Source organism: Lysinibacillus sp. CTST325 (assembly GCF_054665055.1).
The window spans coordinates 1-57,671 of record NZ_BAAFHO010000003.1 but is presented as its reverse complement, the minus strand read 5'-3'; the positions used below and the strand labels follow the sequence as shown (position 1 = coordinate 57,671).

The following is a 57,671-nucleotide window of genomic DNA, read 5'->3' as shown; positions in this document are numbered from 1 at the left end:
ATGCAAAATATGTTGTAGAAAGGCAATATGCATCGATTGAGGATGAACTTGCAGCATTAGAAAGACCGATTAAAATAAAATAATTTAATCCGAATTAAATAACTGGAAATTTTTATAAATATATGATATTTTTATCTTGGATTAAAGATAATTTAATTCGAAGTAAAAAACAATGGTTTCATTTATCATCAATGTATTGAATAAAGAATTGGATTCCTGTACAACATGGCTAAGAGAACTGTTTTTAGTTTCAAATGAATGATTCGGTCACAATTTGAGGGATGAATGAAGGAGGAACAACATGTTGAAAATAGGGGTAATTTTAGGGAGTACGCGTGAAGGTCGTTTAAGTCCACAAGTGGGCGAATGGGTAAAGGAAGTCGCTGGAAAACGTGGTGATGCGGAATATGAAATTATTGATATCGCAGATTTTAAATTACCACTTCTAGGTGAGCCGGGTGGAGATGCTTCAGGAGCAGCTACATGGTCACAAAAAGTTGCTGCATGTGATGGTTTTGTATTTATCGTTGCAGAGTATAACCATTCCATTACTGGGGCGTTAAAAAATGCATTAGACTACTTACGCGTGGAATGGAATAATAAGGCGGCAGGTATTGTTTCTTACGGTTCTGTTGGCGGTGCAAGAGCAGCTGAACATTTACGTGGAATTCTTGGTGAATTATTAGTTGCAGATGTTCGCGTCCATCCTGCTTTATCATTATTTACAGATTTCGAAAACGGCACGGTATTTAAACCAAAGGAAGTGCAAGCAGATTCAGTAAATCAAATGCTAGATCAACTTATTCCTTGGTCAACGGCATTAAAAACGATTCGATAGGGACCTTAAGCAGTATGTACTGAAAAAAGTGCATATTGCTTTTTTTATGCATTTAAAGACCTATGTCTAAGTGAAATATTGTCTCAAAACTTAGATAGATGGTGTTGATACTACCTTATGACTAAATTTTTTTAAAAGGTCATTGTGGTGGGAATTTTCCAAAATTGACGTTGCGGCAAAAAGCTTCTGCGTTAATTCTTTTTATAATAGGGGGTATTTTTAAGAATAGTTTAATGATTTTGGTAATAATGGAACTTATATGCGGTCGATTCGTATCTATTAATGTATCGGGATTGGATATTAGGATTTGGGGATAATCGCCAAGGAAGCATAGACAGTCGGAGATCGGATTTGTTTCGCAGGATAAAATTTTAGAAACAGAAAGGCTTGGTAATAAACGCCAGTTAGAGTAGCCAGCTTTGATGTAAAACTTAAATAAAGGAAGGGAAAGTATATGAAAATGGTTACCGTCCATCATTATGATGCGTTTAGCACGATACCTAATATGGAAAATCCAGCAGGTGTCGTCGTAGAGGGAGATCAATATAGTGAATTAGAAATGCAGGCTATTGCTAAGCAAGTAGGCTTCAATGAAACAGCCTTTGCGTTAAAATCGGATAAAGCAGATTTACGTATACGTTATTTCACGCCAGGGCATGAGATGAATTTATGTGGACATGCAACAATGGCAACAATCTATGCACTGAAAACACAAGGTTTACTAGAAAATAAGTCAAAACTAACTATTGAAACGAAGGCAGGAATTCTCCCAATTGAGATAAAAGAACAAAAAGGGAAAATTCATATTACTATGCAACATGCAGCACCTCAGTTTGAGGCATTTAACGGTTCAAAAACTAAGCTTGCACAATCTATTGGACTAACAGAGGAAGCGATACATGCTGAATTACCGATAGTCTATGGAAGTACAGGAATTTGGACATTACTAGTACCTATTAAAAATTTATCATACTTTGAAAAAATGACTCCGCAAACTGCAGATTTTCCGGATGTCCTCGAAGAAATGCCAAAAGCATCCGTGCATCCTTTTTGCTTTGAGACGTTTGATAAGAATGCAGATATGCACGCACGACATTTTTCATCACCTTATTCTGGAACAATTGAAGATATAACTACAGGTACTGCTTCTGGTGTTATGGGAGCATATTTTGCCAATTATATCGATCGAGAAGCTCAATTGCCAAAAACACTTACCGTTGAACAAGGACAGGAACTTGGAAAGGATGGGCGAGTGCATGTACATGTCAAAAATGACAATGGTAAACTGAATATTTCGATTACAGGAACTGCTGTACATGTGAAGGAACTAAAAGTGCATATATAAAAAGGGAGCCGCTTACAGTATTTTTATTACCTAGGAAGCGGCCCCTTTTGAAATGTCATCCATTCCATTAATGTTTTATTTCTTCAATGACCTTTTCTTTTAAACTTGTATCCATTGAGGAAAGCTTAACGTTATTTGTAAGGCGTTCTTGTAATTCTCTTTCTGTCATAATACCGCGTTCTTCTAGAATTTGAACAAGTAGATCTAACGTCATTAAATTTTTAATATCTGCTGCTTTTGTATCCATGTTAAATGCCTCCAAATGTATAGTATTTCTACCTCTTTAGTGTACTCCTTTTTTAGAAGGTCGGTGTAAAATGGTCAAAACAAAGCGAATTTATTTCGTGTCCCGGAATATATTGAATGATTCTAGCAGTAGTGAAAAACAAAAAAGAACGAGCTAGCTTTTATGAGAAATCAGCGACAAGTAGTTGTAAAATGCAATAAAGCTAATTAATAATTACTATATCAAAAAAACTCCTAACAATAGGAGTCCCTTTTTCATTATCTATTTAAACCAGTATGTATTTATGTTAATTAAGAGCTTACTCTCCGTTGATAGAACTTTGTTTTCCGCCGCCAAAGCAGTCCACTTCGCCGCTAAAACCTGTTTTTCCGCCGCCAAAGCAGTTTTTTCTGCCACTCGATGTGATATGCCTCCTAATTACTCATTGAGAATAAAGATTGATATAGAGTTGCTAGTAAAGCAACAAAGAGCGTATCGTCAGAGTTAAAAAGTTTAAAAGATATACCAGTACGCACAAGTTCAGATTCTATATTACTAGCGCTTGCTATTTTTTCATCATTACAATATAAATAGGCGGTTGAAGTAAAATCCTTTTCAAAGCGAAAAACGAGTCCATCCATTGTAAAAGAGTAGGAGGATTCAAGTAATTGAACCGTCTTCCGTTGTATCGGTAAAATGGATCCATCTGGCATAATCAGCTGATGGCTAACACCCTTTGTTAATAGTGTAGATTGCACTTGAAAAAGTGGTGCTCCTAAAGTAGTGCGTGATTCATAGCGGTACGGTAATGACTGTTGTGCAGCAACTAACATGATAGCATTGATTGCTTTTCCAACGGATGAACGTTCAACCTTTTGTAGCATACAAACCGTCTCATGTTGTTCATTCACAATAGGGATATTTGAAAAGCTTTCGAAAGCTTTTGGGTAGGTAAGGGTAAATGTAGTCATAAAAAAGCCTCCAATCTACTTACTATACGTAAAAGCTTAATTTCAGGTTTCACTTTTTTATTTATATTATTATTCCCGTTATCAACAAAAATTTGAAATACCGTTATGAAAAGATAGTTACCATGAACTATAAATCTATTATGACATAGAAAGAGGCAGAAGAGATTGTCTTTAATTTGCATTTGTATATGAAATTGCTGGTTTGGTGATACTTCTTTGAAATTTGTTTGCTTAGGGAAGAACTTGCAAAATAATCCATTTCCATTTTCGTTACTTCTGCGTTGCCAAGAAGAATAGGCATCTGCAGAATAAACATCAATTGGGCGTACATTGACTTGCACCACAGTTGGATTTATTTTGGTGGTAACGTACTTCCGCTTGTCAGCCGTACTACCGGGGTGGCGTTTTATTTCTCTGGAAATCGAAGAAGGTTGAAGAGTTTCGCTATTTTACGAATCGGATAACGATTCCTCTGTTTTAAAGTTGGTGTGGTAACTACATTCTACACGAGGTCGTCGTTATGGGCTTCCTTTATATTAACTTCTGGGTGTTGCACTTAATATTACAATCTGTCATTTGAAAAACCTTGTATAGCTTGAAAACCACTCCAGTCAGCTAACGCTCCACTAAAAGCATTAGTTAAAATGGTTGAAATAAAATTTATGTAATTTAAAGAAATAATTTTGGACTGTCAGATTAAATATATTATTTTCAAATATTATAATTTTGATTTTTTTGGACTAGTAGTTACATAATTGATAATCTTCCATTTATAAGTAGAATGCGGTGGGAAATTATCTCACCGCATCCATTATTCCATTGCTATTTGGCAAGGAGGTATGAATGAACAATTTGCTTCTCTAGTACTTGGTTTAGGTAATTCTGGGCATAAATTTGGATACATACTATTTTTTTGACCTGTAATAATAAACTGTGCTGCTGTTCGAGTAACCTCTGATACTTGTAAATCTAAATCAAAAAAATCTTTTTTCATAAAAAACAATTCCCTAATATAAATCAAATATTGAAATATTTGTATTTTTTATTATATTATAAAACAAAAAGAAAAACAACGACTGTTTAATATTTTCTACTTTGAGTATATATTTTACTTTTACAATAATTATTTCGAATACTCTGTTTTTTTACGGGATATAATATTATATAATTTTACCTATATTTACATTTTGTGATAAAATAAAAAATTGTTATATTAATCTATATATGTAAAATATATAAGCTCTAAATATTAAATCTAATCTACTTAAAAGAGGAGCGCTAATTATTCATGATTCAATTAAAAAATGTAACTATTCGTTTTAAAAATAAAACAGTATTTCATAATTTATATTTTAAAGCACAAAAAGGAGAAATAGTTGGCGTAGTCGCACCTAATGGGACAGGAAAAACTACCTTATTTAATTCCTTGATGAATTTTGTTATACCTTATCAAGGAGAGATTATTATTGATGGTTTAAAGCACCCGAAGAAAACGGTAGAAATTCGCAAAAAAATGACGATTTTGCCTAATCAAGCAGAGTTATACAATGATTTTAAAGGTATTGAACATCTTAAAATTTATGCGGATTTATGGGGGAATAATGGGAATATTGATGATGTTATTTCTCTTCTTCAAATGGAAGAATATATAGAAAAAAAAGTAAAAACGTATTCTCTAGGTATGCGCCAAAGGTTATGTTTTGCAATGGTATTAGCAGCTAACACGGAAATCATGTTATTAGATGAAGTTATGAATGGATTGGATCCTTATAATGTAGAGATCATTTCTAATATTTTAATAGATTTGAAGAGTAAAGGAAGGTGTATACTTATTGCTTCACACTTACTTGCAAATTTAAATCTCTATGCAAATCGTACAATTTTTTTAGCAAACGGAGAAATTGTACATGAATTAAATTTAAATAATCAAGATGAAAAATATATAATCGTTCATGCAAGTAAAAAAAAGATTCAAAAAATACAACAGTTTAACTGTTTACAGGGGGTCAAATATATTTTAGCGGAGAATATGATTGCGGTACCTGTAGATAAAATAGTTAGTCAATCAGATTTAATTGATGAAATTTTTCAAATAGATATTCAAGAAGTCAAATTAGGGATGTTGGGTAACCCTGAATACTACAATATATATTATCGGAATTCTACTAAGGAGAATTCAATATGAAAGGTTTATTTCGGCAAGAGTGGTTATTATTTATTCGTAATAAAAAAAATCTAATATGTATTATTACTTTAATTGCGCTTACATGTTTCTATAGTATTAATTCAATTCAAGATATTAATCAAACAGTAAGCATTGTAAAACAAGATACAAAAAATTATCTAAATATGCAAGATAATATCTATGCAGAATTAATTGGAAAAACAAAGGCGAACGAAAATGAATTAGATCCTCAAACTAAGTTTTATTTAAAAAATTATAAACAACTAAAAAAAACTTATAATTATTTATTAAATGATAATATTACGGGGTATACTGCAGCAATCAGTGCACAAAATGATATTTTTATAGAAGGTTTAAACCAAAGATTTTTAGTACCTGCGAAACATTATATTGAAAATTCTTCAATACCGTTAGAGCATTCTATCCATGATTACACGATTGAACGTGAAACCGCTAAGGCTATTACAAATTACGAAAAGTTGAATTATTCAGTTGTTTTTAACAAAACATCTATTCAAAAAACTGTGGATTTAATGAAATCAGGATTTGTATTAATTTTTATATTGTTGTTAATCATTTTCTCAAGTGATATAGTTTCGCAAATGCTTCATACCAAGTCAATTCATGCAGGTATACCGATTAGTTTATATAAACAGCTTTTCTTTAAAAGTTCTTTTATCATTTCCATTTCTTTCATAATAAGCTTTGCTAGTTTATTCGGTGTGCTTTTGATAAATAGTTGGAAAAATGGATCAGGAACATATTATATCCCAATGGCTATATTTAGAGATAATAAATATATTATTATAAGTTGCGGCTATTTTTTAATAATGGTTATTATATTAATGGCTTTATTGGGATGGTTTTTTGTAAGATTTGTTTTTTTGATGGAATTAATTGTGAAGAATCAATATATTACATTGTTTATAATGATAGTATTAATGTTAAGTAAAACTATATTGGAAAAAATGATGTTTATTCCTCTTAAGCTTTATAGTTATTTTCCAACTAGTTACGTAGATATTGGAAGGGTTGTTACTGGCGAAAAGGCATTTCTGTATTATGATGAAATCACAACATCTAAAGGAGTATTTGTCTACGTATGTTCCATTATTTTAATTGAAGTCTTGCACTTGCTTTTTTCTATTATACAAAATAGAAAGGGTGCGCTATTATGAATTATCTTCAATTTGAATGGAAGCAACTAATAAAAGATAAAAAAAATATCTTTACTATATTTATAATAATTGCTTACTTTATAATTTGCCCTTTTATTGCACAATATCAATCCTCTTTATCGTTAGAAGATGTAAAAAAAGAGGAGCTAGAACAAGTAGATGCGATGTTATTTATTTTTACAACTGAATATATCGAATCGGATACATCTTTCAAACAAAGTTATAAAAATTTAATAGAACAAAGACAACTCATTGTCCAACAAAATCTAAGTTTAAAAATGGATCAACTTCTCCTTTTTGTTGAGCAAGAATTACAATTAATAAATTTACAACTTAGATTAATAGAAAATTCAATGGCTGGAATTCCTAGTATGTATCAATATAATGTAAGCGATCTTTATAAAGATAAGAAAGTAATGGAATACTTAAAAGAAAATAAAATCCCAATTCGAACAACACTGTTAAATAATGTAGATGTTTTAGTTCGATCCATAGAAATTTTTATTAGTTGTATATTGCCTTTTATAACAATTTTTTATGCTTCAACAATTTTTTTAGACAATATATATAACCCATCTATTATTAATAGTATTCCTATTAATAAACGAAAGAGGCTTTTTGTAAAATATAGTGTTTATATAGGAGTCCTAATTTTGACTAGTATAATAGGAGCTATTGCTGGCTGGGCTATATGTGGATTTTTTTTAGAAAAAGGAAATTATTTCTACCCTAAAGTTATTTTTAATGGCGAAATGTTTTCGGTATTATCTACTCTAAACTATTTAGTGAGATTATCAATAGGTGCTATCTTATTGTCTTTATTACTTATTAGTTTGTCAATTTTATTAAATCATTTTTTAAAACACGCCTATGCAAACATTATTTTATTAGTTTTATTATTATTAGCTCCTGTAATTGCAAGAGAATTAGAAGATTCGATTCTCATAAAATTTGTTTATTTCTTTAATTGGCTTAATACAGTTCAAGGTGAAGATGCATATTTATTTGGCTTAGCTCTGACGTACGGTAAGGGCGTTTTAACTTTAATTGGATTGGTTGTTTTTTTCTTGTTGTGTATATTTTTGTCTGCTAAGGAAAAAGGTGTTTGAATATGTGATATCTACATTGTTATAGCAAGTTATATTTATTAAATAAAATATCAGTATGAGAATATTTTATTTTTACTTTAAGCTAATAAATATAGTTTTTATAATTTTTGATTCTAATATAAAACAAAAATTAAAACAAGTTTGAATTAAAAATTACTTTTTAAATTTAAAATTCACTATTTATTGCTAAATATGTTTGAATTAAATAAAATTCAAACTTTTAAGAAGGGAGTAAAAAGCGATAACTTGCATATTAGAACTTCAAAATCAATGTTCAATTCTTTTTGAAGAATATTTAAAGGAATTTTCAAAAAATACTTTACATATTAAATTTGAAGAAGAAAGTATTCATACTCTTAGCTATGGAATTCCAGGGAATTGTATTTTTTATGCTAGTTTAGATAAACTATATCCTCAAGACGGGTGGGATTACAAGGCCCATAAACACTTTTAGCTCTTAAACCAAAATATAAACTTTAATCTAATTGATTTGATTTGTCTCTATTTAAAAGGCTGTCCGATCATGTGAATTTCTTCACTACCGGACAGCCTTTCATTTTATTGTTGAGTTGTGACTTCGCCTGCAAGAGCCCGTTTTTCCTGCTCTGGATCGAATTCTTTTTCCATTTTAGAAACGACAACTGTTGCTACACCATTACCAATTAAGTTTGTAACGGCGCGGGCTTCTGACATAAAGCGATCGACCCCGATTAAAAGGGCAATCCCTTCTACAGGAATCATTGGGAAGGCTGCTAATGTTGCTGCGAGTGTAATAAAGCCTGAGCCTGTTACACCAGCCGCACCTTTTGATGTTAGCATTAAAATAGCAAGTAATGTAATTTGATGCCAAACATCTAAATCAACTCCATAAGCTTGTGCGATAAAAATAGCCGCCATAGATAAGTAAATGGACGTGCCATCTAAGTTAAAGGAGTACCCTGTTGGAATGACAAGCCCAACGACCTGTTTAGAACAACCGTAGTTTTCCAACTTGCGCATCATCGAAGGTAGGGCAGATTCGGATGACGATGTTCCAATAACGATAAAAATTTCATCTTTAATATATTTAATAAACTTAAAGATACTGAATCCAAAGTAACGTGTAATAAGACCAATGATGAATACGATAAAGATAAACATTGTAATATAAACGGAAAGCATTAAAAATCCTAAGTTTCCTAGTGATTTAAGACCGAAGTTTCCGATTGTGTAGCTCATAGCGCCAAATGCACCAATCGGGGAAACTTTCATGACTATATTAACAATTTTAAAGAATATATCTGCTACTTGTTCGAAAAATTTAATAACAGGTTTAGCTGGTTCACCAATCGCAGCAGCAGCTATGCCAAATAAAACAGCTGAGAATAAAACAGGTAATAACTCTCCATTTGCAAGTGCTCCGACAACATTATCAGGTATAATTTGCATAATAAATGCACCAATACCATGCTCCGTAGCGGCTGCTGCCTCTGTATATTGAGATACATCTGCTCCGTTTGCAGCAGCTGTATTAAAGCCTTTACCAGGCTTTACAATATTGACTACGATTAAGCCGATTGCTAGTGCGAAAGTAGAGACAATTTCAAAATAGATTAATGCCTTCCCGCCAATTTTACCAACTTTTTTTACATCGCCCATACTACCAATTCCAATAACAACTGTTAAGAAAATGATTGGAGCTATTAACATCTTAATTAATTTAATAAAAATATCTGCTAATATTTTCAACTTCGCTCCGAATTCTGGGAACGTAGCACCTACAATAATACCTAGCACAATGGCAATCAGTACTTGTACAGTTAAGTTTTTAAAATTTATACGCATGAAGTTCTCCCCTAACACTATTTATGAATATTATGTGAACGCTTTCATGAGGTTATCTTAGCTGAAATTTTCCGACAATAGTTTTTATGACCGTAAAGTTTCTATTGTTCATTTTGTTCATTTTTAGTTGGGAAATCTATAAAACTAGTGATATCAAGGGTTTGAAGCTGTTTTATAGTAGTTTTGGAATTTTTAAGTCTATTATAATACACAAGAAAAAAATCCCCACGTTAGTGAGGATTTTATCATTAATGAACAAAAGTATTGATCTCGCGGTGAGAAATACTTTAAGGAGAAACAATTTTTTCAATTTCCGATAAAACATCGTTTTCTTGTACATTGTTTCTATAAAAATCATAAACAGGTGCTAGTTTTTCCTTAAAGCGTTGGCGTTCCTTATTGCTCATCGTATAGATTTCAAAGTTATCTTGCTGCTTAAGTTTTTGCAAATTTTCTTCGTTCATTTCGACAGCTTGTTCAAATTGCCAATCTGTTGTTTCTTTCATAGCCTCCATAATCTGTTTTTGGATTTCCGAAGGTAGAGATTTCCAAAACTTGTCGTTCATTAGAACGGCGTAGCCTAAAATACCATGCTTAGTTAATGTCATATGCTTCTGCACTTTATAAAAACCTTTAGAATAAATATTTGACGCTGTGTTTTCTTGAGCATCGATGGCATTCGATTCTAAATCAGTAAAAACCTCGCTGAATGGAGTTGGGATTGGTGTAGCACCAACAGCCTCGAATTGCTTTTCAAGGGTTTTACTTGGCATTGTACGGACACGTAAGCCTTTTAAATCTTCAAATGTATGAATAGGGAGATCGACAGAGGTTAAATGTTTAAAGCCATTATGCCAAAATCCTAGTCCTTTTATATGAAAAGGCTTAAGCTCATTTAACAATTGTTCACCGATCGAACCTGTAAGTACCTCATGCACTTCATCATCCGTATTAAAAAGGTAAGGTAAATCAAGAACCTGCCAATTTGATATATAGGATGTCATCTTTGAGAAAGTAGGGATAATCATTTCTACTTCTCCATTTTGCAAAGCCTGAAACTCGTTTTCATCATTAAACAAGGAGGAGTTTGGGTAGACATGTACCTTCACCTTGCCATTTGTTTTTTCCTCAACAAGCTCGGCGAATTTACTTGCCGCCTGTCCTTTCGGTGTATTCTCAGCTACAACATGACTTAAATGAATCGTAATTTGCGTATTCAAACCTTTTTGCTCATCGTCATAGGGAAGAGGCTTGGCGAATAGTAAGCCTTGTTGAACACCAAACGCTATCGTTAATAATAAAACGGTTGCTATTGTACCGATAATAAATTTTTTCATCAATTACACCTAATTTATTCGTATTTTCTGATGTTTTTGTTATTCTAACATATGGAGTAAGTTAAAATATAGTAAGAGGGAGGCGTACATCTTGAAATTTCAAAAAATATCGATGAAGAGAAAAATCATGTCTCTGACTTTTTTTATTCTCATGCTCTCCTTTAGTATAGGTGGAACATTTTTGCTAGGGTTCGTCATGACTGTGCAAAAGGATAAGCTTGGAGATCAGGCTTTACTTGTGGCAAAAACAGTATCACAGCTTCCCGAGCTAAAAACTTACATATCAAATAATCATTTTAACGAGGCTACAAAACATATAAATCCTGTAGTGGAGGAAATACGTGATATAAATGGCGCACAGTATATTGTTGCACTGGATATGCAAAGGCGCAAGTACTCACATCCAAATACAGAGGAGATTGGGCAAATCTCGGAGTCAGGAGATCTAAACGCTGCGTTTTCTGAACATTATTATACATCCATTGCACATGGTGAACATGGGGATATGGTACGAGCATTCGTCCCAATCATGAGTAAAGAAGGTAAACAAATAGGCGTAGTAGTAGTGGGCTATAGTGTTTTAACTGTGGCAGAGTTGCTACAATCTATTCAAACAGAATTAATGATTACTATTTTATTATCTCTTTTCTTTAGTGCATGGGGGGCTCATACATTAGGGCTTCATATGAAAAAGCAAATGTTTGGGCTAGAGCCCCACGAAATTGCTAAAATGTATGTAGAACGAACGGAAACATTTAACGCGATGCATGAAGGGATTATTGCCATTGATAATGATTTGACAATAACAATATTTAATGAAAAAGCATGTGACATATTGGGGGTTCACAAAAAACCTTCAACATTAATAGGGAAGAAAATTTTTGACGTTTTACCTGATACACGATTACCTGAAATTTTGGAGCTAGATCAACCTATTTTTAATCGTGAGCTCTATATTAATGATCACAGTATTATGAGTAATCGTATTCCTATACAAGTTAATGGAAAAACTGTTGGGGCTGTGGCCATGTTTAAGGATCGTACAGAAGTGAAAAAGCTTGCAGAGGAACTAACGGGTGTTAAGGCATTTGTACAAGCATTACGCGTACAAACACATGAGCATAAAAATAAATTGCACACAATTGCTGGTCTATTACAACTTGGACATCATGAACAAGCACTTTCTTACTTAACACAAGTAAAAGAAGAACACGATGAAATTACAAATTTTCTAAATGAACGGATTAAAAATGAAAATATTTCCGGGCTATTGCTTAGTAAAATCTCCTATGCAAAAGAACAGGGAATTCTACTGGAGATTGACAGAGAAAGCCGTTTGACAGCATTTCCTACCAATTTAGATCATCATGATTTCGTTGTTTTATTTGGTAACTTAATTGAAAATGCTTTTGATGCATTAAGGGATGTACAAATTGAAGAAAAAATAATCCATGTTTCTGTTGATGAAGATGAGGATGTGCTGGCAATATTAGTAACAGATAATGGTAAAGGCATGACAAATGAAATCAAGGCACATATTTTTGATAATGGCTATTCGACAAAAGAGAAAAAAGGTCGAGGCATTGGACTTTTTTTAATAAAAGAAATTGTACAAAAAGGAAAGGGAGAAATCGAAGTCATAAGTGAACCGAATAAAGGAACAAGCTTTTTAATCACTTTTTACCATACTTAATAGGCTCATCATCAAATGCTGGACGACTCTTGGGGGTTCTTTTGACGTCCTAAGAAAGCGCTTGGTTGTAATGAAGATCAATCCTTTGAGTAATGTAATATGAATAGTTGAAATAGAAGCGAGAAATTCTATGGGAACAGTGTGGCGCTCTCGTAGATAGCTTCCTTAGGTGAAAATTTGCACATATAGAGATAGAACAGAGTGTATGGAGGACTAACAGTGACACAAACAAAGGTTTTATTAATAGAGGACGATCCAATGGTGCGAGAGGTTAATCGCCAATTTATTGAAAAGATAGCTGGATTTGAAGTAATTGGACAAGCCTCAAATGGAGTTGAAGGGATTGCTCAAATTCAAAAACTTAAACCAGAATTAGTATTTATGGATATTTTCATGCCAGAGCAGGATGGAGTGACAAGCTTACGAAAAATTCGTGAACTCAAGTTACCGGTAGATGTAATAACGGTAACCGCTGCTAATGATATGGAAACTGTAAAACAGGTCCTGCATCTGGGCGTCTTTGATTATATTATGAAACCTTTTTCATTTGAACGAGTGCAAGGAACACTTGAAAACTATTTGCGCTTCAAAAAGCAAATGCAAACGGAGCGTGAATTAACACAAGGAGAGCTAGATCAGTTATTCCATTATCATGATGGGCATAGTGAGGTTCAGCAATCAAATATCTTACGGTCAGAAAAAAGTTTACCTAAAGGTTTTAATCGTGCAACACTAGAGAAAGTTGTGCACTATTTGCAATCTGTAGAAGGAGCATCAGCAGAAGAAGTAGCCAGTGGTGTAGGTATTGCGCGCGTAACAGCAAGAAGATACTTAGATTATTTAGAGAAGCAAGAGGAAATTACGATGGATGTGCATTATGGTGGCATTGGTCGTCCAGTCAATTATTATTTTAGTAAATAATGAAAAATCCTGATTGTCTATTTTGACAATCAGGATTTTTTACTACTATAGATTTTGAAGTTATGGATAACCAAAGTCATAGTTATTGTCTAAGCTAAAGCGCTACATCCTCGAGGTTGCTTCGATCCATCGGGCTCTCCAGCGCTTGTCGGATGTAAACGAGCGCTTTAGCGCATTTGTTCTTAGTAAGGCATAATTTTGTCAACAGGCTTTGGCGTTTTAATTTTAGGTAAAATTTTATCTAATGTAACTGTACGCTCAATGATATGTGTTGATTCATCCTTTTCATCGAAATGCTCAAGGAATGAAATAACCTCTTTGACAATTGGTGTTGGCGTTGAAGCACCTGCTGTAACAGCGACAGAATTAATTCCTTTTAACCATTCAACTCTTAGCTCAGAAACGTCTGCAATTCGATAAGATGGAGTCCCTGCTACTTCAACAGAAACCTGCGTTAAACGATTCGAGTTATTGGATTTTGGGTCACCAACAACAATAAGTAAATCTGCCTCCCCAGCTTGCTGAGCAACTGCCTCTTGGCGGACCTGGGTTGCCAAACAAATCTCCTTATGCACTTCAATATGTGGGAATTTCTCTTTTAAACTATCCATTAAATGAGCGACATCCCATTGACTCATCGTCGTTTGATTTGTTACTAGTAATTTATCATTCGTTAAATTTAATGCATCAATATCAGTGGATGATTGCACTAAATGCACATGATCTGGTGCAACCCCAATTGCTCCCTCTGGCTCGGGATGGCCTTTTTTACCGATATATATAATATCATAGCCATTTGCTGATTTTTCGCGAATTAAATCGTGTGTAACCGTTACGTCAGGACATGTAGCATCAATGGATACTAAGCCTTTTCGCTTCGCAATTTCACGAATTTCAGGTGAAACACCATGCGCTGTGAAAATAACAGTGCCAGTCTCAACTTGTTCAATAATTTCTAAACGATTCTCGCCATCTAATGTGATGATGCCATCTGCTTCAAAGGCATCCGTGACATGTTTATTATGCACAATCATACCTAAAATGTAGATAGGTCTTGGTAATGTTTTATCGAGTGCGGCGTTTCGAGCGATGACCATCGCATCAACAACACCGTAGCAATAGCCACGTGGATTAATTTTTAATACTTGCATGGTTGTGACTCCTTTCAAGCTTACCTATCTACATTATAACGGACAGGGACGGCGAATACAAAGAAACCTTCATCTACATAGGCGGCTGGAATATACGTGGCTTAGATGGAAGTGGTTCAGCAGGAGTAAATGATCCATTTTGTCGAGACGCTTTTCGACTTTTAGTTGAGCCTGCTCCTTCACTAGCTGCTGCTGCTGCAGCTCCAGCCCCTGCGGCAGCTCCTGCAGCAGGAAGACCTTGAAATCCTTTATACAATTTTAAAAGTGACGGAATATTTTTTACCATTGGCATTGCCTGCTGAATGTAAGGCGTATATGTTTTCGCTGAGTTAAATAAGCTATTCGCCTGCTGCAAAAATGAACCGATTTTTGAAGGTTCCTGCATTGGCATTTGTCCTCCAAATGATCCTATTCCACTGGACATAGGAAAGCCACCGGGAATTCGTGGCTGATTTGGGAAGCCTCCAGGCGGGAAAAAGGACTGCGGTGACATTTGTGGAGGTGTTGGCATTTGCATTGGCATTTGCATCGGCATTTGCATTGGCATTTGCATGGGCATTCTCATGCCACCAGGATACATCGGGAACTGTGGTCTAAATACCATAACGATCTCCTTTCGATAGTGATTTAACATTGATGACATACCTGATTATAAATATGATATGCAGATGGGTAAGTTAGCGTTCGATAAGCACAAATAAATAACTAGATTGATTGTAATTGTATTCACTGTATCCTGTAAGGTTTACTTATTTCATCTGTAGTCAATTAGTGGAAAAAAATTCTTGAAAACTACACATTTTTTCACTTTTCTGCTCGATAAGAAAGGTATAATGTTTTGTTGGTAAATCATTACGTTACAAGTTAGTTGGGTGAAATATGTTACATTAATGTAAATAAATTGTTAAAACATTTTCTACTAGACTAAAATAATAGAGGTTAAAATAGGAGGTATTCTGTGACAATTAAAGTTAGAAGTATAGTGTCGTTTGGCCTTATCGTAGTATTTGTGTTAATTATGGGGGTATTTCAGCAACAAAATGCCAAATCCCAACTGGAGCAAGTACATTTGATGAAAGAAAAAACACTTCAAACGACGTTATTAGCAGATGAGATGAAGTTAGCAGTTGTACAGGTTCAGCAGTATTTGACTGATATTAGTGCCACAAGAGCACTCGATAATTTAGATGATGGATTTGAGCAAGCAAAAAAATATAGCAAAATATTTTATAAAGATTTGGAACAAATGAAGAAAATGCATCAGGAAGACCAGGAAAGATTAGATGCGATTAAAGTAGCGTTTGATGAGTATTATAGTACTGGTCAGAAAATGGCCCATGGCTATATTCAAGGTGGACCTGAGCTAGGGAATAACATGATGCTTGAATTTGATACTACATCGATTGAGATTAATGACAAAGTAGATTTGTTTCAACAAGAAAATATTACAGACATGCAAAATTCTTTAGCACATGTTGAAAAGCTTATTGATGATAATAAACAGTGGTTCTTATGGATGTTCTGCATTATTTTAATGATTTGTGTAGTAGTTGGAATTATATTTGTACGTTCCATCGTTGTTCCTGTAAATAAGCTAACTTCTGCAGCAAGGGTAATTGCTAAAGGAGATTTATGTCAACAGGATATCGAAGTTAGAACGAAAGATGAAATTAAAGATTTGGCAGATTCTTTTAATTTGATGAAGTCTAATTTACATTCACTAATACATAGCATGACGGCAAATGTTGAGCATACATCATCAGCTGCTGAAGAACTAGCAGCAAGTACAGAAGAAATTTCAAATTCCTCTCATGATATTGCAAACCTTGTAGAGAGAATGGCGATTAGTGATAACCAAGCAGCTGTTACAGGTCGTGAAAGTTCGATAGCAATGGATGAAACCGCTCAAGGTGTTCAACGTATTGCTGAGGCTACTCAAATGCTTCATTCTAAAGCAGTAGACACTCAATCTATTGCAAATGATGGTGAAAAAACGTTGCATATTGCAGAAAACCAAATGTCAATTATTCAACAATCTTCAAATACAACAAATGAACGTATTAAGAAGCTAAGCACGCAATCAGCTGAAATCATTAATATTACGAAAGTAATTACTGACATTACTGAGCAAACAAATCTGTTAGCGTTAAATGCTGCGATTGAGGCGGCTCGTGCAGGAGAGCATGGTAAAGGCTTCGCAGTCGTGGCAGATGAAGTGCGCAAATTAGCAGAGGAATCCAAAGCTTCTGCCAATCAAATAGTGGATGTAATAGCACTTATTCAACAAGAGACGAAAGAAGTAGAAAAGGCCGTAAATGTAACAGTATTAAATGTAGATGAAGGTGTCACATTTATTCAGAATGCCCAAAATGCCTTCGACGGAATTTTTAAAGCGATTAGTGAAATGACATCTCAAATCGAGGATGTATCTGCTTCTACGCAACAAATTTCTGCAAGCACTGAAGAAGTGGCAGCATCGGTCAATGAAATGTCCTCTTCTTCCAAGCATGCTGCACAGCAATCTGAAACAATAGCATCGACAATAGAAGAGCAAACTGCGACCATCCAAGAAATTAATGCTGTTGCAAAGGCATTAAGTGAAGAAGCGGTGTCCGTGAAGGAAGAAATCAATAAATTTAAAATTTAAGAGGCTTATCAGCAAAGCGAGTGGTTGATTTCCGTTTCGACTGGGCGCTTTGTTGCTGACGCTTCGCTTTCGCACAGAGCAAAGCTTCCTGGGGGCGTCCGATGAGCCGCTTCGCTGCGCTGCAGGGTCTCGGGCCAACACGATGTTGGTCACGAAGGCGTTATCACAGGACGTGATGGTTTTAGCCTTCGTTCCTCTGAATCGCTAATCCCCAAGGAGTCGCCCAATCTCCACTCCAATCAACTTATCCAAATGGTATACGTTTTAGCAAAATGTCATTTCAAAATTCCTACCCTCCATGTATAAAAGTGCAAAAAAAAGCGAGGTAATTTCCAACGAATTAACAGTTTGGAAATACCTCGCTCTATTTATTTTGTAGTAAAATCTTTCAGTTGAGAAGGGGGGACGCAAGTGTTAGAAGAACAACTTTTCTGTAATGAGCATGATGCGCATTTGCCCTTCTTCTGCTTCTTAATGCTCTTATATAAGGCAATACCAGCATAGCCAAATATAATACAACCGATTAAGATATTAATTAATAAAGTCATTCTCTACACCTCACATCAATAAATTCCCAATACCATAAATCATAAGTGCAATAATATAAGCTACAACAAATGGATATATGGTTGCAAATAAAGTCCATTTCACAGACTGTGTTTCCCTTTTTATTGCGCCTACTGTGGCTAAACAAGGCATATAAAGTAAAACAAAGGCCAAGAATGTATAAGCGCTTAATGCAGTAAAATGAGTTGTCATTGTAGATGATAAGACACCTTCACTTACGCCATAAATAATCGCCATTGTCGAAACAATTACTTCTTTTGCCAGGAATCCAGCAATAAGAGATGCACCGGCTTGCCATGTTCCAAAGCCAAGTGGGATAAACAACACACCAAAAGCGCCACCAATCATTGCTAAAAAGCTGTCATCCATATTGACATTAGCGCCATGTGGTCCTAAATAAGAAAGAAGCCAAATAATCACAGAGCCAGCAAAGATAATAGTACCAGCTTTGCGGAAGAAACCTTTTCCTTTTTCCCAAGTAGAACGCCAAAGTGTTTTAAGCTGTGGTACATGATAGGCTGGTAATTCAACAATAAAAACTGAAGTTTCATTTTTCAAAATCGTCATTGATAATATTTTTGTCACAATAAGCGCTATCACTATACCCATTACATATAGGGAGAATACCACTAACGATTGATGTTGAGTAAAGAATGCTGCACCGAATAAAGCATATACAGGTAACCTTGCTGAGCAGCTCATAAACGGAGCAACAAGAATTGTTAATAGTCGTTCTCGTGGCTGTTCAATTGTTCTCGCAGCCATTACACCTGGAACATTACATCCAAAGCTTACAATCATCGGAATAAAGGCTTTGCCGTTTAAACCGAAAAATTCCATAAGGCGATCCATGACAACAGCAATTCTCGCCATATACCCTGAATCTTCTAATAGTGAAATAAAGAAAAATAGTACAAAGATTTGTGGAATGAAAACTAATACACCGCCAACACCTGCAATGATTCCATCACATATTAAATGAACAATAAAAGGAGATGCACCAATAGCTTCTAAGCCCTGAGTAACAGTATCTGTAAGGGGGCCTCCTACAATGCCATCTAGGAAATCAGATAGCGGGGTACCGATCCATGCAAACGTTGCTTGAAACATTAAAAACATAAGCGCTAAGAAAATCGGAACACCTAAAATTGGATGTGTTAGAATTTTATCAACTTTCTCTGACCATTGTGTTTCACTTTTCTCTTGTATAATTACTTCGCTATAGATGTTAGAAATATATAAATCACGTTTTCTAGCAATAGCTTTATTTAATGGTTCGCCTACTTGCTTCTCTAAAGCATCTCGCATAGTAGCTAGCTTTTCAAAGTAATCCTTTTCTTTCAAATAAGCGTCAACGGCTTCATTTCCTATTAAAAATTGAATAGTACACCATCTTCTTTGTTCTTCAGGAACATACTGTAACAATGCTTCAATTTTTGAGATGCCTTCTTCAATTAAGTCATCATAGGTTAATGTAAAACGTTGTTGAGTACGATCTGAGGCTTGAATAGCAGTATAAATACCTTCGACACCTTTACCAGTACGAGCGCTTATTGGAATAACTGGTACTCCCAAAGAACTCTGTAATTTTTCGACATCAATTGAAATGCCTTTCTTTTTCGCTACGTCAATCATATTTAAACAGATGAAAACAGGCTTGCTAAGTTCAAGTATATCAACTGTTAATTGCATATTTCGTTCGAAATTAGAGGCATCGATAATATTTAAAATTCCATCTACCTGATCTTCCAGTAAAAATGAAGTAACAACACTTTCATCTTTGGAAATAGGGTTAAGCGTATATACACCAGGTAAATCAATTATTTCTTTTTGTAGTTTTTTTACTTGTCCTACTTTTTTTTCAACGGTTACACCACTCCAATTGCCAACATATTCATATGAATTTGTTAACGTATTGAACAATGATGTTTTACCAATATTAGGGTTTCCTATTAAAGCTAATCTACTCATACTTGTTCGACCTTTATATCCATTAAATCTTTTTTTCTAAGCCCGATTTTCTGTCCTTGACATTCCAATATACAAGCTCCTGAAAACCATCCTTTTTGGACCATACAAACTTGACAGCCTTCTTTTATACCAAAAGCATTTAATCGTTTACATAAAAGAGAGTCAATTTGCTGTAGATCTTTCACTTTAACTTTTTCACCTAATTGAACAGCGTGAAGGTTCATAAGATCTACCTACTTTCTTGTGAGTGATAATTATTATCAAAAAGATCTTATCATTTTTTATCTAGTGTATCAATAATAAGTTTACTGTTGAAAGTAGTATTGGAATAGCAAAGATCAAACCCTATTCTTCATCGTAACAGCGAAGCATTCTGTACCCAACGCGGACATGTGTCTGGATGAACTTTGGGTTAGCTGGATTATCCTCTATTTTCTTTCGAAGAGTAGCCATAAAAACTCTTAAACTTGGAACATCCGATTGAAGTGCATTGTGCCAAACTTCCTTTAAAATAAAATTATGCGTTAAAACTTTGCCGACATGCTTTGATAAAATAACTAAGAGCTTATATTCAATAGGCGTCAAATGTACTTCTTTGCCATTTACAAACACTGTATTGGCCGCGTAGTGTATTTGTAAATGACCATTTACAAATACAGAAGGTTCATTTTCTGATGGATGCTCAAATGACATTCTTCTCAAAGCTACTCGAATTCGGGCTAATAGCTCTTCAACACTGAAAGGCTTTGTAACATAATCGTCTGCACCGGCATCTAAAGCATTGATTTTATCGTGCTCTTCGCCGCGTGCACTAACTACGATAATAGGTGTTTGAGTCCAGCTTCTAATTTTCGTTATAAGCTCTACACCGTCTATGTCTGGTAGTCCTAAATCCAAAATAATAACGTCTGGATTCATGGCAAGAGCTTTTTGTAAAGCACTATTACCATCTCTTGCAATGTCAAATTCATATTGCTGAGTAGCTAATGTCATTTTAATTAAATTGCCAATGGCTATATCATCTTCTACTACTAGAATTCGTTTATTCATCGAATTTCATTACTCCTTTTGGTGCATCACCATCGTGTAGGATTGATTTCCATTACGACTGGGCGCTTTCCTAGGGGCGTCTGATTGATCCCAAAGGAGTCGCCCAGTCTCTGCTTCAACCAACTTATATACATGGCATACCTTTTAACAAACGTCATCCCCAACTTTTGATGATAAGCTTCCTTTTTTTAGTGAAAAATTAAAAATCGTTCCTTTTGGTTTATTATCCGAAACTGTTATTTCACTACCATGTAATTTTAAAATAGTTTGACATAGAGCCAAGCCTAATCCTAAACCTCTTCGACTATCACTCCGCTGTACTTTTCCGGTAGTAAAAGGCTCAAAAAGGCTTGTTTTTATAGCATCGTCTATGCCGGGGCCATCATCAGCAATACTAAAATGTACGAAACGTTCAGATTCTTTGACATTTATAGTAATAACACTACCTGATGGCGTATAGGTCAATGCATTATCAATAATATTAATTAGAACTTGAATAATCAGTCGTGCATCCATTACAGCAAATAAAAATTCGGGTTCAATATGATAGGATATTTCATGTGTATTGTTAAGACGGACGACATGCGTCAGTGCCTCTTGAATAATATCTTCTACAAGTTCCAATTGCATCTCCATTGCAAATTGTCCATCTTCTAACTTAGACACAGCAAGTAAGTTTTCAACCATTTGAACAAGCCATTTCGAATTTTTATAAATATCCTCATATATTTTGCTTTTTTCATCTTCTCGAATATGAGGTGCACTGGATAGTAATATATCTGCATTACCGGAAATAGCAGTAAGCGGTGTTCTTAAATCATGAGAAACGGCGCGCAAAAGGTTTGCTCGCATTTGTTCCATTTCAGCTTCTCTAGCTACTTCTGCATTGAGTTTTTGTAAATACCATTTATCAAGTGCGAATGAAAAATCATTGATAATGGCATGCAAAATATTACGCTCAAATGCAGGTAATGGTGATTGCTTTGACAGGGCAATACCGATAACACCTTTAACACTCCCATTTGAAATAACCGGTAAATAGTAGGCATTCACTTCAGGAAATATATCAGTAGATACGCCTGCTCCATGCTTATTATTGATAACCCAGCTTACTACACCATGCTCATTCGGATTCTCGAAGAGGGATGCTATCTTCTTATTTTCAATACTAGATATGCTCTCGGTACGGAAAAAAGTGGCGTTCACAATTAAGGTATTTTCTATCTCAAAAAATTGTACTGGTTTTTCTACTAATTTAACGATTTGTGACATGCCTTCCATAATAATTTCTTCTATTGACTTCGCATGTTGAAGCCTACGATTTGTGGCAAGGAGCACCTCCATTCGATAAGATTTACGAACAGCGACAATGGTTTGCTCCTTTATTTTTTTCGTTAGGCTACTTGTAATCAATCCTGAAAGGAACATGATCACAAAGGTCATCGGATAGTCGCGATGATAGGCGTTAAATGAAAATCGTGGTTCAGTAAAAAAATAATTAAAAAGCAGTACTGCTAGGATGGAGCTAATAATGCTCATCATCCATCCTGATGACCAAATGGCAAGAATTAAAACACCCAAAATGTAGATAGTGATAATGTTCGAGTCGCTGACACCAATTGTGTAAAAATATAGCCCAACAACTGATACTATGCCAAACACTATAGCCATTTTTAATAAGTCATGCCATTCAAATGACAGCTTATTTTTTACAGTAGGGAAGTAGAATTGTTCATTTTCCTGATCTGGGACTATATGTATGGCTAAATTCGGCACAAATTCGTTGAGTCGATCACTGATTTTTGTGTTTGGTCGCCACCATTTTTTTCTCATGCTAGTTCTACCAATGACTAATTTAGTGACACCACTAATTTGTGCATAGTTGGCAAGTGCAGCAGCTACATCATCTTCCTGAACAATTACGACATGGCCGCCAAGCTGTTCAACAAGCTTTATATGTTGCTGAAGTCGTTCCGAATTTGCATTATTCCTAACTTGTTCTTGGATGTTTTGAACGTAAAGTGCTGTAAATTTCCCATGTAATGCCTGTGCTAGTCGTGCAGTAGTTCGAATAACCTTGGCATTCGTAGGAGAGCTACTAATACCGACAAGTAAATGCTCTTCGATTTGTACATGATGCTTTATAGACTCGTCGCTGTTTACCTGCTTATAGTTAATCGTATCTGCAGCTCTACGTAATGCAATTTCTCGAAGCGATACTAAATTTTGTTTACGAAAAAAAGATTGCAACGCTTTTTCAGCTTGTTGTTTTACATAAATTTTGCCTTCTTGTAGGCGTTGAATTAACTCATCTGGTTCAATATCGACAATTTTTATCAGTGCAGCTTGATCAATTAAATAATCTGGAATACGCTCTCGTACTTTTATCCCGGTTATTTCTTCTACTATATCGTGTAGGCTTTCAATATGTTGAATATTTACGGTTGTATAGACATGAATACCCTTTGCAAGTAATTCCTCTACATCCCCAAAACGCTTTTTGTGGCGCATCGTTGGAACATTGCTATGTGCCAATTCATCAATAATGACAATTTCCGGTTTGCGTTTTAGTACTTCATCAATATCTAATTCCTGAAAAGGTTTCCCTTTATAAATTATTTTTTTCGTAGGAATTTGCTCAAGTCCCTCGAGTAAAGCTAACGTATCTGGACGAGGATGTGGTTCTACATAGCCAACTACCACATCTTTACCAAGTTTTTGTGCTTGATGTGCTGCATCTAGCATTGCATAAGTTTTACCTACTCCAGCAGCATAACCAAGAAAGATCTTGAGCTTCCCTACAAATTGTTCTTCCTGTTGAAGCCTCGCTAAAAACGTCTCTGGAGTTGGACGTGTATTTTCCATCCTCTTTCACCTCATTTGTATTATAGCGTTATCTTCCATTAAGAAAGTATTAAGATTTTCCCTCTTTATAGTTTCTTAATAGGAAAAGCGATTTCCTAACACTACATTAATTTGAAAGTCAGTATGATGAGAACATCCAAATAAAGGAGGGTGCTCAATTGATGGACTTTTATATGATTGGCTTACTTATCATAAGCTTTGCAAGTCTATATGCATTAACAGCTTGGTGCTTCAAGTTAGTCGATGAAAAGTAAGGGGGAATAAAAAATGTGGATTGTTATGGGGATTGTACTTGTATTCCTTTTCGGTTATCTAGGGCATGCATTACTTTATCCTGAAAACTATTAATAGGCTTGTAGGAGGTATTGCGGTATGTGGCAAATCGCCATCGTATTAATTATTTCTTTACCAATCGTTATTTTAGCTGGTCACTATTTATTTAGGGTGACAATGCAACAAAAAACATGGCTTGATCCAATACTGGACAGATTGGATGCCGTTATTTATAAATTATGTGGCATTAAGCAAGTAGATATGACGGGTAAACAGTATGTACTTTCATTAATTTTGTCGAACGCCTTTATGGTGTTTATTGGATACGTTCTTTTACGAATTCAAGCTATGTTGTTTTTAAACCCAAATGAGATTGACAATATGGAAGCAACACTTTCATTTAATACCATAATTTCATTTATGACAAATACAAATCTTCAGCACTATAGTGGCGAATCAGGACTAAGTTATTTATCACAAATGCTAATCATTATCTTTATGATGTTTACATCTGCAGCTACTGGTTATGCGGCTTGTATGGCGTTCTGCCGTCGTCTTGTTGCTAAAACTGACACTATTGGTAATGTCTTTGTGGATTTTGTGCGTGTTATCACACGTGTGTTAATGCCTATATCTATTGTTGTGGCCATTATTTTAGTATCTCAAGGTACACCACAAACCTTAAGTGCGAATAAAACTGTACAAACAATAGAAGGTAAATTACAAGATATTGCACTTGGACCTGTAGCTTCTCTTGAATCTATCAAGCATATAGGAACAAATGGTGGTGGCTTCAATGGGGCGAATTCAACAACACCTTTTGAAAATCCAACGGTCATTTCTAATATTGTGGAAATGCTATCTATGATGCTATTACCAGGTGCTTGTGTCGTTGCCTTTAGTTTAATGGTTGCATATGGAAAAAGGAAAACGATCTTTGGAAAGCAAGGGCTAGCCATTTTTGCAGCAATGAGTGCGCTGTTCCTAGTAGGATTGGTGACTGTATATGTTGCGGAGAGAGCTGGTAATCCAATCATTAGTGAGCTCGGAATTGCACAGGATTTAGGAAGTATGGAAGGAAAAGAGATGCGCTTTGGGGTGGCTCAATCAGCGTTATTTACGACAGTGACCACTGCTTTTACAACGGGATCTGTCAATAATATGCATGATACATTAACGCCGCTTGGTGGTCTTGTACCGATGTTTAATATGATGCTAAATGTTGTGTTTGGAGGCAAGGGAGTCGGTCTGATGAACATGATGATGTATGTGTTACTAACAATTTTTATCGCCTGTTTGATGATTGGTCGAACACCTCAGTTTTTAGGTAAGAAAATTGAGGAGAAGGAAATGAAGTTAATTGCGCTTTGTATTCTCATCCATCCTGCTATTATTTTGCTATTTTCAGCGCTTGCGGTACTAACACCGTCAGGAGTAGCAGCCATAACGAATCCGGGGGCACATGGTTTATCTCAAGTTCTATATGAATTTGCATCTGCCTCAGCAAATAATGGCTCAGGTTTTGAAGGATTAGCTGACAACTCAACATTTTGGAATGTGACGACAGGGCTAGCCATGTTCTTCGGACGTTATTTGACGATTATTATTCAACTAGCAATAGCGTCACTACTAGCGAAAAAAATGTTTCACAGTGACTCGGTGGGAACATTGAGAACAGATAATACTATTTTTACATTTTTACTTGTTGCTATCGTTTTAATGATTGGTGCTCTTACATTTTTACCGGCATTAGCACTCGGGCCAATTACGGAGCATTTACAACTTTATTCATAAATAAGGAGAGACACGTATGGAAACAGCAAGAAAAAGTTTGCTTACGGGCAATATGCTAAAAAGCTCGATTATAGACGCTTTAAAGAAATTTAGTCCACTATATATGCTGAAAAATCCTGTTATGTTTGTAGTAGAAGTAGGGTTTATGTTTGTGCTGCTATTAACCCTCTTTCCGAATATGTTTGGTAGCGGAGTAGGAGAACATGATCGATTGTATAATGCGATCGTCGCTATCATTCTTTTTGTAACCATACTATTTGCAAACTTTGCTGAGTCGATTGCTGAAGGACGAGGAAAAGCACAGGTTCAAACGTTAAAAAATACTAAAACAGTGACACAGGCTCGTGTCTTACTTAGTGATGGCTCAGAAATACTTAAACAGGCACATGAATTAAAAAAGGGCGATATTGTTTTAGTTCAGGCAGGAGAAGTTATCCCAAATGATGGAGAAGTCATTGAAGGAATTGCTACTGTGGATGAATCGGCGATAACAGGTGAATCTGCCCCTGTTGTAAAGGAGCGGGGTGGAGACTTTTCATCAGTGACAGGTGGTACGACGGTTACGAGTGATTGGTTGATGATCGAAATTACTTCGATGCCTGGCGAATCATTTTTAGATAAAATGATCACGCTCATCGAAGGAGCCAGTCGTAAAAAAACACCAAATGAGATAGCGCTCAATACACTTTTAGTAAGTTTAACGATTATTTTCTTATTAGTTGTTGTGACGCTCTATCCAATGACAACGTATTTAAATGTACCGATTTCTATCGCAACATTAATTGCCCTGACAGTTTGTTTAATTCCCACAACCATTGGTGGATTATTGTCGGCAATTGGTATTGCAGGAATGGATAGAGTTACTCAGTTTAATGTTATTGCGATGTCTGGAAGAGCCGTAGAGGCGTGTGGGGATGTAGATACATTAATTTTAGATAAAACAGGAACTATTACTTATGGAAATCGCATGGCAGCTGAATTTCTCCCAGTAAACGGGGTGGAAAGTAAAGATTTAATGCAAGCTGCATGGCTTAGTTCTTTAACAGATGATACACCTGAAGGAAAGTCTATTTTGTCACTTGCTTGTGAATTAGGAGTGAATACTAACGATGAAGAAAACATTATCAAGTCAAGTGAACATATTCCCTTTACCGCACAGACTCGTATGAGTGGTTTGGATATGAAGGATGGCACAAAAATTCGAAAAGGAGCCTATGATACGATAAAAAAAGAGAGCTTAAAAGCAGGTCACAGCATTCCTACAAATTTGGAACAGCTGATTCAACAAGTATCTTCTGTTGGCGGAACACCACTTGTAGTAGCGTTGAACGATAAAATTATAGGTGTCATTTACTTAAAGGATGTCGTAAAGGCAGGACTCAAGGAACGCTTTGATCAGCTTCGAGCAATGGGTATTAAAACGATCATGTGTACAGGAGATAACCCGCTAACTGCAGCAGCCATCGCAAAGGAAGCAGGGGTGGACAGCTTTATTGCAGAAAGTAAGCCGGAAGACAAAATTCAAGTCATTAAAGATGAGCAGGCACAAGGGAAAGTAGTAGCTATGACTGGTGACGGGACGAACGATGCCCCTGCATTAGCACAAGCTAACGTAGGTCTTGCCATGAATTCGGGAACAAATGCAGCAAAGGAAGCAGCGAACATGGTCGATTTAGATTCAAATCCTACTAAAATTATTGAAGTTGTAGAAATAGGGAAGCAGTTGCTCATGACGCGAGGGGCATTAACGACTTTCAGTATTGCAAATGATATCGCAAAGTATTTTGCCATTATCCCAGCTATGCTAATGGTCGCTGTACCAGAGATGGGGACATTAAACATTATGAACCTCAATTCTCCATCCAGTGCGATTATTTCTGCTTTAATTTTTAACGCAGTGATTATCCCATTATTAATACCTATTGCAATGAAGGGTGTTAAGTATGAGCCGATGAGTGCTACGAAATTATTAAATAAGAACTTACTTGTTTATGGCGTAGGTGGGATTATCGCTCCCTTTATTGGCATTAAGTTGATTGATTTACTAGTTGGACCACTATTCCAGATGTTGGGGTTATAGGAGGAAGGACATGCGAAAATTTTTTGAGAATTCAAAGCAAGCATTTTTAATGACATTAACAATGTTCGTTTTATGTGGTTTTATATACCCATTTGCAGTGACGGCATTAGCTCAAGGGTTATTTCATCATAAAGCAAATGGTAGTTTAATAGAAGCGGAAGGTAAAGCTGTTGGTTCAGAATTAATCGGTCAAGCTTTTACTGCACCGGAATATTTCTGGGGGCGTGTCTCCTCTGTTAACTATAATGTCTATACGAAAGAGGATACGATACCAGACGAAAATGGCCAGATGAACTATAGTGGTGTTAGCTCTGGAACGTTTAACTATGCACCATCCAACCCAGAATTAAAGAATAGGATAGAAGCAGATATCGAGAAGTTTTTATTAGCAAACCCATCTGTAAAACGACAAGACATACCTGCTGATTTAATGACCGCTTCAGGCTCAGGTTTGGATCCACATATTAGTGTGAAGGCTGCAGAAATACAAGTCGAACGAATTGCCCAAGCAAGTGGGCTTTCGAAGGATGAGATTGAAAAAATTATAGAAGCAAATACGGAAAAACGTACGTTAGGGACTTTTGGAGAAAATAAGGTGAACTTCCTAATGGCGAATCTGGATATTGTGAAAAAAATGGAGAGGAAATAGGTTTATCACCAAAAGGTGGGGTGACATATATTAATAGATTTACCTTGTATATAAGTTGGAATGGAATTCAACCCTACGTTATGATGATGAGAAATAGAAGGAGAACAACAAATTGAAAAACAGGTAGAGAAGCTATTTTCTCTACCTATCTTTATATAAATAAATTAAGCTTGTGAATTGACAAGGATTTTAATATGGTTTCGCTCTTTCATTAGTGCCTCGAAGCCTTCTGTTACGACTTCATCAAGAGCAATTCGTTTCGTTACAAGTTTTTCAGCAGGGAAATAGCCTTGTTTCATTAATTCCATAACGGCTGGGAAAATATCGCGATAAGCAATAATACCTTTTACAGAACGCTCTGTCAGTACGATATTGTTAGGCAAAATAGAAGCTGCAGTTTCCCAAATAGAAACGATAATTGTTTCACCTTCAAATGTTGTTGAATCAATAGCTTGCTGTAATACTACAGGAACACCAGTTACTTCGAAGGCAACATCTACGCCACCATTTGTTAATTCATGTAGACGAGCTACTGCATCCTCATCTTTAGGATTAATAACTGCTGTAGCGCCTAGCTCTAATGCTTTAGCAGCACGCTCTGTTGAAAGTTCTACCGCATAAATTTCCGCTGCTCCAGCTGCTCGCAATGCCTCGATAACAAGAAGACCGATTGGCCCAGTACCAAAGACAGCCGCTGTATCGCCAGCTTTTAGTTTACTTTGACGAACTGCATGTAATGCTACTGCCGCTGGTTCAACAAGTGCACCTTGTTCATAGGAAAGCCCCTCAGGCATTTTATGTACCAATTTTTCATCTACCATTGTATATTCAGAGAAACCTCCGCCACCGCCAGAAAGACCGTGGAACCCTAGGTGCTTACAAATATTATATTTCCCTTTTTTACAAGCAGCACATTCGCCACATGCAAGAATAGGTTCTACAACGACAGGATCTCCAACTTGTACCTTTGTAACGCCTTCACCAACTTCTACTACTTCACCAGAGAACTCATGTCCCATAACAATTGGCGCAATATCTTTACTGACATAGTGAGGTTGTTCCACTGGAATGAATATTGGGCCAGCTGCGTATTCATGTAAATCACTACCACAAATTCCTGTCCAATGTACTTTGATTTTTACTTTCCCAGGTGCAATTACTGGTTCTTCAATGTTTTCTACACGGATGTCTTTTGCTTTATACCATCTTGCTGCTTTCATGATAAGTCAACCTCCTCTAATATCTTACATTTTTATCGTAACATATGGAAATTTTACAAGACATTAGTTAACAATAAATTGCCATAAAAAATACTAATTCTTGTTCTTCTTTTCGACAAAATATAAATAAAGTGTGTATCGAAAAAACAAAGGTTGATTTTCACTCGAGGGCACGGAAAAATCTATATCTTCTCACATTGCGAGGTATTCAACGATTAAATCGTTGAATACCTCGCTTTTTTCATTTGGCACTGTGACTCTACTGTTGTTTTCCGAAGCATTCTGCTCGCTTTCCGCGGGCGAGCGCCAAGCCTCTTCCTACGCTTCGCTTCGTGCGGGGTCTCGTCTGTCTCGCTTTCCCGCAGGAGTCGAGCGATGCTTCTCCAAACAACGCAATGTATCACACTATTATTTTAGTCACGCTTTCCTTTATAATAAGAGAATTAATGTGCAGGTGGTGCCCCCGATGATTTCAAATCAAGAAAACCTTAATTTAAGTCCATATATGGCGATCTACGATATTGTTGTGCCATTTCAAAATACGGAAGCATTTAAGCAATTAGCTGCAAATCGCAACAAAGTAGAAGCGAAGAATAGTGAATTAAAAAATGGACACGGGTACGATACGGCATCGACTGCGGGTCTATTTGGTATGGAAATTCAAGGTGCTACAACGATATTCGCTGTCAATTTGAAACGGATATTAAAGCTACTAAACGAAAATGAATAAGGAATAGAGACAGAAATAAATCACTTCCTGTTCAAAATCGAACAAGAAGTGCCTTATTTTTATATGAAAAAGGTTCGCTTTTATGAAGACGTAAGTTTTTCAGTGCCCTCATTTCACTCCGAGTAGTGTTTTTCGCGCAAGCTCATCCCGAAGGAGTCGCCGCTCTCCATGAGTTCATCATTATAATAAATAGCAAACTGAATCAAAATTTTATTAATTTTTACATACTTAGAAGATATCGACTAAATTATATTGGAAACTCACCTAGAAGAAAACGAGTCAATTTCGACGTTCCTCACAAAATGGGATGTCGAGGTCTTACGATTACATTACTAAACAGCTTTATGCAATCAGGAGTAGCGTTTGTCTAATGGTCTGAATGCTTTTTTTATTGCATATTCACAGTATTTCGAGTAACTTTGATAAGGGCTTCGCTACAGCCATGATAAAAATATACAATTATGTTCATGCTTTAGATAATGGGACGTTAATATACCTAAAAGTTGAATCATGATACAATGGGAAAGATGTTAGGAGGAACGAATTATGTCAAAATATACTGATTATAATTTTCAGCCATTTTTGCAGGACGCAATTGCAAAACTTGGCTTTACAGAACCAACGCCGATTCAAAAGGAAATCATTCCGCTATTATTAAAAGGAAAGAGTGCAATCGGACAAGCGCATACAGGAACGGGAAAAACACATAGTTTTTTAATTCCGATTGTGCAACGAATTAATGCTGACAAGCAGGAAGTACAAGCTGTTATTACGTCACCTACACGTGAGCTTGCACAACAAATTTTTGATGCATTAAATCAATTAATAGAAGGAACAACTATTCAAGCGAAACTATTTATTGGAGGTACGGACAAACAACGCTCCATTGATAAGTTAAAAACGCAACCACAAATTGTTGTCGGAACGCCAGGACGTATTCGTGATCTCGTTGCAGCGCAAGCGTTATTTGTGCATACGGCGCCAATTTTAGTTGTCGATGAGGCAGATTTAGCCTTCGATATGGGCTTTATAGAGGAAATCGATGGTTTTGCTTCCCAAATGCCAGAAAACCTTGAAATGTTTGTATTCTCAGCAACAATTCCAGAAAAGCTTCAGCCTTTCTTAAAAAAATATATGGAAGCACCTGTTCATATCCATATGAACGATAAACGCCCGGTCGCAGAAGGAATTGACTTTGTGCTTGTACCAGTGCGTTCTAAATCACGTAACAAACGTTTGTTGGAAGTTATTGAAGGAATCAATCCATTTTTAGCTGTCATTTTCACTAACACACGTAAAACAGCAGAGCAAGTTGCAGGTTACTTAAATGAAAATGGGGTTCGCTGTGGTCAAATACATGGTGATTTAAGTCCGCGTGATCGTAAGAAGATGATGAAGCAAATTCGAGATTTGGACTATCAATATATTGTTGCAACAGATCTTGCGGCGCGTGGTATCGATATTCAAGGAATTTCACATGTCATTAACTACGAAATTCCAGAGGACTTAGAATTCTTTATTCATCGTGTGGGACGAACAGCGCGTGCAGGGAATAAAGGAACTGCTATCACATTGTTTGAGCCATCAGATGAGGATGCAGTAGTACGTGTTGAGAAAATGGGCATTCCATTTGTTCAAAAAGACGTGAAAAATGGCGAATGGTCTGAATTAAAAGAGCGTCATGCACGTAAAAATCGTGTGAAGCATGAAAATGAAATCGATGCAAAAGCTAAATCATTAGTACGTAAGCCGAAGAAAGTAAAACCAGGCTACAAACGAAATATGAAATGGGAAATGGACAAAATTAAAAAGCGTGAACGTCGCTTAAAAGCTCGCGGTAAAAAATAAGGAGGCTTTCAAATGCTACTTGGATCACATGTTTCAATGAGTGGAAAAGAAATGCTGCTCGGGTCAAGTAAAGAGGCTCTTTCGTATGGGGCAAATACCTTTATGATTTATACAGGAGCACCTCAAAACACTCGTCGTAAGGCAATCGCTGACCTCAATATTATGAACGGTTTATTACACATGAAAGAGCATGGTATGACGAATATTGTTGTCCATGCTCCATACATTATCAATATTGCGAACACAGAAAAACCTGAAACTTTCCGTCTAGGTGTAGATTTTTTACAGTCTGAAATCGAACGTACAGCAGCGTTGGAAGCAACACAAATTGTTTTGCATCCAGGTGCCCATGTAGGTGCGGGAGCAGACGCAGGGATTGCCAAGATTATTGAAGGTTTAAACGAAGTGTTGTCACAGGATTACCCTGTACAAATCGCATTAGAGACAATGGCAGGGAAGGGAACTGAATGTGGTCGTTCCTTTGAAGAGCTTGCTAAAATTATAGATGGTGTAACAAATAATGAGCGTCTTTCAGTATGCTTTGATACATGCCATACTCATGACGCTGGTTATAATATTGTAGAAGATTTTGATGGCGTCTTAAATGAGTTTGATAAACTGATAGGTGTTGATCGTATCAAAGTCCTGCATATCAATGATTCAAAAAATGTCCGTGGTGCAGGAAAAGACCGTCACGAAAATATTGGCTTCGGTCATATTGGCTTTGATGCATTAAAAAATATTGTGCATCATCCACAATTAATGGAGATTCCTAAAATCCTAGAAACACCATTTGTTGCTTTAAATAGTGATGCCAAATCAAAATCGGCTCCTTATAAACATGAAATTGAAATGCTTCGTAATGGAGAGTTTAAACCAGAGTATGCTCTAAGAGGATAGAATAAAAAGCCTGAAATCAGCGGTATAATCGCTGATTTTCGGGCTTTTTTTATCTTCGTGGTGATTGAGATGAATGCTGATGTATTCCTTTAATTCAGTGGGTGTCTAAACACATACTGAAATAGAGGAACTCCGTCTAAGATCGCCACGTCCAGTGGCGATTTATCTGTGCGACAGCGGCAAATGTCTTCTGCGCGAAAGCGAAGCGACAGCGGCAAATGTTTACTGTAGCGAAAGCAAAGCGTCAGCTACAATTACGCCAAGGCGGAATGGTTTATTTCGTAAACAATGCAATTAGTTGTCTGGAACGCTTTCTACCTAAAACAGCTTCTACCTCTACAAGAATATCTTTTGGAATACCTAAAAAGAGCCACGTAAATGAGAATTGCTCCAAATAAGGACGGAGTTTTCTTACTTCAGAAGTAGTAATTTCAAATCCTTCAGCACGTGCAATCGCAACAACTTCCTTATCACTACTTTGTGTTAATTGCTGTAAAAATTGAATACTCAAAGCTAATCCTCCTTTTAAAGTTGTTTAGTTTCTTGAAACAAAATCATTCTTGTGAACGTCGTGCCAGCTAAGAAAAAGCTTCACATTAATGTATTAGAATCAATGTCTGTACCAACTTGAAATCGAAAACAGTAGAATAGCAATCTTATTTTCTTTACAAAAACTGTACTTTCATATATACTTACAACTTGTTAAATCGTAATGATTTTGAATTAGAAAGAAGAGAACATACATGAAAAAATCATTAATTGACATTGAAAACGTGTCATTTCAATATGACTATACGCAAGTATTAAAAAATATCTCTTTCCGTGTAGAAGAGGGAGATTTTTTAGCACTTCTTGGTCCGAATGGTTCAGGGAAATCTACATTATTAAAAATTATTTTAGGATTACTAAAACCGATGTCTGGAGAAATAAAGCTATTTGGTGAACCAAGTTCAACTTTTAAGCATCGTGAATGGATAGGGTATGTGTCACAAAAATCTAATGCCTTTAATTCAGGTTTTCCAGCAACTGTCCAAGAAGTAGTGAAAAGTGGATTATCGAAAAAATTAGGATTATTTAAAAGACCTGGACGAGATGCAAAGGACAAAGTGTTAGAAGCATTAAAAGCTGTTGGAATGGAAGCATTTATCAATCGTAATATTGGTGAGTTATCTGGTGGGCAACAGCAACGTGTCTTTATTGCAAGAGCATTGGTTAGTGAACCGAGGCTACTAATATTAGATGAACCAACTGTCGGCATTGATCATGAGAATGTGCAATCATTTTATGATATGCTGGCGAAATTAAATCGGGAACAGGGAATTACAATGATTCTTGTTACACACGATGTTGATACAGTGTCGAATCGTATCAGTCATGTGGCATGTTTAAATCAAACTATACATTTCCACGGTTACAAAAATGAATTTGATACAATTTCTCATGATGCGCTTGATGCTTGGTATGGCCATTCTGTGAGAAAGATTCACTAGAAGGAGAAGGCATAATGATTGAAGCAATTTTTAACTATGAATTTTTACAAAATGCCTTTTTCTCTGGGCTATTAATTGGCATATTGGCACCGCTATTAGGTGTTTTTATTGTCGTTCGCAGGCTTTCGCTTATTGCTGATGCCTTGTCACATGTGACACTGGCGGGAATAGCGGGAAGCTTATATATCAGTCAATCTGTTACAGCCTTAGCAATGTTAAATCCGATTTACTTAGGCATACTGGCCTCTGTCAGCGGTTCTATTTTAATTGAGCGTCTTAGACGTTTATATAAGCACTATGAAGAGCTTGCTATTCCAATTATTATGTCTGGTGGAATTGGTATTAGTGCTATATTTATCTCGCTTGCGAGTGGCTTTAGCACGGATTTAATGAGCTATTTATTTGGTTCAGTGTCAGCTGTATCACGGCAGGATTTATGGGTAGTAGTAGGAATTGCTGCCGTTGTCATTATCTTTTTATTTATATTTTTTAAGGAACTTTTTGTTTTATCTTTCGACGAGGAATATGCAAAAGCTAGCGGTCTGCCTGCACGTTGGATTCATCTCTTATTTATGATCGTTACAGCGCTTGTTATTGCTGCAAGTATGCGCATCGTCGGAATTTTACTGGTATCATCACTTATGACGTTGCCAGTGGCTGCTGCAATGCGACTCGCAAAGGGCTTTAAGCAAACAATCATTTATGCAATTGTTTTTGGCGAAACGGCTGTGTTAATCGGTTTAGTCAGTGCTTTTTATTTAGATTTAGCACCCGGTGGTACAATTGTCGTTACTTCTATCTTAATTTTGTTACTTGTAATACTAGTGAAGAAAATAGTATTTAAAATGGCTACAAAACGGGAGGAGGTAGCGCAGTGAATGTTTCAAGAGCGTGGGAAATTTTAAAAGAAAACGGCTTTAAAAAAACAGATAAGCGGGAGTTAATATTAGATATGTTTGCAGCAACAGATAAATATTTAACTGCTCGAGATTTATTAGATGTTTTGAAGAAAGATTTTCCGGGTATGAGTTTCGATACGATTTATCGCAACCTTTCAACGTTTGTGAAGCTAGGAATACTGGAAGAAACTGAGTTATCAGGGGAACGAAATTTCCGTATGCATTGTGAATCTGAACATCATCACCATCATTTTATTTGTATGGATTGCGGCAATGTTAAGGAGCTAAATCTCTGCCCTATGGAAATGCTTGGAGAAAAGCTGCCAGACTATGAAATTGAAAATCATAAATTTGAGATCTATGGTAAATGTCCAGAGTGTAAGCATGAAACTTTGTGAAATTTGGCATGACAATATTTGAAGAAAGGGGTAGTTCCAAGTGAGGTTTCATTTGGAACTACCCCTTTTATTGTAACTATGCTGTTATACGAGTAGTGTCAATTTTTTTGTACAAAAGTCTTCCCCCGACTATTATTGCGCATCACTCTAATAATCTATGATTTTTGAGTGAAAGGAGATTGGTAAATGTCCGCTAGGCATTTAAAAAGATGTATTTCTAAATAGAAGGTATTTGCTGCTTCACGGGTATTTGTCTTCTTTCCGCAAATAATAAAAAGACGAATGATAAATCATTCGCCGATTTTTATATTATTGATGATTTTGTTGGAATTCTACCATAAAGTCACGTAATGCTTCACATGCCTCTAATGGTACGGCATTATAAGTAGAAGCACGGCAGCCGCCTACAGAACGATGTCCATTAAGTCCAACAAATCCTGCTGCTTTTGCTTCTGCAAGGAATTGCTTTTCAAGCTCTTCATCAGCAACACGGAAAGTGATGTTCATTAAAGAACGGCTTTCAGGTGTTGCGTGACCAGTATAGAATCCGTTGCTATTGTCAATAGCATCATAAATTACTTTTGCTTTTAATTCATTATGCTTAGCAATTTCAGAAACGCCACCTTTTGATTCTACCCATTTTAATACTTCACTTAACATATAGATACCAAAAGTAGGTGGTGTATTGTATAAAGAGTTGCTGTCAGCGTGCGTTGAGTATTTAAGCATTGTAGGGATATTTTTATTCGCTTTCTCTAGCAAATCTTTACGAATAATGACTACTGTTACACCAGATGGACCAAGATTTTTTTGAGCCCCTGCATAAATAAGACCAAATTTACTTACATCTACTGGTTTAGAAAGAATATCACTAGACATATCCGCAATTAATGGTACACTACCTGTTTCAGGGAATTCCTTCCATTGTGTACCGTAAATCGTATTGTTTGAAGTGATATGCAAATAGGCATCCTCTTCATTGAATTGAATGTCTGCTAAAGTTGGGATATTGCGGTATTTATTTTCTTTTGTACTAGCAGCTTCAACAGGCGTACCAAATAATTTAGCCTCTTTGAAAGCTTTTTCAGACCATGATCCTGATAATACATAGCTTGCTTTTTGATCTGCTTGTAAGAAGTTCATCGGTATCATAGTAAATTGAAGACTAGCTCCACCTTGTAGGAAAAGGACTTCATAGTTTTCTGGGATAGCATAAAGCTTTTTCAATAAAGCAATTGCTTCATTATGTACTTCGTCGAAAATGGCACTGCGGTGGCTCATTTCCATAATTGACATGCCTGAGTCACGGAAGTTTACTAATTGTTGTTGGGCTTTTTCTAATACTTCTAGTGGTAGGGCAGAAGGGCCTGCGTTAAAATTGTATGCTCGTTGTGTCAAAGTGGTACACTCCTTGTTTGTTTTATAAGGTTAAACCTTAATCATAGGGTTTTTAGTCCTTACTTATTGGTTATTGAATCTATCGGGCTTTTACAATCAGTTCATAGTCATCTAGCTAACTTTTTCATTTATAGATAATAGATTAAGCGGAATACTGACCGTTAAAAGCACTTTACTGGATTATAACTCAATTTTCAAGAGAAAAAATAAAATTCTCACTATTCGAGGAGAATAACGACAGGGTCGCAACAAAATGTACACAATTGAGTTAAAATTCATAATAGCGTTTTAGCTTTAAATACGAACAAACCGAAACATGGTTGTACATAAGTGAGTTAATATTTCGTGATTTATAGTTTGCTTAAACAGTGGAATTATAAAATGTTCGTGTTTGTTTAAATGAAATTTCTTCTGCCCAATAAGTACTCGCTTGTACATTCCGCTCCAGAAGGACGTTTTCCATGGGTGTAGTCTAAGTTCTTATAGGGTATAAATTGATACATTCAGAGGTAGAAAGGAATACAAAAAAGCAGCCAATATTGACTGCTTTTCTATCGCTGATTCAGTTTTAAATGTGGTTTATATTAAAAATAACATTGTTTTGCATAAAAACTAATCAAATTAGGAGGGCAAAATTATGAAAAATAAAGAACGACGATTAATTTGGTTTAGTATATTCATTGCATTACTATTAACGATTTTTATTAATACATCTACAACTTTTGGTGCACCGTTAAAATGTTTATGGTAGAAACGACGAGATAAAAACTTTCTTCTCACTATTTACTCCAAAAAATTTTACTCAAACCCATTTGCAATAAATGTTCTATTTATTTATGTAATTCTAACTATAATCATTAAAAATTATAAGTTATACGTTTCTAAACGAAAAAAACGTTGAACGAATTTTAAGTTGGACGAAATATTTCTAACCTACAACAAAAACCAAGTAACTTTCGGTATAATGAATTGTGAATATAGATATAAGGGGTGTTTTAAATGTTTACAATAGAAGAAGCGTGTTTAGTTGTCGTCGATGTCCAAGGGAAGTTAGCGACAATTGTTGACGAAAGTGAAGCGGTGATTGAACATGTGGCCAAGCTGGTACAAGCTATGCAAGCTTTGGAGGTACCTATTTTATGGCTCGAACAAAATCCTAGCCGTTTAGGTGGGACGGCCTTAGACATTGCTCAGCATATTCAAGGTCAACAACCTATAGCTAAAATGGCTTTTAGTGCATGCCAGGAGCAAGAGTTTGTCGATGCAATGAAGGCAAGTGGTCGTTCTCAATTTATCGTGACAGGTATCGAAACACATATTTGTGTCTACCAAACGGCCAGACAGCTAAAAGAACAAGGGTTTGAGGTTGAAGTTGTTGCAGATGCAGTATCCTCTCGTACAAAGGCCAATAAAGAGATAGGGCTTGAGAAGATGAAGGCACTTGGAATTTTACCAACAAGCGTGGAAATGATTTTATACGAGTTACTACAACGTGCAGATCATCCACATTTTAAAACGGTGCTACAACTCGTTAAATAACAAAAAACTCATCATTTAGTTAACTATACATTGAGCCCGTAATGGCTTTATATAATAATCACGTATCAATGATGACTTGGCAATTATTGATACGTGATTTTTTTATTGGCTGTCTACTCAAAGATTGTTGTTATTCAACTAACGAAACAGTTTAGTACAAGAAGAATTCAAGTAAATAATAGCCTTTAGAGGGGATTTATTGGGTATTATGCTAAACTGAATAAAAGGAGATTAAAGGATTGATTCAATTAATGGATATTAGAAAACCTAACGAGTTTGAACTAAAAAAGATATTATCTCTTTCTCCTCAAGCTGTTTTTGATGGCACACTAGGCGAAGTAGAACCTACGAAAGAAAAAATCGACCAACTTGTTAAACCACTTTTGGAAAAGGGAAGCTATTATTTAATAGCAACAGAAAACGATAAATTAATGGGCTGGATTCTTATAGGAGCTAGCAAAGACCAATTTACTGATATGATGAATGGATTCATTTATGAACTGTTTGTTATAGAAGAATTTAGAGGGAATGGGATTTCCAAAATGTTAATGAAAGCAGGTATTGATCACCTAAAACAAGATGGATATTCAGAAATCCGTCTTAGTGCATTTTCAGGAAATCAAGCAATTAAACTGTATGAAAAATTGGGATTTAGTATTAGGACAGTTACTATGAGTTTGCAGTTATAAGCAACTAACCTTCTTCACTACGAGTGCTTAACTTCAAGATGGGATTCCACAGGGATCCCATCTTTTTCTTCTTCAACTAGCGGAGCAGTTTAGTTGAAAGGGGAAAAAATTACATATATAAAATAAGGCAATACATTGTTAAGGTTTGATAGGTAAAGTATTATATGGGATGAAATTGGAACGGTGGTGTTTCTCCAACAAGTAAGGACGTTTTTTATACTAACGAACCAGGTTAGTTAAATACAATTCACTATAAAAAATGTAATTTTACTCTTGAAAGGAAGAAATGAAGTTTGGATAATTATTGGAATTATAGGGTAGTAAAAAAGGATTGGAATAATGGTTATGTTTCGTATGAAATATGTGAGGTATATTACGAAAACGATGTACCTACTTCATGGATTTGGGGGAAAAATGTTCTTAGTGGTGATAGTAAAGAACACTTAGAGTGGACATTAAGCACAGTTTCAAAAGCATTTGAAAAGCCTGTGCTTGAAATAGTTGGTGATGATGAAGGTTTAATTGAAGTGAAAGAATAGTAAAAATTCCTGTGCAACTAAACCAGCTAATAGATTGTCAATAAAAATCTTTTAAATAAAAAAACACTTCATGCTATACTAAACCCTCCGAATTCAATTTGGAAGGTTTTTGTTGTATTTGAAAATGCTGTAACTATATGGTTTCTTGGAATGGTGTTTTCGTTTTTAAAATCGCATAAATCCAATGTAAAAGCTTATTTGCACAAGCAATAATGGCTACTTTATATGGCTTTCCCGTCATATTTTCATGTTGCCTTGTTAGATGCCGAAGGTTTAATAACTGTACACCACGCTTTTTCTGAGGCGCTAAATCCTCTTTGTAATACAGTTCGCCTAAGTGATAAGCATCGATGGCATCTGTTTTGGTTTTTCGCAAGCTAGAACTTTTTGCTCGGTAAGATACCAGTGGATTTACGGGTACTTCCGTTGTACCCCAGCTACTATCAATCTATAAATTGAATAATAAATAGTCAACCAGATTTCTCTGGCGGACCTTATAATACGAACGGGGTGCTTTAGTTTCATAAGGCTCATTTAATTGATCAAACTTTTTTATAAAAATCTCATACTTAGTTAGAAAAATTAACGCCAATTTGATCAATCTTTTTTCAAAATGGAGTTTTTGCATTTGCTAATAAATAAAGGGGTGAAGAAAATATCTTAAACACTCTTTATTCTAAAGCTACACTAGAAAAAAATATTCAAACGAACTTAACAATTGACCAAATGATTGCTATTCAACGCTCTCATAAAATTGGCGTCAAGAATATTAAACAAATGAAATTACCGGTGAAGGGAGAATAATTGGGGATTTGTGGTATTATATAATGAGCGAAGAAACAAGAATAAAATTTTCCAACGAGCTTCGCAAACAATTGAAATTACCAATTGAGGGTCCTGCCGACAAAATGCTACAGACCTAATTACTGTAAGACACTTTTTGGAAGGATCAATCAGTTCCTACTTTTATAGAATAGGCTGATATGGTATTTACTTAGGTTATAGTAACAGCTAGGTTTTAATAGCTGGGAATTAAAAGGAGAGATTTCATTATTTATGTTTAAAAATTTTTTTGGAAAGTGCTTAGTAACTTTTTTTGTTTTACTTTTACTTATCCCTGTTTTTACAAATCAAAAGGCTACAGCTAATTCACTACCTCAAAATGAAATGCGTGCAGCCTGGATTGCAACAGTATCTAATATTGATATGAAGGCAGGTATGAGTAAAACCCAATATACTCAATGGGTTCAAAGTACCTTAGACAAATTAAAAGCTGATAACTTTAATACAGTTATTTTTCAAGTTAAGCCATTAAATGATGCACTGTACCCGTCTAAGCTTGCTCCATGGTCATCGTATATAACAGGCAAGACACAAGGGACCAATCCGGGTTTTGATCCATTGCAAATAATGCTGGACGAAGCACATAAGCGAGGATTAGAACTTCATGCTTGGGTAAACCCATATAGGGTCACTATGCCTTCGCAATCTTTGTCTAATCTTGCTGCCGATAATGTAGCCCGTAAAAATTCTAATTGGGTAGTGAAATACGGTAAACAATACTATTTAGATCCTGGTTTGCCGGAAGTTCAAAATTACTTATTATCAACCATAGAAGAATTAGTAAGCAACTATGATATCGATGCTGTACATATGGATGATTACTTCTATCCTTATAAAATAAAAGGAGAGACTTTTCAAGATCAACAAACTTTTAAAAAGTATGGTGGCTCATTCAATAATATTGAAGACTGGCGCAGAAATAATGTTAATCAATTAGTAAAAAAGGTTTATGCAAGCATTAAGGCAATAAAACCTCATGTTCAATATGGAATATCTCCGTTTGGAATTTGGCGAAACAAAGGGCAAGATTCTACTGGTAGTAACACGAATGGAATGAGTAACTACGATGATATTTATGCTGATACAAGACAGTGGATTAAAGATGGAAGTATCGATTATATTGCTCCTCAAATCTATTGGTCCAGAAATCATAAAGCAGCAAATTACTCTGTTTTATTAGATTGGTGGGGAAGAGAAGTTCAAACGTACGCAAAAGTCCATCCTGTTAATCTATATATTGGCATGGCCAATCATAAAGTTGGAAATGATTCTGATACTGCATGGAATAATAAGACGGAACTTATCAGCCAAGTAATCGCCAACAGAGCAAATAAAAATGCTCAAGGACAAATGCATTTTTCTCTAAGAAGTATTAACAATAACGCTCTTGGATATGCTTCTTATCTAAATCAGCAACTATACAATTATAAAGCTTTAACACCTACAATTTATTGGAAAGGCTCTGCAATACCTTTATGTCCAACTGATGTTAAATTGAGTAAAGAGTCTTTAGGCATGAAGCTTACTATTACAGATGAAAATAGTACTCAACCAAGGAAATATGTAATATACCGATTTGATGGAACAAAAGAAGGATCATATGAAGACGTTAAAAATATAGTAGACGTGGTTTATAACACACAAGGTAATACTGTTTATGTAGATACTATTGCAAATAATAGTAAAGTATACACATATGGTATAAAATCTATATCTGCTACAGGTGTGGAAAGTAAAACTGCTTTTGTTATAAAAGACGGAATTCCTTACCAGCACCAATAGAGCCAACACCTGAAGGGCCAGAGCAACCAGAAAAACCTGTAGATCCAAAGCCTAATATTACATCCAACGATATCTCCACGAAAACTGGGCTAAGGACATGATTGAAGACATCGCAGCTCGTGGTATTATCACAGGCTATCTAGACTGCACGTTTCGACCGAATGAACCAATTAAACGTAAGCATATTGCAAGATCGCACGGACTTTTGAGCTAACACTTAAACGAAAGGACGTATCATTTAGTGATGTATCAACGAGTCATCCATACTATGAAGCAATTACAAGTTTACAATAGGCAGGTATTGTAAACGGTTCAAACGGGGCATTCAGTCCAGATGAATCGCTAACACGTGCACAAATGGAGGAAATACTTGTACTCGCATTTGGTATCCCACCAGCTGGAACAAGCACATTCCAGGACGTTCCAACAACAAATTGGAGCTATGACTATATTGCCGCACTAGCATATAACGGCATTGCATTAGGTTACAACGGTAATTTCAGACAAAATCAGGCAGTGACATGGGTACAATTCGTGGCATGAAATAATCACAACGAAGCACTATACAAAATTCAAGTTTCAGAATTTTATATAGTGTTTTATTGTATGCTTTGAAAACCTTCTGCTCTGCTGGGGACTATCAGTAAGGTACATACGGAACTGACTAAAGAATTATTAAACACAATTTACGAAGAGAATCAAGGCGAGGTAAATGAACGAATGATGAGAGGGATGGGAAAATGAGATAAGGGCCAAATTGATGCTGGATTTGCAAAGAATTGAGAAGGATGAGTATCAGTTACGCGAAGGTGAGCAGCATCAAGATTTCTTACCTTTGTTACTTCAATATATTGGCGATCCTCAGCCAGAATTACGGGATAACCTGATATATCTGATGTTTTATATGTGGATTAAGGAAGAGAATAGGTTTAGTGAAGAGGAGTTGCGTAGCCTCTTAACTGTTCTGACTGATGAGAACCATTTGTTCTATAATATTGGCAACGAGGATGATCAGTCAGTTTTTACAAGGACGTTCTCTGCCTTACCTATCGCTTTGATTGTGCAACGCCACAGACAGAATCCATTTTTCAATCAAGCGGAAATTGAGCAATTGATGCATGCAATGCTCCGTTATTATAAAGAGGAGAAGGATCTGCGAGGTTACCTTTCAGTAGGAGGCTAGGCTCACAGCGCGTCTTACGGTGCGGATGTTTTTGTCGAGTTGGTGCAGTGCGAGGAGACCAGCGTCGCAATGCTGCGTTATGTAAAGTTTGCTATTGGGAAGATGATTTCGTACAGAATGAGAACCCAGACTTTGAAGGTGGGGCTAATGAAGTGTCTTTGAGACAAGCACAAAAGAATTTCAAGATTTACGGAGCAAGTGAGGAAAGGTTTAAAGACAGAGTTGTAGAACCAAGCCTTGAATACGAGAAAGATGAAAATTTTATATCTCTATAGAGTTTTTAGGTGATATTACAATCACTCATTAATCTTCGTTCCTCACTCCCATGAAAGAACGTAATCATCTTTCATTTTCTGTGGTGTAGCGCTTGTTTTTGCGCTACATGGATGGTTAACGGGTGTTTTCCTTTAATAAGAATAGGACTTGCGTGTATGGTTGAATCCCATATATGCAAGTCCTTTTGTTATGCTCTCACAAGCTCATAGGCATGATTCTACAGCTTCACACATAGCTCTGTAGCACAATTATACATCCTGTATCGATGATTCCTCTGCTCCGCTATCCACTCTTACAGACTCGTTATACATTTCTTTGAGCTTGCAACTGTTGCTGTATGTTCCTTCAAAGTTGAAGAGTTTTAGATAAGCTCTTATCGCCTACGGTAACAGTCAAACTCATTCGTTGCACATTTACCATTTATCTACCAAATAGAAATTTATTGTGTTATGATTCCCTATAGACATAATTTTCAGTTATTTGAGACGCAGGGAGATGATGACTTGAGTATTAAAGCTTCTTATCAAGGAGTAGTTGAACTTAACATTGTACGTTGGGAATCTATTGACAATTTAGGCAAAAAGATTACCGAAGTTAGAGACTCATAAAAAATCTATACAAATGACATAGTTGAAATACAACAAGTTGTAGATTTTGGTCGAGTTTCAGAAAGGTCTCATAGAATAATTATTATTTTTAACTTAAAAAGAGATTTAGATAATCTTGGAGAAAAAATCATTTTATGAGTTATTTTCAACAAACTAAACAACACCACATCACACATCAATCTGTGGGCTTGTGCGTAAAATTACACACAAGTCCTTTTGTTATGCTTTCTCAATCACTCCAGTAGCTTAACACAAGACTTTGTAGCTCTCATCAAGCAATCTGTGTCAATGAATTTAGTTATGAAAGGTTCGAGGAGTGTCAAGAAAGGATTTATTAAACATAAAAAAGAAAAGATGACTTTTATAGTCACCTTTTCACTTGTAAGTAGCAATTTAGTTATTGAATATTTGTTCGTAACGGTGGAAGAATGCCACTGTGTGCGCTCTTGTTAGAGAATCATTTGGTTTAAACTCTTCATTTGTTTTAGTAGTTGTTAAACCATTATCACGAAGGAATTTAATAGCTTCTGACTGAGATACAGTCTTACCATAATGCATTGAAGCTAAGATACGAGCGAAGTTACCCCGTGTGATATCCTTACCTGCAATGGCTTGTTTGGATGCTGTGTTTGCACCTAGAACTGGTAGAGAGTATTTTGTAGCCAGTTGGTAGTTTTTGTCACCATACCATGTAGTATTAGCTTTCGTTGAAGCTAGTTCTGATGGTTTGAAGTAACGGAATAGGATAGTTAACATTTGGTTTTCCGTTAAGTTAGTGTACGGTTTAAGTAAGTTTTCGTACTTGCCTGTTGATGGGTTTTTCACGTTTAGGTATCCACTGATGATACCGATGTTGACTGCCCACTTAAAATCCTCAGCCCAGTATTCGTTTGCATTGTAATCAGCAAACTTTGATACATCAACGTTTCCCGTTGTTGGCGGTGTTACTGGAGGTGTTGGCGTTGGTGTTGAAGCTGAGTAGTTTAAATAACTTGATGCTACATACCCCTTTGTCCCGTCATTTCTTTTCACAGGATACCAAACAAAATGGTTTTTCTTCGTTGATACTTCTTCATATTCAAAAGGTCCCGTAATGGTAACAATTTCACCTTCACGTAAAGTACCCATAGAAGGACTATCCTTAGTAGGTCTTGTCCTAAATGTTACATTAGTTGTTGCACTAACTTTCTGATTTGTTTTAAAAAAATACTTTGATTTTGTTAATGGTAAATCAAATTTATAGTTCATGGCTGAAAATTTAATATTTTCCTTGCTGTTAGAATCATATTGAAAATGTTCGGGTAAAAAAGTTAGCTCTGTTAAGTCTATTAATTCCAATTTCTCAATAATTCGGAGAATTCTTTCTTGATAGGCATTTGCATTTCTTTCACCAGTTGCTTGGACAATTGGACTATTTACTGGTTTAGTACCGTTATAAGCCATGATAGCGAAGTACCAATGTTCCAATACATCTCTTTCCCCACCGTTGATGCTAGGCAAATCCTTCCGCTTAAACATATCATCTAGAGTCTTTACACCTGCTTGAATATTATAGACAATATCGCTTTTTAGTCTATCTTGATTGTAGCCAGCTTGATTTGTAATTTGCATAATGCCAATTCCATTATCTGCTGTCACAATCGCTTCACCATTACTATCGAAATGACGCCAATTTCCACTTTCACCTTCCGCTATTGCCTTCACAATTTCAGGTGGAACATCATAACTCAGTGCTGTTTCGGTTAACAAACAGTTCATTGTGGCATAATTAGGGTTTTCATTCGATGCCGAATCATACTTACATGTATTTGCAATATTATTAGCTAATACATTTTTATCTATGTTTATAGATAGAGAGAGGGTACCAATGGCAATCACACTAATCAAAGGTTTCAATATCTTTTTCATATGTGATTATTACACTTCCTTTCATATTTTTTAAAGATAAAAGATTCAGATATATGTTATCATAAACCCAATATTTGAGATAGGGGTAATAGTCAATGTTTCTTTCATTTAACAGGATTGAGTGATAAATGATAGCCCTAACATATATTGTTTAATATTGATTCGGTGAAAGGGTTGTAAATAGTGATTGTTGGATTTTTACCTTTTTGTGAAATAGGTAAGCTTCCTAAAGTCCATTGAAACAAGCCCAAGCCAAATCTATCAACTCTTACAGGCTCGTTAAATGGCTCTGTAAGCTTGCTGCGATTGTTGTTGTAAGCTGACTCAAAGTTGAAAGAATTGAACTTTGCCACACTCCTTTTTACAGCCAAGAGCTTGTGTTTGTTTTTTCGCTTCTTATATTCATTAATCCGATTCAAATTGAAAAAGCACACCAACTTAATGATATGCTACCGCAATCTCATCATAATTTGCTTTATAATCTTGCACTTCTACGAACCAGCATTTTGAAATGTGATACACTATTCCAAACAACTGATTATTCAGTTATTCAACTCCCATGAAAGATAAAAAAAATTAATCATCTTCCATTTTCTGTGGTGAAGTGCTAATAACTTCATGGATGGCTAACGGGGCAGTTTACTTTAACAACATCCAATAAATTCATTGGATATATGTGCTGAAAAAAAATGGAATCACGAAATACTCACGAATTACTTAAATGAAAAGACGGAGCGAAAGTAAAAATCTAATAAAGGAAAGTAATAAAATGAATAAATTAATTTTATCCATATTAATTGTTACTATTTTGACTGGATGCAATAAATCCTCAAACGATCCTCTTAGTCAACCAGAAGGCAAAGTGATTGTGAATGGTGAACCATATACAATGATTCTAAGTGATTATGAGCAGGAAGAAGACAAAGTTGAATTTAGTATAAAACATTCTTCCGATATAAACGAAATAGCTGAACTTTTCGATACACTAGAAGTTGAAAAAAGCACTATATTTAAAGTTGAAATTGATAAAAACCCTTCTTCAATTACGGTAGCTAAACTGAAAGAAGATGGTACAACTGATCTTGTTGAAATGAAAGATAATGAAATTACGATGCCATCGAAAAGTGGATATTATATTTATCAACTTAAAACTACATGGTCTGAAGGAAAACAAACTTTTGTTTTTGATGTTAGTGTTGAATAAAAAGAGAGTGACCTACAACTAAATTAATTAGTTTTACTAACATAGGCTGTACTTGAAGATCATTGAGCTGCACAGACAGCTCTTTTTTTATTGTGCTAACGGTGCAGTTTAATTGGAAGAGGGAAAAATTACATATATAAATTAAGGCAATACATAGTTATGCTTTTGATAGGTAAAGTATTCTATGGATGAGAATACAATCCAACCTGGTTATAAAATCGAAAGAGGTAAACATTTATCTTGTTCAACTACGAGGTGCGTTAATTAAAGATATTTATAGAGCAGGAAGGTGTTAATGTGGATGAGTTCGAGAATATTATGGCGGAATTTAATGATTGGTTAGTAGATGCAAAAAAGCAAATAAAGGATTCGGGTAAAATCGATCAATCAAAGTTAGATGCTTTTGTAAAGGTTATTGCAGAGTTGGTCAGTATTAAACAGAAGTATGTGGGCAAATTGTTAGAATTACGCACTGCTACGGAGAAGAAAATTGTAAGGTTAGAGTATTCTAAAGGAGGAAAAACAATCCATCGTGGATACTACTGTCCGAGCCCCGTTTTAGATTTAATCGTTGGTGGGATGAAAAGGGGTAGACTGTTCAAAAAGAAGAAACCTGAATTCGGGAATTACACATATGAAAATGGCTTTGATAAGGACGGCAGGCTACTTCGAGTAAAGGGTGTGAATGAGTTTACAACTCCAGACAGTAGATTTGACGAAGAGTATTTGATATACATAGATGATATTGTTTATGGTTTAGAATTGATAATTCAGGCGAGCTAGTAGTGGTGTCCAAGTGCATATACGAAAACGAAAAATTGATGAAGTATGAACGAAGTGGTTGCTGGACGGAGGAATTTGCCGATCTTCAGTATGAGGAATACACGTACGAAAACAATTGGCTTTCTGAAGTGGATTACTTTTCTAATATCGATCCACTATTGGAATTGTACCAAGAGCAAAGATTACGTGTAGAAAACGATGAAGTTGGCAATATCATTAGGATAATCGGCAGTACAATTGTTGAAGGTAAATCAGAGACGCATATATATAATGTTAAACCGCTCAAAAAATAAGTGGGTGCCCCGGACTATAACAGGATAGGGACTTTTGTTGAGCTAACGAGTAATAAAGAATTGGCTCCTCTCTTTTAGTTTGTGAAGATATTCACTTAAAGTAACGGGGGCTTTAGTTAATTTCGATTCGCGAAATATCGAACCAAAAAGACAGAATTTAATCTACACATTTTGTAGATTAAATCTGCCTTTTGTTTTAAAAGCAACAATCTTTGAGAAAACAGCAAAATAAAAGGAGCTATACTATGAATTTTTATTTATTAAGGGAAAAATCGGGCACAAATGTACTCTTCAAGAATACTGGAGAAGATAAAAATAGAAGGGAATGTGATAAATGTGGTGGGGTGCAATCAATTATAAAAAACCCTTTAAAAGTCCAATTACGAGATGATAAAACTAGTGACTTTTATCAAATGATGGGAAATAATATTATTGGAAGTGGAATTCAAGATACTCTAATAAGACATAATTTTAAAGGGTTCAAATTATCCCCTATAGAAATTGAAGTTAAAAATGAGGAGCGATTATTAGATAAGGAATTATTTAATTTAGCCCGCATTGAAGCTATAGGTAAAGGTGGTTTTCTCCAAGATCATTTAGGAAATAAAGTACCACATTGTGATAATTGTGGACATTTTTGAATATTTTACGTATCTCTGAAGGGTTAAGCGTAGATGAAAAAGAGTGGGATGGTAGTGATATTTTCTACTTTAATAACTGGTACGGTAATTTAATTATTACTGAAGCTGTTTACAAGGTTTTAAATGAATCCAACACTCAAAACGTTAGGTTTATTAATTTGAGGGAATTTAGTAATGATTATAGAAGGAGGTTGAAATGAAGAGATTAATATAAACATTCAAATAAAGGAAAAAGTTTGTGGAAAAATGTACTTAAGCTAACGAGTGCTTTATTAAAAGATGGGATTCTAGAGAGATCCCATCTTTTTTCTTCTTAACTAAGTGTGCAGGATAGTTGAATGTGGAAAAAATTACATATATAAAATAAGGCGATATATTGTTAAGATTGCATAGGTCAAGTTCTATAGGAAGAAATTAATAGGAATGTTATTAAAGATGAAGTAAATATTTCTAATTAAATGGAGGAGTTACGTTGGTTAATGAAGTAATTACAAATGCTAAAAATATGATTCAAAGGTCTGGAACATCCACTAGGATAGCGACAGTTGGGGAAATAAATGACCTAAAAGAAAAACTAGATTCTAAACTTCCAGAATGGTTGATCGATTTAATGACTACGGTAGAAGTGTGTGATAGTGAATTGGTGGTTCCTTTTGATGCGGAAGATGAAGAAGATGATGAAAATCCCCAATTACGAATTGAATTTTTGAATCCGAAGTTTATTATTGAAGGATCTTACAACGCTGTTCCTGGATGTGCAGTATATGAAAGCGGTTATATTTGTATCGGAGAAGAAATAGCTATTGGAGATGCATACGCAATAAATATACACGAAGGAAATAATCCTCCTGTCTATTATTTAAATCATGAATATGGTGAAGAGACTGAGATGATAATTGAAAATAAACTAACTGTTGTAAAAAAATTATCCGACCTGTTCCTAGTTGCGAGAATAAAAAAGTAAAATGTTGAATAGCCCTTTAAGACTTAATGTTTGTGAATAAATGTACTTAAACTAACGAGTGCCTTAGTTGAACAAGGAGCAAAAAAACAATTGATTTAGTTGAAGAAAAGCTATCTCTTTGAGGATAGCTTTTTCTTTTGATGATTTGTCAAATTAAGTGCAACAATTGCTCATTAAAAGCCTCGTTTGCAGTTTTCCAACCAAGACATTTTCTTGGTCGGTTGTTGATATAGTTTAATGATTTTGTTAGTTCTTCTGGTGATACTTCTTCGAAATTTGTTTGCTTAAGGAAGAATTCGCGAAGTAACCCATTCCCATTTTCGTTACTTCCACGTTGCCAAGAAGAATAGGCGTCCGCAAAATAAACATCAATTTTCAAGTCTTTTTCTAACACTTTATAGCAGCTAAATTCTTTACCTCTGTCTGTTGTGGCTGTTTTTATAGTGCCTTTTGGTAATTTAGTATGAAGAAGACGTACTGCTTTTTCCATTGATTGAGCTGAGCGATCTGGTATCAAAAAGCCAACATACCATCGTGTACAACTATATTTTTAACCCCGTCCTTTCTAAGAACGGGGTTATGCTTGGTTGGGGTTATAAAATTAAATAACTTTATTCTCGCGTTACAGTTGATAGAAATATACTAAGTCTTTTAAAAGTCAAGTAATAGTAGCAAAAAATGTGTTTAATAAATCATTCGGTACAATATCCAAGAGTCTTTTTAACCAAGGAAAGATTAAATTTAAATACACACCGTATAATTTGAGAGATACTTATATTGATAATGCTTGGCAAATGGTTGAGGACGGTCTTATTTCTACATTAGAAGTGGGGGTTATTACTGGAAATTCAGCAACTGTAGCAGCAAAACATTATAGAAATAGAGAAAACACAAAAAGATATGTAGAAGCTCTTTATAAAAGGCTGTTTTCTAAAAGATTGTTGCTGTTAAAACATAAAAACAGAAATAATCTACAAAATGTGTAGGATCAACTCTGTTTTTATGTTTGATATTTAAATCGAATATTTAATGAAAGCCCTGTTATTCACTATTGGGTTTTATTATTGGTTTTCCATCCTTATCCAATAACGGCGTGATTCCCCCTGCATATCCAGCCCAACTAAATAAATAATGAACTCCTGTTTCATTATCTACTAGTATTCTGTTTCCATTAGCTACACCCATTTCTGTAAAGATTTCTTCAAATCTCTTATTTGATCCTTTATTCTTCTCTGAGTCTTTATTAAACATTTTTTTCGCCTCCTTATTCATTTATATGGTAACGCTATTACTGAAATTCCAAATAACATATACTACGCTCTTATCTCGGCTTAAGACCCGCACAGGCAAGAACTGATAGCAACAATCTATACGAAAAGAGCCTTATAAAATCACCATTTTAGATGATGAATTACCAGGTTCAATTGTTAATAGCAATACTGTTGAAAACCTCCCTCCAGCCCAAGCTAATGCAGGTAACTGTACAAGTGAATTCTGTATAAAGATTGATACAGTTGAAGACAGCTTTTTTGGGGGGGGCTAGAAGGAAAAGAATAGAATAGAGTTCAGAGTAGAATAAACTGAATGTACCTTTCTTAGCTATATTTAAACGCTTTTATAAGTGGATGAAAATGAATAAACGATGTTTAATTTAACTTATATTTAAATAACTTATTTTTTAATACTATGTTGACTTTAAAATGCAAATAGAATACAATTCGATAACGATAATCATTCTCAATAAAAGGAGACTAACAAATTGTTTCGAATTTCTGCAAACGACATCGAAGTAAAATATGATAAAAATATTATTCTTAGAGACCTATTATTACATATTCCAGATAATAGTATTTCAACAATTATTGGACCGAATGGTTGTGGAAAATCAACTTTATTAAAGGCTCTAACAAAAATATTGCCTTATTCCAAAGGTCAAATTTTATTAGATGGACAAGCTTTAACCTCATATAAAACAAAAGATTTGGCGAAAAAAATGGCATTACTTCCGCAGTCTCAGATTGCACCTTCTAACATTTCAGTACGTGAACTTATTGCTTACGGAAGGTATCCCCATCAAGGGAATTTCGGTATTTTAAGCTCTCAAGATCAAGAAATTATTAACTGGGCAATCTCCAAGACCAAGTTAAATGACGTAGAAAATTCTATTGTTGATTCATTGTCGGGTGGGCAACGTCAACGCGTTTGGGTCGCTTTAGCATTAGCTCAGCAAACGGACATTATTTATTTAGATGAGCCCACAACCTATTTGGACCTTGCACATCAACTTGATTTAATGAAACTTCTTAAACAATTGAATGTGGAAGAAAATCGTACAATTGTTATGGTACTACATGATTTAAATTTAGCAGCTAGATATTCAGACTATATGATTTCAATGAATTCTGGTCAAATCGTAAAAGCTGGAACCGTTGATGAAGTGATGACTACTGATAATTTAAAGCGGGTTTTTCAAATAGATGCTGTCATTAGTGAAGATCCTTATACTAAAAAACCAATTTGTCTATCTTACGACACTAGTTTATAAGAGGTGATGAGATGACAACTTGGCACAAATGGATCACGATATTCGTACTTTTAATTATCTGTTTTGCTTCCATTATTTTTGCAATCAGTATAGGGGCTAAAAATATTCCCTTTATCACAGTGTGGACATCCATTTTCCAATACAACTCAGAGGATAACTTACATCAGATCATTTATGAAGTTCGATTACCACGAGTGTTAGGGGCCGTATTTGTTGGAGCTGCTTTCGCAGTCGCTGGTACAGTAATTCAAGCAATCACACGTAATCCCCTTGCTGATATAGGCATTTTAGGAATCAACGGTGGGGCAGTACTTCTTGTGACTATCTGTTTTGCATTTTATCCAGCGATTTCCTACGGTTGGCTTACGTTCTTTTCATTCATCGGGGCCGCACTATCGACCTTCCTTGTCTTTTCAATCGGTATAGTCGCTCGTGGGAATCTTTCCCCTTTAACATTTACAATTGCTGGGGCAGTGATTGCTGCATTTCTACATGCAATTAGTTCTGGTATTGCCATTTATTTTGATTTGAATCAAGAATTGGCTTTTTGGTATGCAGGTGGAGTTGCAGGTGTTACATGGGGGCAACTTCCTTTATTGATTACTATCGTTATCGTATCCATCATTATTGCAACATTACTTGGTAAGCAATTAACGATTTTAAGTACAGGCCAAGAAATGGCATCGAGTTTAGGTATTAACATTAAGTTCTTACTATTCACAAGTATGGGGGTTATCGTTTTACTTGGTGGTGTTGGAGTTGCAGTCGCTGGTTCTATTAGTTTTGTTGGACTAATTATCCCTCATCTTTCACGTAAATTTGTTGGACATGATTACCGTTGGAATATTCCAGTAAGCGCTTTATTAGGGAGTACACTTGTAGTAATCGCTGATTTATCAGCTCGAATAATTTTTGCACCTAAAGAGCTTGCATTAGGAATATTAATTGCCTTTATTGGTGTGCCATTTTTTCTATTTGTCGCGAAGAAACTGGAGGGAACTTAAATGGCACCAAAACGAAGAATTCCATTTCTATTATACATCTCGATCACTTTGATATTCATTTTTCTAACATTTTTCTTTTCAATTAACACAGGAAGCTATCAACTTTCTTTACCAGAAGTGGTGAATAACCTGTTTGGTCAGGGGCAGGATAATAGTATACTCGTATTATTTGAGTATCGATTACCCCGCATCTTGATGGCATTAGTCGGTGGTGCTGGTATCGCTGTGGCAGGATCATTACTCCAATCCTATACGGGCAACCATTTAGCGGATACTGGTTTATTAGGTCTCCATGCGGGTGCTTCATGTGGATTAATTATATTCATGAGCTTTTTTAGTCAAAAATTTTTATATGCTGAAATTTTAATACCTTTATTCGCCTTTTCAGGTGGTGCTTTGGCCGCCGTTTTGATTGTTTATTTGGCAAAATCAAAAAATGGCGGTATCAATACAAATAAATTGATTTTAATTGGTATTGCTGTATCGGCACTTTTTAATGCAATAACGCTATTTTTATCATTACGTTTAAGTAAAGATACTTATTCTTTTGCAGCTAGTTGGTTACTTGGGAATATTTGGGGACGTCATTGGATTCATGTTTCTATTTTAATTCCATGGGTTGCCCTATTTAGTGTTCTTGCCTATCACTTAGCGCATCGATTAAACCTTTTACAAGTTGGAGAGGCATTCGCTCAAACAACGGGAATTAATGTAAAGCGCACCAAAAATAGCGCATTGATATTGGCTGTGGTGTTATCAAGCGTTTCAGTAGCCATCGTAGGTAATATTAGCTTTTTAGGACTTTTAGCGCCACATTTGGCACGTCAATTAGTTGGCAGTGACTATCGCCTCAACCTACCTTTATCTGCATTGATTGGCGCTGGCATTTTACTACTTTCTGATACGATTGGTCGTTCTCTATTTGAAGCAAACCCAATCCCAGCAGGTATATTGGTATCCTTCATTGGAGGACCTTATTTTATTTATTTACTATTAAAAAACAACAGGAGTGTATAACAATATGAAAAAATGGTATTTACCAGTAACTTTAGCTCTAATAACAGCAATTTTAGGTGCTTGTGGAAATGAAGAATCAACAACATCTAATTCAACAACGAAAGTAGTTGAAGAACAACGTATTGGCTCTTTATCAATTCACTTAACAAATGACTTAATTGCCCTAGATATTACCCCCGTTGGTTCTGTAGTTGGCGGTTCATTAGGTGATTTTTTACCACAAGCAGCTCCATACTTAACAGAAGCTACAAAATATGGCCCTGCAAAAGATGTTGATATGGAATCATTACTTTCCTCCGAACCAGATGTTATCGTTGCAGATGAAGAATTTGCAGCAGCGAATTTAGAACACTACAAAAAAATTGCACCCGTTCAACTATATAATTTAGATGAAGGAACATGGCGTGATCATTTAACATTACTTGGAGAAAAATTCAAAAAAGAAGAATCAGCGAAACAATTTATTGCAGATTACGAAAAGAAAACGGAGGAAGTAAAATCTTTACTTGCTAAACAATATGGTGAAGATGCAACAGCAATGGCAATCCGTGTTACAGATAAAGAATTACGTGTTTTCTCAACAGCACGACCAATGGGCCCAATATTATTTAAAGACTTAAATCTTGAACCTGCTACAGGAATTACAGAAATGGGTACAGAAGAGCCTTATCAAGTGATATCAAAAGAAGTTATTGGTGATTACGATGCAGATATTATATTTGTTGTAGTAAATAGCAACGAAGAAGCTGAAAAAGTATACAAAGAACTTGCTGAATCATCTATATGGAAATCTCTAAAAGCTGTTCAAAAGGGCCAAATTTTTGTTGTTTCAGATCAACCTTGGTTAGACTATTCAGCTCTTGGGAACTCAATGGCAATGGATCAACTATATGACCAATTAAAAAAATAAAAATATAGTCTATTTACAAGAATACATCTTACAATGCGAAACGCTTCACTTTTCCCCCTAAAACCAGAATGTTTAAATGGTTTTAGGGGGATTTACTTTTTTACCATTTACAACGTTACGCACTTTATGCAAACGACGCTTTGGGAAGCTAAATACTATTGAAAAAACAACTCAAAAATTGGTATGATAAACAATATATCGAAAAAGTTGGTGTAACGAATGCTGAAAAAAATATTATTTACAATTACATTTGCACTTACTTTATTTATTTCTGTTTTTATAGCAAATAAAATTTTCCCTAATAATGATATACGATTTATTTTAATTGGCATTAGTTTTACGATTATTTTCGGGTTTTCTCAATACTTAAATGAAAAATGGTTTACTAATAAAGAATAAATTAGTATTAACTTTTTAACCTATATCACATAATCCGTAGAATAATTTCTGCAATGAATATTTATAAGATTTACATTTAAAAAACGTTCCTAAATCAAAGGTTGGTAACATTTCAAACAGCGACAAACACTGATTTAACAGTGTTCGCTGTTTTTATTAGAAAATAACGCTCTGAGACGCTGCGAAAAATAATTTTGAAGAAGACTGTTCGATCCACTTACTCTGAATGGCGATAACATATAAATAGAATCTCAATGAAATGTACCCAAAGGACGTTTTGGTAATGTTAAACTTTAATTACACGAGGGGGCGAAAAAATGGATTATACTAAAATCTATAATGAGGAACTGATTGCCTTAGTAAAAGAGAAAATAAAGTCAGTCGGTGAAATTAAAGCGGTGAAGTTTTTGAGAGAGCAAACAGGTATGTCCTTAATACAGGCAAAAAAATTTGTAGATTTTTGTAAAGAATAGACATAAAAATTAGAGTCAATAAATTAACCTGTGTTTTATGCAACAATATTTATAAAGCATACAAAATAATTATAATAAACGTTACAAATGAAAGTTTTGGGACGAAATAAAACACTTAAAACGTTGTCATACCAATGTATTAAGTGTTTTTCTGTATTTCATTCATATACACCTTTTTATGCACTATCGTTTGAACTTAGATACAACAAAGCTTTCAATGCTGTTCAAAAGAAATTGCACTGAATCATATTTTGAATACAAACTTGCATATACAGCGGATTCCTTAACGTTATAAATCAACATAGCCTTTTTCTTTATTCAACTGACGGGTGCGTTAATTAAAGATCATTGAGTTGCATAGGCAGCTCTTTCTTACGATTAGTCAAGTATCTATAATAACTTTCTTAACTCTCTGATATTATTTTGATAAATTGGGCCATGCTGAATAAGCCTAGTGATTTTTCGATTTTTCATAAGGCTTTAGTATGTTAAACTGATGCTACGACTGTACTAG

Annotated in this window: 54 protein-coding genes and 6 pseudogenes (1 of these 60 running past the window's edge); 38 read left to right on the top strand and 22 right to left on the bottom strand. The window is 35.4% G+C overall.

Features of this window, described 5'->3' with window-relative positions; all coding sequences use genetic code 11:
• The 3 genes from ACYQ73_RS10050 to ACYQ73_RS10040 form a co-directional block, all read left to right on the top strand.
• On the top strand, positions 1 to 83 hold the 3' end of the coding sequence (locus ACYQ73_RS10050) for a DUF2164 domain-containing protein (protein WP_460012375.1). It extends 166 nt beyond the left edge of the window; 83 of the gene's 249 nt are visible here — the last part of the coding sequence; its start codon lies beyond the left edge, outside the window; the stop codon is at positions 81 to 83.
• 218 nt (positions 84 to 301) lie between these two features.
• Complete coding sequence (locus tag ACYQ73_RS10045; RefSeq protein WP_460012374.1) at positions 302 to 838, top strand: NADPH-dependent FMN reductase; 537 nt, start codon at positions 302 to 304, stop codon at positions 836 to 838.
• Between the two features lie 454 nt (positions 839 to 1,292).
• Positions 1,293 to 2,183 (top strand): PhzF family phenazine biosynthesis isomerase, encoded by an 891-nt coding sequence (locus ACYQ73_RS10040; RefSeq protein ID WP_460012373.1) that lies wholly within the window; start codon positions 1,293 to 1,295, stop codon positions 2,181 to 2,183.
• A 67-nt stretch (positions 2,184 to 2,250) separates the two neighbouring features.
• On the opposite strand, the gene ACYQ73_RS10035 is transcribed toward ACYQ73_RS10040, so the two are convergent.
• The 5 genes and pseudogenes from ACYQ73_RS10035 to ACYQ73_RS10015 all read right to left on the bottom strand — a co-directional run bounded on the left by ACYQ73_RS10035 (position 2,251) and on the right by ACYQ73_RS10015 (position 4,374).
• Positions 2,251 to 2,430, bottom strand: coding sequence for a hypothetical protein (locus tag ACYQ73_RS10035; RefSeq protein ID WP_460012372.1), 180 nt, complete (start codon positions 2,428 to 2,430; stop codon positions 2,251 to 2,253).
• Between the two features lie 261 nt (positions 2,431 to 2,691).
• Positions 2,692 to 2,826 (bottom strand): hypothetical protein, encoded by a 135-nt coding sequence (locus ACYQ73_RS10030; RefSeq protein WP_460012371.1) that lies wholly within the window; start codon positions 2,824 to 2,826, stop codon positions 2,692 to 2,694.
• A 17-nt stretch (positions 2,827 to 2,843) separates the two neighbouring features.
• Positions 2,844 to 3,380, bottom strand: a complete 537-nt coding sequence (locus ACYQ73_RS10025) for a tubby C-terminal domain-like protein (RefSeq protein WP_460012370.1) — start codon at positions 3,378 to 3,380, stop codon at positions 2,844 to 2,846.
• Between the two features lie 197 nt (positions 3,381 to 3,577).
• Positions 3,578 to 3,700: pseudogene (locus ACYQ73_RS10020) on the bottom strand (IS30 family transposase); the annotation flags it as partial.
• A 491-nt stretch (positions 3,701 to 4,191) separates the two neighbouring features.
• Complete coding sequence (locus ACYQ73_RS10015; protein ID WP_460012369.1) at positions 4,192 to 4,374, bottom strand: hypothetical protein; 183 nt, start codon at positions 4,372 to 4,374, stop codon at positions 4,192 to 4,194.
• Between the two features lie 294 nt (positions 4,375 to 4,668).
• Between ACYQ73_RS10015 and ACYQ73_RS10010 the strand changes: the two genes are divergently transcribed.
• From ACYQ73_RS10010 to ACYQ73_RS10000, 3 genes are read left to right on the top strand one after another with little or no spacing between them, the layout of a single operon-like run.
• Entirely contained in the window at positions 4,669 to 5,565 is an 897-nt protein-coding gene (locus tag ACYQ73_RS10010; RefSeq protein WP_460012368.1) for an ABC transporter ATP-binding protein, read from the top strand.
• Complete coding sequence (locus tag ACYQ73_RS10005) at positions 5,562 to 6,743, top strand: hypothetical protein (RefSeq protein ID WP_460012367.1); 1,182 nt, start codon at positions 5,562 to 5,564, stop codon at positions 6,741 to 6,743. The genes ACYQ73_RS10010 and ACYQ73_RS10005 overlap by 4 nt, the downstream gene beginning before the upstream one ends.
• Positions 6,740 to 7,852 (top strand): hypothetical protein, encoded by a 1,113-nt coding sequence (locus ACYQ73_RS10000; protein WP_460012366.1) that lies wholly within the window; start codon positions 6,740 to 6,742, stop codon positions 7,850 to 7,852. Before ACYQ73_RS10005 ends, ACYQ73_RS10000 begins: the two co-directional genes overlap by 4 nt.
• A 558-nt stretch (positions 7,853 to 8,410) precedes the next feature.
• Here ACYQ73_RS10000 and ACYQ73_RS09995 read toward each other — a convergent pair.
• Together ACYQ73_RS09995 and ACYQ73_RS09990 are read right to left on the bottom strand one after the other, a co-directional pair.
• Positions 8,411 to 9,676 carry a dicarboxylate/amino acid:cation symporter gene (locus ACYQ73_RS09995; RefSeq protein ID WP_460012365.1) on the bottom strand — a complete coding sequence of 422 codons (1,266 nt, stop codon included), beginning with the start codon at positions 9,674 to 9,676 and terminating at the stop codon, positions 8,411 to 8,413.
• Positions 9,677 to 9,963: 287 nt separating this feature from the next.
• On the bottom strand, positions 9,964 to 11,013 hold the full coding sequence (locus ACYQ73_RS09990; protein ID WP_460012364.1) for a TRAP transporter substrate-binding protein: 1,050 nt from the start codon (positions 11,011 to 11,013) through the stop codon (positions 9,964 to 9,966).
• Positions 11,014 to 11,125: 112 nt separating this feature from the next.
• Here ACYQ73_RS09990 and ACYQ73_RS09985 point away from each other — a divergent pair, with 112 nt between their 5' ends.
• The gene (locus ACYQ73_RS09985) at positions 11,126 to 12,706 is read left to right on the top strand and encodes an ATP-binding protein (protein WP_460012648.1); all 1,581 of its coding nucleotides are present in this window, start codon (positions 11,126 to 11,128) and stop codon (positions 12,704 to 12,706) included.
• Positions 12,707 to 12,925: 219 nt separating this feature from the next.
• Positions 12,926 to 13,627 (top strand): response regulator, encoded by a 702-nt coding sequence (locus ACYQ73_RS09980; RefSeq protein WP_460012363.1) that lies wholly within the window; start codon positions 12,926 to 12,928, stop codon positions 13,625 to 13,627.
• A gap of 182 nt (positions 13,628 to 13,809) precedes the next feature.
• On the opposite strand, the gene ACYQ73_RS09975 is transcribed toward ACYQ73_RS09980, so the two are convergent.
• Positions 13,810 to 14,778: a 4-hydroxy-3-methylbut-2-enyl diphosphate reductase gene (locus tag ACYQ73_RS09975; protein WP_460012362.1), complete on the bottom strand. Its 969-nt coding sequence runs from the start codon at positions 14,776 to 14,778 to the stop codon at positions 13,810 to 13,812.
• A gap of 73 nt (positions 14,779 to 14,851) precedes the next feature.
• Positions 14,852 to 15,382 carry a VrrA/YqfQ family protein gene (gene vrrA / locus ACYQ73_RS09970; RefSeq protein ID WP_460012361.1) on the bottom strand — a complete coding sequence of 177 codons (531 nt, stop codon included), beginning with the start codon at positions 15,380 to 15,382 and terminating at the stop codon, positions 14,852 to 14,854.
• Between the two features lie 354 nt (positions 15,383 to 15,736).
• On the opposite strand from vrrA, the gene ACYQ73_RS09965 reads away from it, so the two are divergent.
• Entirely contained in the window at positions 15,737 to 17,425 is a 1,689-nt protein-coding gene (locus ACYQ73_RS09965) for a methyl-accepting chemotaxis protein (RefSeq protein ID WP_460012360.1), read from the top strand.
• Positions 17,426 to 17,793: 368 nt separating this feature from the next.
• Here the strand turns inward: ACYQ73_RS09965 and ACYQ73_RS09960 are convergent, their stop codons facing one another.
• From ACYQ73_RS09960 to ACYQ73_RS09940, 5 genes are all read right to left on the bottom strand, one after another.
• Positions 17,794 to 17,973 carry a FeoB-associated Cys-rich membrane protein gene (locus ACYQ73_RS09960; protein ID WP_460012359.1) on the bottom strand — a complete coding sequence of 60 codons (180 nt, stop codon included), beginning with the start codon at positions 17,971 to 17,973 and terminating at the stop codon, positions 17,794 to 17,796.
• 10 nt (positions 17,974 to 17,983) lie between these two features.
• Positions 17,984 to 19,963, bottom strand: coding sequence for a ferrous iron transport protein B (feoB, locus tag ACYQ73_RS09955; RefSeq protein ID WP_460012358.1), 1,980 nt, complete (start codon positions 19,961 to 19,963; stop codon positions 17,984 to 17,986).
• Positions 19,960 to 20,187 carry a FeoA family protein gene (locus tag ACYQ73_RS09950; RefSeq protein WP_049663835.1) on the bottom strand — a complete coding sequence of 76 codons (228 nt, stop codon included), beginning with the start codon at positions 20,185 to 20,187 and terminating at the stop codon, positions 19,960 to 19,962. The genes feoB and ACYQ73_RS09950 overlap by 4 nt, the downstream gene beginning before the upstream one ends.
• 121 nt (positions 20,188 to 20,308) lie before the next feature.
• Positions 20,309 to 21,013, bottom strand: a complete 705-nt coding sequence (locus tag ACYQ73_RS09945) for a response regulator transcription factor (RefSeq protein ID WP_460012357.1) — start codon at positions 21,011 to 21,013, stop codon at positions 20,309 to 20,311.
• Between the two features lie 144 nt (positions 21,014 to 21,157).
• Positions 21,158 to 23,878, bottom strand: a complete 2,721-nt coding sequence (locus tag ACYQ73_RS09940) for a DUF4118 domain-containing protein (RefSeq protein ID WP_460012356.1) — start codon at positions 23,876 to 23,878, stop codon at positions 21,158 to 21,160.
• 372 nt (positions 23,879 to 24,250) lie between these two features.
• Here ACYQ73_RS09940 and kdpA point away from each other — a divergent pair, with 372 nt between their 5' ends.
• From kdpA to kdpC, 3 genes are read left to right on the top strand one after another with little or no spacing between them, the layout of a single operon-like run.
• Positions 24,251 to 25,945, top strand: a complete 1,695-nt coding sequence (kdpA, locus tag ACYQ73_RS09935; RefSeq protein ID WP_460012355.1) for a potassium-transporting ATPase subunit KdpA — start codon at positions 24,251 to 24,253, stop codon at positions 25,943 to 25,945.
• 16 nt (positions 25,946 to 25,961) lie between these two features.
• Entirely contained in the window at positions 25,962 to 28,025 is a 2,064-nt protein-coding gene (gene kdpB / locus ACYQ73_RS09930; RefSeq protein ID WP_460012354.1) for a potassium-transporting ATPase subunit KdpB, read from the top strand.
• Between the two features lie 10 nt (positions 28,026 to 28,035).
• Positions 28,036 to 28,674 (top strand): potassium-transporting ATPase subunit KdpC, encoded by a 639-nt coding sequence (kdpC, locus tag ACYQ73_RS09925; RefSeq protein WP_460012353.1) that lies wholly within the window; start codon positions 28,036 to 28,038, stop codon positions 28,672 to 28,674.
• Between the two features lie 164 nt (positions 28,675 to 28,838).
• Here kdpC and ACYQ73_RS09920 read toward each other — a convergent pair whose 3' ends face one another.
• Positions 28,839 to 29,894, bottom strand: coding sequence for a 2,3-butanediol dehydrogenase (locus ACYQ73_RS09920; RefSeq protein ID WP_460012352.1), 1,056 nt, complete (start codon positions 29,892 to 29,894; stop codon positions 28,839 to 28,841).
• A 532-nt stretch (positions 29,895 to 30,426) separates the two neighbouring features.
• Between ACYQ73_RS09920 and ACYQ73_RS09915 the strand changes: the two are divergent.
• The 3 genes and pseudogenes from ACYQ73_RS09915 to ACYQ73_RS09905 form a co-directional block, all read left to right on the top strand.
• A pseudogene (locus tag ACYQ73_RS09915) lies at positions 30,427 to 30,624 on the top strand (transposase); the annotation flags it as partial.
• A 546-nt stretch (positions 30,625 to 31,170) separates the two neighbouring features.
• On the top strand, positions 31,171 to 32,472 hold the full coding sequence (locus tag ACYQ73_RS09910) for a DEAD/DEAH box helicase (RefSeq protein WP_460012351.1): 1,302 nt from the start codon (positions 31,171 to 31,173) through the stop codon (positions 32,470 to 32,472).
• A 12-nt stretch (positions 32,473 to 32,484) separates the two neighbouring features.
• Entirely contained in the window at positions 32,485 to 33,372 is an 888-nt protein-coding gene (locus ACYQ73_RS09905; RefSeq protein WP_460012350.1) for a deoxyribonuclease IV, read from the top strand.
• A gap of 274 nt (positions 33,373 to 33,646) precedes the next feature.
• Here ACYQ73_RS09905 and ACYQ73_RS09900 read toward each other — a convergent pair whose 3' ends face one another.
• Positions 33,647 to 33,883: a Nif11 family protein gene (locus tag ACYQ73_RS09900; protein ID WP_053484617.1), complete on the bottom strand. Its 237-nt coding sequence runs from the start codon at positions 33,881 to 33,883 to the stop codon at positions 33,647 to 33,649.
• Between the two features lie 232 nt (positions 33,884 to 34,115).
• Between ACYQ73_RS09900 and ACYQ73_RS09895 the strand changes: the two genes are divergently transcribed.
• From ACYQ73_RS09895 to ACYQ73_RS09885, 3 genes are read left to right on the top strand one after another with little or no spacing between them, the layout of a single operon-like run.
• Positions 34,116 to 34,862, top strand: coding sequence for a metal ABC transporter ATP-binding protein (locus ACYQ73_RS09895; protein WP_460012349.1), 747 nt, complete (start codon positions 34,116 to 34,118; stop codon positions 34,860 to 34,862).
• A 14-nt stretch (positions 34,863 to 34,876) separates the two neighbouring features.
• Positions 34,877 to 35,740 carry a metal ABC transporter permease gene (locus ACYQ73_RS09890; RefSeq protein WP_402934421.1) on the top strand — a complete coding sequence of 288 codons (864 nt, stop codon included), beginning with the start codon at positions 34,877 to 34,879 and terminating at the stop codon, positions 35,738 to 35,740.
• On the top strand, positions 35,737 to 36,159 hold the full coding sequence (locus tag ACYQ73_RS09885; protein ID WP_142509824.1) for a Fur family transcriptional regulator: 423 nt from the start codon (positions 35,737 to 35,739) through the stop codon (positions 36,157 to 36,159). The genes ACYQ73_RS09890 and ACYQ73_RS09885 overlap by 4 nt, the downstream gene beginning before the upstream one ends.
• Positions 36,160 to 36,468: 309 nt before the next feature.
• Here ACYQ73_RS09885 and serC read toward each other — a convergent pair whose 3' ends face one another.
• Positions 36,469 to 37,557 carry a 3-phosphoserine/phosphohydroxythreonine transaminase gene (serC, locus tag ACYQ73_RS09880; protein WP_460012348.1) on the bottom strand — a complete coding sequence of 363 codons (1,089 nt, stop codon included), beginning with the start codon at positions 37,555 to 37,557 and terminating at the stop codon, positions 36,469 to 36,471.
• 999 nt (positions 37,558 to 38,556) lie between these two features.
• Between serC and ACYQ73_RS09875 the strand changes: the two genes are divergently transcribed.
• From ACYQ73_RS09875 to ACYQ73_RS09865, 3 genes are all read left to right on the top strand, one after another.
• A complete protein-coding gene (locus ACYQ73_RS09875; protein ID WP_460012347.1) occupies positions 38,557 to 39,096 on the top strand; it encodes a hydrolase in 540 nt (179 codons plus the stop codon).
• Between the two features lie 251 nt (positions 39,097 to 39,347).
• Positions 39,348 to 39,785, top strand: coding sequence for an N-acetyltransferase family protein (locus ACYQ73_RS09870; RefSeq protein ID WP_460012647.1), 438 nt, complete (start codon positions 39,348 to 39,350; stop codon positions 39,783 to 39,785).
• A 293-nt stretch (positions 39,786 to 40,078) separates the two neighbouring features.
• A complete protein-coding gene (locus ACYQ73_RS09865) occupies positions 40,079 to 40,324 on the top strand; it encodes a hypothetical protein (protein ID WP_460012346.1) in 246 nt (81 codons plus the stop codon).
• A 232-nt stretch (positions 40,325 to 40,556) separates the two neighbouring features.
• Here the strand turns inward: ACYQ73_RS09865 and ACYQ73_RS09860 are convergent.
• A pseudogene (locus ACYQ73_RS09860) lies at positions 40,557 to 40,757 on the bottom strand (IS110 family transposase); the annotation flags it as partial.
• 623 nt (positions 40,758 to 41,380) lie between these two features.
• Between ACYQ73_RS09860 and ACYQ73_RS09855 the strand changes: the two are divergent.
• The 6 genes and pseudogenes from ACYQ73_RS09855 to ACYQ73_RS09830 all read left to right on the top strand — a co-directional run bounded on the left by ACYQ73_RS09855 (position 41,381) and on the right by ACYQ73_RS09830 (position 44,407).
• A complete protein-coding gene (locus ACYQ73_RS09855; protein WP_460012345.1) occupies positions 41,381 to 42,949 on the top strand; it encodes a glycoside hydrolase family 10 protein in 1,569 nt (522 codons plus the stop codon).
• Positions 42,950 to 43,010: 61 nt separating this feature from the next.
• The gene (locus ACYQ73_RS09850) at positions 43,011 to 43,163 is read left to right on the top strand and encodes an S-layer homology domain-containing protein (RefSeq protein ID WP_460012646.1); all 153 of its coding nucleotides are present in this window, start codon (positions 43,011 to 43,013) and stop codon (positions 43,161 to 43,163) included.
• An 86-nt stretch (positions 43,164 to 43,249) separates the two neighbouring features.
• Positions 43,250 to 43,303 (top strand): annotated as a pseudogene (locus ACYQ73_RS09845) (hypothetical protein); the annotation flags it as partial.
• Between the two features lie 3 nt (positions 43,304 to 43,306).
• Positions 43,307 to 43,492: an S-layer homology domain-containing protein gene (locus ACYQ73_RS09840; protein ID WP_460012344.1), complete on the top strand. Its 186-nt coding sequence runs from the start codon at positions 43,307 to 43,309 to the stop codon at positions 43,490 to 43,492.
• Between the two features lie 217 nt (positions 43,493 to 43,709).
• Positions 43,710 to 44,240: pseudogene (locus tag ACYQ73_RS09835) on the top strand (DUF2785 domain-containing protein); the annotation flags it as partial.
• The gene (locus tag ACYQ73_RS09830; RefSeq protein ID WP_460012343.1) at positions 44,180 to 44,407 is read left to right on the top strand and encodes a CPCC family cysteine-rich protein; all 228 of its coding nucleotides are present in this window, start codon (positions 44,180 to 44,182) and stop codon (positions 44,405 to 44,407) included. The pseudogene ACYQ73_RS09835 and the gene ACYQ73_RS09830, both read left to right, overlap by 61 nt.
• Before the next feature lie 1,002 nt (positions 44,408 to 45,409).
• Here the strand turns inward: ACYQ73_RS09830 and ACYQ73_RS09825 are convergent.
• Together ACYQ73_RS09825 and ACYQ73_RS09820 are read right to left on the bottom strand one after the other, a co-directional pair.
• On the bottom strand, positions 45,410 to 46,924 hold the full coding sequence (locus tag ACYQ73_RS09825) for an SH3 domain-containing protein (RefSeq protein WP_460012342.1): 1,515 nt from the start codon (positions 46,922 to 46,924) through the stop codon (positions 45,410 to 45,412).
• Positions 46,925 to 47,061: 137 nt separating this feature from the next.
• Positions 47,062 to 47,277 carry a hypothetical protein gene (locus ACYQ73_RS09820; protein WP_460012341.1) on the bottom strand — a complete coding sequence of 72 codons (216 nt, stop codon included), beginning with the start codon at positions 47,275 to 47,277 and terminating at the stop codon, positions 47,062 to 47,064.
• 416 nt (positions 47,278 to 47,693) lie between these two features.
• On the opposite strand from ACYQ73_RS09820, the gene ACYQ73_RS09815 reads away from it, so the two are divergent.
• From ACYQ73_RS09815 to ACYQ73_RS09795, 5 genes are all read left to right on the top strand, one after another.
• Positions 47,694 to 48,128 carry a hypothetical protein gene (locus tag ACYQ73_RS09815; protein WP_460012340.1) on the top strand — a complete coding sequence of 145 codons (435 nt, stop codon included), beginning with the start codon at positions 47,694 to 47,696 and terminating at the stop codon, positions 48,126 to 48,128.
• A gap of 297 nt (positions 48,129 to 48,425) precedes the next feature.
• A complete protein-coding gene (locus tag ACYQ73_RS09810; protein ID WP_460012339.1) occupies positions 48,426 to 48,911 on the top strand; it encodes a hypothetical protein in 486 nt (161 codons plus the stop codon).
• 38 nt (positions 48,912 to 48,949) lie between these two features.
• The gene (locus ACYQ73_RS09805) at positions 48,950 to 49,204 is read left to right on the top strand and encodes a hypothetical protein (RefSeq protein ID WP_460012338.1); all 255 of its coding nucleotides are present in this window, start codon (positions 48,950 to 48,952) and stop codon (positions 49,202 to 49,204) included.
• 245 nt (positions 49,205 to 49,449) lie between these two features.
• Positions 49,450 to 49,845: a hypothetical protein gene (locus ACYQ73_RS09800; protein WP_460012337.1), complete on the top strand. Its 396-nt coding sequence runs from the start codon at positions 49,450 to 49,452 to the stop codon at positions 49,843 to 49,845.
• 472 nt (positions 49,846 to 50,317) lie between these two features.
• The gene (locus ACYQ73_RS09795; RefSeq protein WP_460012336.1) at positions 50,318 to 50,809 is read left to right on the top strand and encodes an SMI1/KNR4 family protein; all 492 of its coding nucleotides are present in this window, start codon (positions 50,318 to 50,320) and stop codon (positions 50,807 to 50,809) included.
• Positions 50,810 to 50,957: 148 nt separating this feature from the next.
• On the opposite strand, the pseudogene ACYQ73_RS09790 reads toward ACYQ73_RS09795, so the two are convergent.
• Positions 50,958 to 51,347, bottom strand: a pseudogene (locus ACYQ73_RS09790) (IS30 family transposase); the annotation flags it as partial.
• Between the two features lie 142 nt (positions 51,348 to 51,489).
• Here ACYQ73_RS09790 and ACYQ73_RS09785 point away from each other — a divergent pair.
• Positions 51,490 to 51,795 carry a hypothetical protein gene (locus ACYQ73_RS09785; RefSeq protein ID WP_460012335.1) on the top strand — a complete coding sequence of 102 codons (306 nt, stop codon included), beginning with the start codon at positions 51,490 to 51,492 and terminating at the stop codon, positions 51,793 to 51,795.
• A gap of 55 nt (positions 51,796 to 51,850) precedes the next feature.
• Here ACYQ73_RS09785 and ACYQ73_RS09780 read toward each other — a convergent pair whose 3' ends face one another.
• Positions 51,851 to 52,060, bottom strand: a complete 210-nt coding sequence (locus ACYQ73_RS09780) for a DUF6440 family protein (RefSeq protein ID WP_460012334.1) — start codon at positions 52,058 to 52,060, stop codon at positions 51,851 to 51,853.
• Positions 52,061 to 52,568: 508 nt separating this feature from the next.
• Here ACYQ73_RS09780 and ACYQ73_RS09775 point away from each other — a divergent pair.
• From ACYQ73_RS09775 to ACYQ73_RS09755, 5 genes are all read left to right on the top strand, one after another.
• Positions 52,569 to 53,354, top strand: a complete 786-nt coding sequence (locus ACYQ73_RS09775; RefSeq protein ID WP_460012333.1) for an ABC transporter ATP-binding protein — start codon at positions 52,569 to 52,571, stop codon at positions 53,352 to 53,354.
• Positions 53,355 to 53,365: 11 nt separating this feature from the next.
• Entirely contained in the window at positions 53,366 to 54,358 is a 993-nt protein-coding gene (locus tag ACYQ73_RS09770; protein WP_460012332.1) for a FecCD family ABC transporter permease, read from the top strand.
• Positions 54,359 to 55,375: a FecCD family ABC transporter permease gene (locus tag ACYQ73_RS09765; RefSeq protein ID WP_460012331.1), complete on the top strand. Its 1,017-nt coding sequence runs from the start codon at positions 54,359 to 54,361 to the stop codon at positions 55,373 to 55,375.
• Positions 55,376 to 55,379: 4 nt separating this feature from the next.
• Positions 55,380 to 56,285, top strand: a complete 906-nt coding sequence (locus ACYQ73_RS09760) for an ABC transporter substrate-binding protein (protein WP_460012330.1) — start codon at positions 55,380 to 55,382, stop codon at positions 56,283 to 56,285.
• 716 nt (positions 56,286 to 57,001) lie between these two features.
• Positions 57,002 to 57,157: a hypothetical protein gene (locus ACYQ73_RS09755; protein WP_169786300.1), complete on the top strand. Its 156-nt coding sequence runs from the start codon at positions 57,002 to 57,004 to the stop codon at positions 57,155 to 57,157.
• Positions 57,158 to 57,671 lie beyond the last annotated feature (514 nt).

Coding starts and splice junctions, on each gene's coding strand:
- ACYQ73_RS10045 (WP_460012374.1), top strand. CDS start 302: ATGTTGAAAATAGGGGTAATTTTAGGGAGTACGCGTGAAGGTCGTTTA.
- ACYQ73_RS10040 (WP_460012373.1), top strand. CDS start 1,293: ATGAAAATGGTTACCGTCCATCATTATGATGCGTTTAGCACGATACCT.
- ACYQ73_RS10035 (WP_460012372.1), bottom strand. CDS start 2,430: ATGGATACAAAAGCAGCAGATATTAAAAATTTAATGACGTTAGATCTA.
- ACYQ73_RS10025 (WP_460012370.1), bottom strand. CDS start 3,380: ATGACTACATTTACCCTTACCTACCCAAAAGCTTTCGAAAGCTTTTCA.
- ACYQ73_RS10015 (WP_460012369.1), bottom strand. CDS start 4,374: ATGAAAAAAGATTTTTTTGATTTAGATTTACAAGTATCAGAGGTTACT.
- ACYQ73_RS10010 (WP_460012368.1), top strand. CDS start 4,669: ATGATTCAATTAAAAAATGTAACTATTCGTTTTAAAAATAAAACAGTA.
- ACYQ73_RS10005 (WP_460012367.1), top strand. CDS start 5,562: ATGAAAGGTTTATTTCGGCAAGAGTGGTTATTATTTATTCGTAATAAA.
- ACYQ73_RS10000 (WP_460012366.1), top strand. CDS start 6,740: ATGAATTATCTTCAATTTGAATGGAAGCAACTAATAAAAGATAAAAAA.
- ACYQ73_RS09995 (WP_460012365.1), bottom strand. CDS start 9,676: ATGCGTATAAATTTTAAAAACTTAACTGTACAAGTACTGATTGCCATT.
- ACYQ73_RS09990 (WP_460012364.1), bottom strand. CDS start 11,013: ATGAAAAAATTTATTATCGGTACAATAGCAACCGTTTTATTATTAACG.
- ACYQ73_RS09985 (WP_460012648.1), top strand. CDS start 11,126: ATGAAGAGAAAAATCATGTCTCTGACTTTTTTTATTCTCATGCTCTCC.
- ACYQ73_RS09975 (WP_460012362.1), bottom strand. CDS start 14,778: ATGCAAGTATTAAAAATTAATCCACGTGGCTATTGCTACGGTGTTGTT.
- vrrA (WP_460012361.1), bottom strand. CDS start 15,382: ATGGTATTTAGACCACAGTTCCCGATGTATCCTGGTGGCATGAGAATG.
- ACYQ73_RS09960 (WP_460012359.1), bottom strand. CDS start 17,973: ATGACTTTATTAATTAATATCTTAATCGGTTGTATTATATTTGGCTAT.
- feoB (WP_460012358.1), bottom strand. CDS start 19,963: ATGAGTAGATTAGCTTTAATAGGAAACCCTAATATTGGTAAAACATCA.
- ACYQ73_RS09950 (WP_049663835.1), bottom strand. CDS start 20,187: ATGAACCTTCACGCTGTTCAATTAGGTGAAAAAGTTAAAGTGAAAGAT.
- ACYQ73_RS09945 (WP_460012357.1), bottom strand. CDS start 21,013: ATGAATAAACGAATTCTAGTAGTAGAAGATGATATAGCCATTGGCAAT.
- ACYQ73_RS09940 (WP_460012356.1), bottom strand. CDS start 23,878: ATGGAAAATACACGTCCAACTCCAGAGACGTTTTTAGCGAGGCTTCAA.
- kdpA (WP_460012355.1), top strand. CDS start 24,251: ATGTGGCAAATCGCCATCGTATTAATTATTTCTTTACCAATCGTTATT.
- kdpB (WP_460012354.1), top strand. CDS start 25,962: ATGGAAACAGCAAGAAAAAGTTTGCTTACGGGCAATATGCTAAAAAGC.
- kdpC (WP_460012353.1), top strand. CDS start 28,036: ATGCGAAAATTTTTTGAGAATTCAAAGCAAGCATTTTTAATGACATTA.
- ACYQ73_RS09920 (WP_460012352.1), bottom strand. CDS start 29,894: ATGAAAGCAGCAAGATGGTATAAAGCAAAAGACATCCGTGTAGAAAAC.
- ACYQ73_RS09910 (WP_460012351.1), top strand. CDS start 31,171: ATGTCAAAATATACTGATTATAATTTTCAGCCATTTTTGCAGGACGCA.
- ACYQ73_RS09905 (WP_460012350.1), top strand. CDS start 32,485: ATGCTACTTGGATCACATGTTTCAATGAGTGGAAAAGAAATGCTGCTC.
- ACYQ73_RS09895 (WP_460012349.1), top strand. CDS start 34,116: ATGAAAAAATCATTAATTGACATTGAAAACGTGTCATTTCAATATGAC.
- ACYQ73_RS09890 (WP_402934421.1), top strand. CDS start 34,877: ATGATTGAAGCAATTTTTAACTATGAATTTTTACAAAATGCCTTTTTC.
- ACYQ73_RS09875 (WP_460012347.1), top strand. CDS start 38,557: ATGTTTACAATAGAAGAAGCGTGTTTAGTTGTCGTCGATGTCCAAGGG.
- ACYQ73_RS09870 (WP_460012647.1), top strand. CDS start 39,348: ATGGATATTAGAAAACCTAACGAGTTTGAACTAAAAAAGATATTATCT.
- ACYQ73_RS09855 (WP_460012345.1), top strand. CDS start 41,381: ATGTTTAAAAATTTTTTTGGAAAGTGCTTAGTAACTTTTTTTGTTTTA.
- ACYQ73_RS09840 (WP_460012344.1), top strand. CDS start 43,307: ATGGAGGAAATACTTGTACTCGCATTTGGTATCCCACCAGCTGGAACA.
- ACYQ73_RS09825 (WP_460012342.1), bottom strand. CDS start 46,924: ATGAAAAAGATATTGAAACCTTTGATTAGTGTGATTGCCATTGGTACC.
- ACYQ73_RS09815 (WP_460012340.1), top strand. CDS start 47,694: ATGAATAAATTAATTTTATCCATATTAATTGTTACTATTTTGACTGGA.
- ACYQ73_RS09805 (WP_460012338.1), top strand. CDS start 48,950: ATGAAGTATGAACGAAGTGGTTGCTGGACGGAGGAATTTGCCGATCTT.
- ACYQ73_RS09800 (WP_460012337.1), top strand. CDS start 49,450: ATGAATTTTTATTTATTAAGGGAAAAATCGGGCACAAATGTACTCTTC.
- ACYQ73_RS09780 (WP_460012334.1), bottom strand. CDS start 52,060: ATGTTTAATAAAGACTCAGAGAAGAATAAAGGATCAAATAAGAGATTT.
- ACYQ73_RS09770 (WP_460012332.1), top strand. CDS start 53,366: ATGACAACTTGGCACAAATGGATCACGATATTCGTACTTTTAATTATC.
- ACYQ73_RS09765 (WP_460012331.1), top strand. CDS start 54,359: ATGGCACCAAAACGAAGAATTCCATTTCTATTATACATCTCGATCACT.
- ACYQ73_RS09760 (WP_460012330.1), top strand. CDS start 55,380: ATGAAAAAATGGTATTTACCAGTAACTTTAGCTCTAATAACAGCAATT.
- ACYQ73_RS09755 (WP_169786300.1), top strand. CDS start 57,002: ATGGATTATACTAAAATCTATAATGAGGAACTGATTGCCTTAGTAAAA.